Below are 54963 nucleotides of genomic sequence, written 5' to 3' on the forward strand. Positions count from 1 at the left end.
CAGGCGGACACAGGGCGGCAGCGTCCTCGCTTCGGGCGGGGCGGCGGCGTCTCTGTAGCTTCGGTTCGCCATCGTGCCCTTAGCCCTGTGCCGCTGAGCGGCCCTCTGTTCGGCCGCGTTCGGAACGTTCTACTGCGATGGACTTTCCTTCTACCTGAACCCAACGCTCGGTGCCATGACCCGGCTTCTCGAACAGGCGTTTGATCGCGCGTCTCAGCTACCAGACGAGGAGCAGGACGAGCTTGCCCGCCTGTTCCTGGCAGAGTTGGAATCGGAGGAGCGTTGGGCCGAGTTGTTCGGCCGCCCGGAGTCTGAAGACCTTCTCGAGCGGCTGGCGACCGAGGCACTGGAGGAACATCGAGCCGGGAAGACTCAACCCCTCGACCCCTCAGACCTGTAGAAGCGTGCGGTCCTTCACCCGGCCGAGCTTCTGGAAGCTCTACCACCGGCTTCCTGAGCACGTTCGCCGACAAGCACGGACGTCGTACCGCCTTTTCGAGGAAGACCCGTACCACCCGAGTCTGAGATTCAAGCGCGTCAGCCAGCGCCAGCCAGTTTACTCCGCACGAGTCAGCGGCGACTACCGTGCCGTCGGAGTTCGAGACGGTGACGCGATTGTTTGGTTCTGGATTGGTCCGCACCACGAGTACGACCGCTTGTTGAAGGGGCTGTAGTCGCAGGCGCGGTAGAACCCGCCGTTGAGGCCAACACAGGGCCATCAGCGTGTTCTTCCCTGAGCGGGGCGGCGGCGTCTCCGTCGCTTCGTCCGCCCAACCCGCCCCGCCATGCCTACCTCCATCGACGAGTTCGTTGCCGAGCTGCCCAGTGATAAGCGCTAGATCGTCCTCGCCCTGCGAGAAGCGGCGGAGGACGCAATCCCCGACGCGCCCCAAGCCGTCGAATACGGCGCGCTCTGCTTCCTGAAGGGGAAACGCGCCTCGGTCGGGATCGCGCCGTACACGAACCACGTGTCGCTCATCTTCGACCGGGGCGCGGAGATGGAGGACCCGGCCGGCGTGTTGGAGGGGACTGGGGCGCTCCGCCGGCACATCACCATCCGCGACAAGAGCGAGATCGCAGGCCTGCCGGTCGAGGAATACGTCGGAGAGGGCTACAGGCTCGAATGAGCCATCCGTTCGGGGCGCCAGGACACCCGCCGTGGACCACCCCGCCCCCGGCGGGCGGGGCGGGTCCTCCCGCACACCGCGGTTGCTCCCCAGCCGCCACCCCGCCCCAGGGAGGCCGAACGGCGCCGCAGAAACACCGCCACGGCGTTCGCACTGGGGCGGGGCGGCCACCCCGCCCACGTTCGGGCTGGGCGGGGCGGCTACCCTCGGAGGGCGGCCGCGAAGATGCCCGGCAGCCGGAGCGGGCTCGGGTCCGCCGCGAAGTGCGTGAGGCGGCGGCCGGTCGCCTCGGCCGTCTCGTTCGTCACGAACCACAGCGGCTTCGGGGCCGTGTGCGTCTCGCCGAGCAGGAGCGAGCGCGGGAACGGCGCGAACGGCCCCGACACGACCGTCTTCTGCGGCCGCTCGAACAGGTACGCGTTGTGGACGATGCCCGTCCCGCTCTGGATGTCCTGCCGCTCGTGGCCCGGGAACGCGCCCCACGTGCCCTGGGCGATGAAGAAGCCCACGCCGCTCCACGCGTTGACCCCGATCGTCCCGTAGCGGAGCCGCGCGATGGCGTCCCAGAAGCGGTCGCCCAGGCGCCGGAGCGTCCGCGGGTGGATGAGGACGGTCGCGCCGAGCGTGCCGGCGACGTGGTCGTTGCAGAAGTCGACGGCCCGGTCGAGCCACTCGCCCGCGTCCTCGTCGCCCGCCCCGCCCGGGAGCGACGTCACGGCGAGGGCGCCGCCGAAGACCTCCTCGGTCAGCGCGTAGGTGTCGTCCGGCGGCACGTCGGCGACGAGCGTGCGGGCTCCGGTCGGGCCGAGCCGCTCGGCCGAGTCGGGGTAGGCCGCGTGGAGGGCGTCGACGCGGTCGCCGGCGCCGGGGTAGTAGGCCGGGCGGTCGGGGAGCTCGCGGAGCGTGCGGCGGACGGCGTGGACGAACGCCTCGCGCTGCGGCCACGCGCGCGGGACCACGGCGGCCTGGCTCGCGATGCAGTTGAACCCGCCGTTGTGCATCTTCTGCGACGCCACGTTCGCCGCCTGGAAGTCCAGGTCCGGCTCCGACCAGTCGCCCGGGACGACGAGCACCGGGCTCACGCCGCCCAGTTCGCTCGTCACGCGCTTCGAGATCTGCGGCTCGTCGCGCGCCTTCCGCCCCGCCCCGCCCGTGCCCGTGCCGTAGACGATGGCGTCGTGGGTCTGGGCGCTGCCCGTCACGTGGATCTCGTCGACGAGGTCGTGGCGCGTCAGGTGCTCGCCCACGTCGACGCCGCCGTAGGCGAAGCGGAGGAAGCCGCGGTCGACGAACTCGGCGAAGACCTCTTCGAGGACCGGCCCGAGGTAGCTGTTGACCGGGTTCATCTTGAGGACGACGACTTGGCCCTCGGCGTACAGCTTGTAGAGCACGTCGAGCGGGGCGATGGCCGCGATGTTGCCGGCGCCGAGCACGACGGCGACGGCGCCCTCGGGCGCGGGCTCGTCGTAGAACGTGGCCATCGTCTGGGGGAGCGAGGCCGGCGTCACGCCCGGCTCCATCCACACGTCGACCTCCATGCCGCTGAACAGGAGGTGGTCGTAGGCGCCGTCCGGGAGCACGCGGACGAGCGTCTGGCCGTCCGGCCGCTGCCGCGTCTTGCCCTCGACCAGCTCGTGGAGCGTGCCGGCCTGGACGTGCTCGAGCGTCCGTGCGAGCGGGGCGACGTAGTTGGCGACGGCCCACGGCCCCGTCGTCCACTCCTCGCCCCGCAGCGGCGAGCCCTCGGGGAGCCCCTTGGCGCGCGAGGCGACCGTCACCCACCGCCCCGCCGCCCGGCCGACGCGCTCGGGGAGCCGGTTGAGCAGGTCCACCTTCTGCGGGATCGGGAGCCGCGCCCACTCGGTCGCGTGCGCCGCGAGCTCGCGGAGCGCGGCGTCGATCTGGTCGGTGGGCGTGTCGGCGGGGCGGGGCGGGAGGTCCATGGCGGGAGCGGCGGGTGACGAGCGATGAGCGACGGGTGACGGGCAAGAGCGCCACCCCGCCCGTTGGCGGTCTGCGGGGCGGGGTGCGGCCGCCCCGCCCTCGCGGCAGGGCGCGTCTGGACGGCCGTAGGGACACGGCTCGCCGTGTCCGCGGGGTGGCAGGTCGTCGGGGCGGGGCGGTGCGTGTGCGGGCGGGGCGGCGGTCCCAAACGCGCGCCACCCCGCCCCTGTGCGCGGGCGGGGTGGCTAGGCAGCGGCGGCCGCGGCGGCCGCCGGGGCGCGCTCCAGGATGAGGTCGGCCGCCTTCTCGGCGATCATGATCGTCGGCGCGTTCGTGTTGCCGCGCGTGAGGGTCGGCATCACGCTCGCGTCGACCACGCGGAGGCCGGCGACGCCGCGGACGCGGAGGGCGGGGTCGACTACGGCCCGGTCGTCGGTCCCCATCTTGCACGTCCCGACGGGGTGGTAGAGCGTCTCGGAGTGGGCGCGGAGGAACGGGCCTATCTCGGCGTCGTCGGTGAGCACGCGCTCGGGCTCGTAGGGGCCGGCGTTGACGTCGGCGAAGGCGTCGGCGTCGGCGATCTGCTGGCCGAGGCGGAGCGCCCAGATGCTCCGGCGGAGGTCCTCGCCGGCCTCGTCCGAGAAGTAGCGCGGGTCGATGAGCGGCTTGGCCCGCGGGTCGGCGCTCCCCAGGCGGACCGTCCCCCGGCTCGCGGGCGTCAGGACGAGGCCGGCGACCGAGTAGCCCGACTCGCCCGGCGGGTTCCGCGTGCCGTGGCCGAGGAAGAAGCCCGGCGCAAAGTGGTACTGGACGTCCGGCGCCTCCAGGTCGGGCGACGAGCGGACGAACGCCCCGCCCTCGGCCACGTTGCTCGTGAACGGGCCGGTCTTGCGCGCGAGGTAGGTGAGCAGGTTGCGCCCCGCGTGCCGCAGCGACTCGGCCGCGTCGAGCGTGCCGCGGTCCGTCGTGTGCCGCGTGACGCCGTGGACGAGGTGGTCCTGGAGGTTCTCGCCCACGCCCGGCGCGTCCAGCACGACCTCGACGCCGTGCGCCTTCAGGTGCGCCGCCGGGCCGATCCCGGACAGCATGAGCAGGTGCGGGCTCCCGAACGCGCCCGCCGCGAGGATCACCTCGCGCGCGGCCCGCGCCGTGACGGCCTCCCCGCCCCGCTCGACCACGACGCCCGTGGCGCGCGTCCCGCCCTGGCCGTCGCCGCCCGGCGTCTCGAACACGACGCGGTGCGCGAGCGCGTCGGTCCAGACGGTCAGGTTGGGGCGGCGGCGGGCGGGGTGGAGGTAGGCCCGCGCCGCGCTCCACCGCTGGCCGCCCTTCTGCGTCACCTGGTAGAGCCCGAAGCCCTCCTGGCCGCCGCTGTTGAAGTCGTCGTTGCGCGAATAGCCCAGCTCGACGCCGGCCTCGACGAACCGATCCGTGAGAGACGTCGGGCTCCGCTGGTCCGACACTACGAGCGGCCCATCGGTCCCGTGCGCGGGGTCGCCGGTGTGGACCTGCTGGTCCTCGCTCTTGAGGAAGTAGGGGAGCACGGCGTCGGCGTCCCAGCCCTCCGCCCCGCCCTCGGCCCAGCCGTCGTAGTCGGCGGCGTGGCCGCGGATGTAGATCATCGCGTTGATCGACGACGACCCGCCGAGCATCTTCCCGCGCGGCTGGTACAGGCGGCGGCCGCCCAGGTCCTCCTGCGGCTCGGTCCGGTAGTTCCAGTCGCTCGGCCCCTCGAACAGCTTGTGGAATGCGGCCGGGATGAGGACGTTTTTGTCCTCGTCCTCCCCGCCCGCCTCCAGGAGCAGGACCGTGTGCTCGCCCGAGGCCGTGAGCCGGTCGGCCAGCACGCACCCGGCCGAGCCGGCGCCGACGATGACGTAGTCGAAGGTGGAGTCGGGCATGGGGCGGGGCGGCCGGTGGAGAGGCGGTGAAGGTAGTCCAGGTGAACGCCGTTAACCTCGCCGTCCGTTCCCGGCGGCCCCGTCGCGCTCCCGCCCCGCCCCGCCCGTCTCGGCGCGCGCCGCGGGCGGGGCGGCCCGTCTCGTTCGCCACCCCGCCCTGGCGCCCCACGTCGGGCGGGGCGGTCAGCTTCTCCCCTCCTCTTCTCTTCACCCGCTGTCAGGCGGCTAGTCCGAGAGCATCGGCACGCTGGTCAGCCGCTCGCACTCGGCCCAGAGGCGGGCGCGCGTGCCCAGGCTGAGCGCGCCACCCGGCGGGTTCACCTCGACGGGGCGCCCCCACATCTTGTGCCTCGGCCCGAACAACGCGCCGCCGCGCGCGAACGGGTCCGTCCCGGCGCGGAGCTGGGGGAGCGCGCCCTCGGCCGCCGTCATCGCGACGCGGTCCATGCCCAGGCCGTAGAGCGCCTTTTCGAGAACCGAGTCGCTCTCCTCGGCGCTCGTCTGCTGGAGGTTCGTGTTCGAGAGCCCGGGGTGGGCGGACAGCGAGAGCGTCGTCGAGCCGGCGTTCTGGAGCCGGCGGTTCATCTCCAGGGCCAGCATGAGGTCGGCCAGCTTGGACTGGTTGTAGGCCGACCACCGGCCGTAGCTCTCGCGGCCTTGGAGGTCGTCGAACGAGATCGAGCCCGACCACGCGGCGAGGCTGGAGAGCCACACGACGCGGCTGTTGTCGGTCGCGAGGAGCGCGTCGAGGAGCCGCCCCGCCAGCGCGAAGTGCCCGAGCACGTTGACGCCGAACTGCGTCTCGAACCCGTCGTCGGTCTCGCTCCGCGGGATCGCCATGACGCCGGCGTTGCAGTACAGGAGGTCGAGGCGGCCGTACCCGCTCCCGAACCGCTCGGCAAAGTCGCGGACCGAGTCCAGGCTGGCGAGGTCCAGCACCTCGACGTCGACGGCCGCGTCCGGCACGTCGCGGCGGACCTCGGCGCGGGCGTGCTTGGCCTTGCCCTCGTTCCGGCACGCCATGACGACGTGGGCGCCCTTGCGGGCGAGCTCGCGCGTGGTTTCGAGGCCGAGGCCGCTGTTGGCGCCCGTCACGACGGCCGTGCGGCCGGTGAGGTCGGGGATGTCGGCGGCGGTCCAGGAACGGGAGGGCATGGGAGCGGGGTGGGGAGGGCTCGGCCTACGCCCCCGCCCCGCCCGGGTGTCCCGCACGGACCCGCACGGTAGCTTCGCCCCGCCCATGCCTCCGACCCCGCGCCCCGGGCGCCCGCTCTCCCGCCCCGCCCTCGCCGTGCTCGTGGCGCTCGTCATGGCGGCGTTCGCGGCCAACTCGGTCCTCGCCCGCCTCGCCCTGCGGACGACCGCGATCGACGCGGCGACGTTCTCGGCGGTCCGCCTCGCGGCGGGCGGGGCGGTCCTCGCGCTCGTCGCGCGGCGGGGCGGCTCCTGGGGGCGGGGCGGGAGCTGGCCGTCGGCGCTCGCCCTGTTCGTCTACGCCGCCGCGTTCTCGTTCGCCTACCTCGCGCTGTCGGCCGGCGCCGGCGCGCTCGTCCTGTTCGGGGCCGTCCAGCTCACGATGATCGGCTGGGGCCTGGCGCACGGCGAGCGGCTCTCGGCGGCGCAGAGCGCCGGCCTCGCCCTGGCCGTCGGGGGCCTCGTCCTCCTCCTCGCGCCGGGCGTGACCGCCCCGCCCGCCGTCCCCGCGCTGCTGATGGCGGCGGCGGGCGCGGCGTGGGGCGCCTACTCGCTGCGCGGGCGGGGCGCCGTGCGGCCGGCGGCGGAGTCGGCCGGCAACTTTCTGCGGGCGTCGCTCCTCGGCGCCACGCTCCTGACCGTGGCGGCCGCGGGCGGGGCGGTGCGCCTCGACGGCGCCGGGCTCGCCTACGCCGCGCTCTCGGGCGGCGTGACGTCGGGGCTGGGCTACGCCGCGTGGTACGCCGTCCTCCCCGCCCTCCGCACGACGACGGCGGCGACGGTCCAGCTCAGCGTGCCGGTGCTGGCCGCGCTGGGCGGCGCGGCGCTCGTGGGAGAGCCCGTCACGCTCCGGCTGGCCGCCGCGTCAGCGGTGACGCTGGGGGGCGTGGCCGTCGTCGTGCGGGGCGGTGGCGGCCGCCGCGCGCGGCCGCAGACCTGAGGCGGCGTGGGGGAATGCCCGGTGGCCTGGACTGTGCGCAGGAGCACTCCTAGGCCGTTTTCTCAGAGGGCGTTCAGCGTTGGCCTCTAGAACGGCGGGCGGTCTGGTCGGATGTTGTATTCGTCCCCCGCGGACCTCCTTCCCCCAGACCGATGAACGCCCTCCTCGCCCCGCTCCCGTCCCACTTCGCGCTTCGCTCCGCCCTCGCCGTCACGGTGTTCGTGACGAGCTTGATGGCAGTGTTCGGCTAGGACGCGGCCAGGGCCGACAGGCGGGGAGGCGGCCGGAGCCGGCACCGCCCCGCCCCGCCCGCGGAGCGCGAGCTACTCGGCGCCTTCCCAGGTCAGGATATCCTCCTCGTTTTTGGTCTCGGCCTCGGGCGGGGTGGACCACTCGGCGCACTCGGGCAGCTCCGGCTTTTTCTCGGTGATGTTGTACCCGAGCTGCTGCCACTGCGTCGCCAGGTAGGTGTTCCACTCGGCGTAGTGCGCCCATTCGGCGGGCAGCTCGTCGTCGGCGTAGATGGCCTCGACGGGGCACGCGGGGACGCACGCGTTGCAGTCGATGCACTCGTCGGGGTGGATCGCGAGGAAGTTCGGCCCCTCGTAGAAGCAGTCGACGGGGCAGACCTCGACGCAGTCGGTGTGCTTGCAGTTGATGCAGGGCTGGGCGACGACGTACGGCATGGGGCGAATCCGGGCGGGGGGCGTGCCCGTTACCGGGCGGGGCGGGGCGGCGGCTAGACGGTCGCCCTCGCTGACCCACCCCGCCCGCCCGTGTTCCGCGCCCTCGCCCGCCCCGCCCTCCTCCTCGCCGCGCTCGCCGCCGTCTCGGGGTGCAGTGCGTCGAACCGGCTCGGCGAGGTGGCCCTCCCCGGCCGCCGCGTGGCCGTCGCCGCGGCCATCCCGCCGGCGCCGCGCGTCCAGGCGGGGAGCCCGCTCGAGGCCGGCGTCAACCCGTGGGACCCCGTGGGCACGGCCGTCCGCCGCGAGACGTCCGAGGCCAAGCGGCGCCAGGCCGTGCGCGCGCAGGCGCGGCTCGACAGCGTCGTCGCGCGCGTCGACGTGGCCGACCGGATCGCGCGGCGGACGCTGGCGCGGACGGCCCAGGCCCTCGGGTTCGCGCCCGCCGACCGCCCCGCCGACGCCGACTTCGTGCTCGACCTCCGCGTCCGCGACTACGGCCTCGTCGCCGACTCCTTCGAGGGCGACACGTTCTTCGTGCTCGTCGGCGAGGCCCTGTTCCTCGACGCCCAGACCGGCGCCGAGCTGTGGCGGACGGACCTCGACGAGCGCGAGGTGGTCGACCGGACCGTGTTCCGGCTCCCGGCCATCCCGGGCAACGTCGTCACCGGCCGCGCGCTCGCGGCGCTCTCGTCGGGCGAGATGGCCGCCGGCCTCCAGCGCCTGGGCGACCTCGCGGCCGAGCGCATCGCGGCCCGCCTCGTCCGCGACTACGAGCGCTCGCGCTGACCGCCCCGCCCGAGGCGGGGTGGCCCGGAGCCCACTCAAGAAGGGTACAGGGTGCGAGGTACAGGGTACGTGGCCCCGAACGGCCTCCTCGATCCGTACCCCGTACCGAGTACCCTGTACCCACCCGGAGGGTGGCCTACCCGAGCAGCTCGTCGAAGATGTCCGACTGCTTGAGCGGCGGCACGATGTCGAAGTGCTCGTACGCCCGCCGCGTGGCGACGCGGCCGCGCGGGGTGCGCGCGATGAACCCCTCCTGGATGAGGTACGGCTCGTAGACCTCCTCAATCGTTCCCGAGTCCTCGCCGACGGTGACGGCGATGTTCGAGACGCCGACGGGGCCGCCGTCGTGCTTTTCCATGAGCGTGAGGAGGATGCGGGCGTCCATGTCGTCGAGGCCGGCCTCGTCCACGTCGAGCGCGTTGAGGGCGTGGTCGGCCACGGCGCGCGTGACGCGGCCGTCGCCCGGGCCGGCGGCCGTCTCGACCTCGGCGAAGTCGCGCGTCCGGCGGAGCAGCTTGTTCGCGATCCGCGGCGTGCCGCGGCTGCGGCGGGCGATCTCGTGGGCGCCGTCCTCCTCGATCTCGACGTCCATCAGCGACGCGCTCCGGAGCACGATCCGCCGGAGGAGGTCGGCGTCGTAGTAGTCGTACCGGAAGTCGACGCCGAAGCGGGCGCGGAGCGGGGCGGTCAAAAGGCCCTTCCGCGTGGTCGCGCCGATGAGCGTGAACGGCGGGAGCGCGATGCGGACCGACCGCGCGGAAGGGCCGGAGTCGATGAGGATGTCGATCGCGTAGTCCTCCATGGCCGAGTACAGGTACTCCTCGACGACGGGCGCGAGCCGGTGGATCTCGTCGATGAACAGGACGTCGCCCTCGTTGAGGTTCGTGAGCAGGCCCGCGATCGAGGCCGGCTTGTCGAGCGCCGGCCCCGACGTGGTCTTGACCTCGGCGCCCATCTCCTCGGCGATGATGAACGCGAGCGTCGTTTTCCCCAGCCCCGGCGGCCCGCTCAGGATCACGTGGTCGAGCGCCTCGCCGCGCTGGAGGGCGGCCGTGATGAACACGCGGAGGTTGTCCTTGATCTTCTGCTGCCCGATAAAGTCGTCGAGCGCGCGCGGGCGGAGCGCTTTCTCGAGGTCGGCCTCCTGGCCCGGGAGCGGGGCGGAGGCGTCGCGGGGGGCGGTCGTCATGGTGTGCGGGGGCGGTTAGCGGGCAAGGTAGCGTGGCAGGGTGACAGGGCGTGTCACCGCCCCGCCCGCAGGCTCCGCCCCGCGCCGAACGCCCAGGCGGGGCGGTAGGTTGAGGCTGCCCGTTGGGTCTGCCCTCTGGGTCCGCCCCGCCCGCCGCCACCCCGCCCCGCACCGCTCGCCATGCCAACTGCGACCGCCGTCCGGTTCCGCCCCGCCCTCGCCGCGCTCCTCCTCCTCCTCGCGTCGGCGCCCGCCGGCGCCCAGGTCGCCGAGCGGCTGGCCGACCTCCGCTTGGCGACGGCCGTCCGCCTCGCGCTCGTTGACGACGCGCGGACGCGCCCGTTCGACGTCTCGGTCACGGCCCGGGGCGGGGTGGTCGAGGTCGAGGGCGCCGTGCCAGACGCCGACCGGGCCGCGCTCCGAGCCATCGCCCTCGGCGTCCCCGGCGTGCGGCGCCTGGCTGGCGACGCGCCCGCCGGCGCGCGTCCACTCCGCCCCGCCCCGCCCGCTTCGAGCGGGGCGGCGCCTCCGGCCGAGCGGGACAGGGCGGCGGCGCCCCGTTCGGCGGAGCCGGCGGGCGGGGCGGCGTACCACGTCGTCCGGCCGGGCGACACGCTGTTCTCGCTCGCCCGGCGCTACGAGACGACGGTCGAGGAGGTCCTCCGGCTCAACGGCCTGCGCTCGCCGTCGATCAGCGTCGGCCAGCGCCTCCGCGTCCGGTAGCCCGCCCCGCCCATGCGTCGGACCGCGGGCGGGGCGGGGAGGACACGGCCTCTTCTCCTCCCCGCCTCTCCTCCTCATCTGGTCAGGCGCGGACGAGGTTGCGCAGGATGAACGTCACGTTCTCGCGCCGCTCGCGGAGCCGCCGCGAGTAGTACGGGAGCCACTCGGTCCCGTACGGCACGTAGACGCGCATCCGGTACCCGTCGCGCACGATCTGGCGCTGCGTCTCGGGGCGGAGCCCGTAGAGCATCTGGAACTCGAACGCGTCGCGGTCGATGTCGTGCTGCTCGACGTGCTGGCGGACGGCCTCGATCAGCTGGTCGTCGTGCGTGGCGATGCCGGGGTAGCGGCCGTCGTCGAGGAGCGTCCGCGCGAGGCGGCGGAAGTGCCACCGGATCGTCGGCATGTCCTGGTACGCGATCGAGGCCGGCTCGCCGTAGGCCCCCTTGCACAGCCGCACGCGGGCCTGGAGCTCGACCATGCGTGCGACGTCGGCGTCAGTCCGGTGGAGGTACGCCTGGAGGACCGGCCCGACGTGGTCGGGGAAGTCGGGGTAGACGGCCTCGAACAGGTCCAGCGTCGACTGCGTGAGGTCCGAGCCCTCCATGTCGAGCCGGACGAAGAGGTCGGCGTCGCGGGCGCTCGTGAGCACCTCGCGGAGGTTCTGCTCGCACAGGTCGCGGTCGATGACCTGGCCCAGCATCGAGAGCTTGATCGAGATGCCGACGGCGTCGGCCGGGACGCCGCGCTCGTCGCGGAGGCCGGCCAGCCGGCCGACGAGGTCGGCGTAGGCGTCGGCCGCCGCGCCGGCCCGGTCGCGGTCGGCGACGTGCTCGCCCAGGAGGTCGAGCGTGACGAAGAGGCCGTCGTCGAGGAGGGCGCCGAGGGCGGGGAGGGCGGCGTCGAGCGTTTCGCCGGCGACGAACCGGCGGGCGAGCGCAAACGGGAGCTTCATGGCGGCGCCCTCGGGGCGCGAGGTAGAGAAGGTGGAACGGTGTGTGTACAGGCCGGACGTGTACCTCCGCCACCCCGCCCCGGGTCCGCCGGGCGGGGCGGCGTTACGAAACACCCCTATGGAGCCCGCTTCTCCCCCCCGCCCCGCCCCGCCCTGGCTCGACCGCTGGGTTGCCGACGTCGGCCTCGCCGGCCGGCCGGCGGCGGTCCGGCGCGCCCGCGTGGTCGTCGCGAGCGGGGCGCTGCTCCTGGTGGGCTACGCGCTGCTCGCGGCCGGGCTCGTGGCCGGGGGCGCCCCGCTCGCGCCCCGCGTCCAGATCGCCGCGGCCGCGCTCGCCACGGCGCTCGCGGTCGGCCTCGTCCGGTGGGGCGGCCGGGTCCGCGCCGCGGCCGCGCTGCTCACGCTCTCGCTCACGGCGTCGGCCCTGCTCCAGTCGGCCTTTGACGCCGGCATCCGGGACCCCGCCCTGGGCCTCCTCGCGCTCGCCCCGCTCGTCGCGGCCATGACCTCGGGCGCCCGGCTCGCCCTCGCGAACGCCGTCGTGGGCATCGCCGGCGTGCTCGCGCTCTACGCCGCCGGCACGCTCGGCGCCGCCGCCCCGCCCGCCTCGACGGCCGACCAGCTCGACGTCTACGCCGCCCTTATCGTCTCGTGCGTGGCGCTCGCCTCGGCGCTCGCCGGGGTGCTCTACGACCGCCACGTGGGCCGGGCGCTGTCCGAGGCCGAGGGCGAGGCGGCCCGGCTCCGCGACGCGCTCCGCGCCTCCGACGCTCGGCACCGCTCCCTCTTCGACCATATCCCCGTCGGGATGTACCGGACGTCGCTGGGCGGGGAGGTCCTGCTCGCGAACGCGTCGCTGGCCCGGATGATCGGGGCGGCCTCCGCCGACGCCGCCTGCGGCCTCAACGTGGCCGCGGTCTACGCCGACCCGCAGGACCTCGAGCGGTTCGGCGCGCTCGTCCGCCGCGACGGCGAGGTCCGCCGGTTCGAGGCCCGGTGGCGCGCGCCCGACGGCGGCACGCGCCACGTCCGCATCAGCGGGCGGGCCGCGGTCGACGCCGACGGCGCCCCGCTCTACCACGAGGGCACGGTCGAGGACATTACGGCCGAGCGCGAGGCGCGCGAGGCCCTGTTCCAAAGCGAGGCCCGGTTCCGGGCGCTCGTCCAGCGCTCGACCGACGTCGTCGTCGTCGTCGACCGGGCGGGGCGGCTGACCTACGTGAGCCCGTCCGTCACCGGCCTCCTCGGGCGCTCGCCCGAGTCGCTCGTCGGGACCAACATGATCGGGGTCGTCCACCCCGACGACCGCGACGAGGCGGCGGCCGCCGTCGAGGCCGCGGCCGTCGTCCACGGCGCCCGCGCCGAGATCCGCGTGTGCCACGCCGAGGGCCACTTCGTGTTCGTCGAGGCCGCCGGGACTCCGCTCTACGACGACCCCAGCGTGCGCGGCCTCGTCCTCAACCTCCGCGACGTGACCGAGCGGAAGCGGGCGCAGGCCGTGCTCGTGCAGGCCAAGCGCCAGGCCGAGGAGGTGGCCCTGCTCAAGAGCACCTTCCTGGCCAACATGAGCCACGAGATCCGCACGCCGCTCACGGCCATCCTCGGGTTCTCCGACGTGCTCGCCGAGGAGATCGGCGACCCCCACCTGAGAGAGTTCGCCGACCTGATCGCGCGGAGCGGCCGGCGCCTCATGGACACGCTGAACTCGGTGCTCGACCTGGCCCGGCTCGAAGCCGGCCGCGGCGACCTCGAGGCCTGCCCCGTCGACGTGACGGCCCTGGCCGAGGAGACGGCCGAGATGCTCCGCCCGACGGCGGTCGACAAGGGGCTGGCGCTGGAGGCCGTCGTCGAGCGGCGCCCGCTCGTGTCCGTGCTCGACGAGGCCGCCCTCGCTCGCGTGCTCCACAACCTCGTCGCCAACGCCATCAAGTTCACGCCCGAGGGCTCGGTCACGGTCGCCGCCCGGTCCGAGGGCCGCTCGGTCGTCGTCGAGGTCCGCGACACGGGCATCGGGATCGAGGAGGCGTTCCTGCCCAGCGTGTTCGGCGAGTTCGAGCAGGAGTCGAGCGGGACCGAGCGGACGCATGACGGGGCCGGCCTGGGGCTGGCCATCTCGCGCCAGCTCGTCGAGCGGATGGACGGGACGATCTCGGTGGCGAGCGAGAAGGGCGTGGGCACGACGTTCACGATCACGTTCCCGGCCGTGGGCGCCGAGCCCGACGGCCCCGACCGGCGCCCCCTCGTCCTGGTCGTTGACGACCAGCCGCAGGCCCGCGAGGTCGCCCGCCGCGCGCTCGGCGACCGGTTCCGCGTGGCGCTCGCCGAGAGCGGCCCGGCGGCCATGGAGGCCGTCGCCGAGGAGCGGCCCGTGGCCGTGGTCCTCGACATCCACCTGGGCCGGTCGATCTCGGGCGAGGACGTCATGCGGACGCTCCGCGAGACGCCGGCGTTCGCGGGCCTCCCTCTCGTGGCCGTGACGGCGTACGCGCTCTCGGGCGACCGCGCGCGCTTCCTGGCGAAGGGGTTCGACGCCTACGTCCGGAAGCCGTACGACCGGGGCGTGCTCGTCGAGGCCGTGATGCAGGCCATCTTCGACCGGGACGAGGCCGCGGCCGACCGCCCCGCCCCGCCCGCCGCGCTGGCTGGCGCCGACCACCGGTTCGTCGCGCGGACGGCCGCCCCGCTCGTGGAGGCCGGGCCGAGGAGAGAAGAGGTGTAGAGGAGACGAGGCAGAGAGGCGAACCTGCTCGACCTCTCTTCCTCGTCTCCTCCTCCCGCGGGCGGGGTGGGGAACCGCTCGCGGGCGGGGCGGCGTCCCCCCGCGCCCACCGCCCCGCCCTCCAGGGCCGCCCCGCCCGTGTCTAGATCCCTCGCCGTCGTCGGCGCCGGCCCCGCCGGGCTCGCGGCCGCCCACGCCCTCGCCGGCTCCGGCGTCGCCGTCACCGTCTTCGAGAAGAGCCGCGGCGTCTCGGGCCGCGCCGCCACGCGCTGGCGCGACGCGCCGGGGCCGGACGGCGAGCCGTTCCGGTGGCGGTTCGACCACGGCGCCCAGTACCTCAGCCCCGACGCCGACTCGCGCGCGGCCGGCCTCGTCCGCAGCCTGGGCGGGGTGGTCGACGTTGAGGGCGCCGTGTGGCCGTTCGACGACGACGGCCGGCTCCGCCCCGACCGCGCGCGGGCGGAGCCCGGCCTGCGCTGGACGTGGCCCGACGGGATGGCCGACCTCGGCCGGCGGCTCCGCGACGCGACGCCCGGCCTCGACCTCCGCAACGGAGCCCGCGTGACGCGCCTGGTCCGCGAGGGCGGGGCGTGGACGGTCGAGACCGACGACGGCCACGCGGGGACCTTCGACGCCGTCCTCCTCACCCCGCCCGCGCCGCAGACGGCCGGCCTCCTCCGCGAGAGCGACGTGGGCGGGGCGGACGGCGAGGCGCTCGCGCGCGCGCTGGGCGGGGCGGGTTACCGCTCGCAGTTCACGGTCGCCTGGGGGATCACCGCCCCGCTCGACCGGCCGGGCGCGTTCTACGCGCTCGTTAATGCGGACGAGCACGGCGGGCGGGGCGGCGGCCACGACGTGGCCTGGCTCGCGTTCGAGAGCGACAAGCCGAACCGGGCGCCCGACGGCGCCCACATCGTCCTGGCGCAGATGTCCGACGCCTGGACGCAGGCCCACTACGACGACGCGCAGGCCGACGTGGTGGCGGCCGCCGCCGAGGCCGTCGCCGACCTCGTCGGCCCGCTCCCCGGCCCGGCGTGGACCGACACGCAGCGGTGGCGCTACTCGCTCCCCGACGGCGCCGCCGACGCGGACGCGCTGGAGGCGGCCGCCGCCCACGGCCTGTTTTTCGCCGGCGACTACACGGCGGGCAAGGGACGCGTGCACCTCGCGCTGGAGGAGGGGCTGGCGGCGGCGGACCGCGTCCGCGCCTGGGCCGGCTAGCCCACCGCCCCGCCCGCACAGTTCGGCGGGGCGGGGTGGGGGGGCACCCGCCCCTACTCGGTCGCCCTCGCCGGCGTCATCTCGCGGATCACCACGAGGCCGTCGAGCACGAGCGGCCACCCCGCCCGCATCTCGGTGTAGCCCAGCGGCCGGGCCAGGAGCGGGGCGTTGAGCCAGGCGCCCGCCTCCGTCTGCGCGAGCGCGCGGAGGTCGAGGAAGGCGGCCGTCTCGAACGGGGCGGCGCAGGCGAGCGCTTCGAGGCTGCCCGGCGACGGGGGCGGAATGGCCTCGACGGGCAGGTCGAGCGGGGCGGCGCCCCAGGCTCCGCCGCAGGCCGTGAAGGCGACCGCGCGGTAGCCGTCGCCCAGCGCGGCCGAGGCGGCGTCGCCCATCGTGACCGCCTCGTCGTAGCTCCACGCCGGGTCCAGGTTGTCGACGGCCGCGAGCCGGCGGACGGCGTGCGACGACGCGGCCCACACCACGAGCGGGGTGGCGGAGCCGCGTGCGAGGTACGCGACATTCTCGCCCATCTGGCGGTCGCGGGGCGTCGAGCGCTGCACCCAGAACTGCGCCGCAGCCGCCAGGAAGCCGCCGAGAACGAGGCCCTCCTCCTCGGCGCCCGCCCCGCTCAGCGCGGCGCGGTAGTCGGCGACGGCGCCCTCGATCTCGTCCCGGAGCGAGTCGGAGACGGCGGGGCGCTGGAACCGCGAGTAGGCGCCGAGCACGCGCCGGACCTCGGGCCACCGGCCGTCGAGGGCGCCCGCGTTGGCGAGCGCCCGCTCGACTTGGTCCCAAGCCGCCGCCCCGCCCGTTTGCGGCGTCACGTCGAGGCCGACGACACGCAGCGGGCGGGGCGAGCCAGCGGTCGAGGCGGCGTAGGCCAGCCCCGCCCGCGCCTCCCGCGCCGTCGTCCACACGTAAGGCGCGACCGAGTCGATCCGCGCGAGCGCGTCGGCGGGAGACGTGAGCGGGAGCGCCTCCGTGAGGCCGGACGCTTCGAGTGCGAGCGTCTCCGCCCCGCCCCGCTCGTGGAGCAGCCGCGTGAGCGCGCTGCGGACGAGGAAGGCCGCGCCGTCGCCGTGCGTGGGCTCGCTCAGGGCGACGACGCGGGCGCCGGCGACGGCGTCGAGGAACGGGCCGCCGGCCGCGCTCGCCGGGTCGGCCAGGAGCCCGTCGAGCGGCGCGACGTGAGGTGCGAGCCAGACGGCCCGGGCGCTGTCGGCGGGCGCGGGCTGCGCCGCGAGCGGGAGCGCGACGAGGAGGGCGGCGAGCGGGGCGAGGCGCATGGGCGGGGCGGGCTCAGGGGCTACCGGGCGGACGGTCCGGCGCCGGTCGAGACACCCGACGGCCGGCCGCGTTGCCGCCCCGCCCCCGCTCCCTCACGGGGCGGACCAGTCAGAGACTGTTTGGTAGAGGTTCTCCCTCCCCCACCGGGGGAGGGCCGGGGTGGGGGACAGACATCGGAGCGGCCGTCGAGGGCGGGGCGGCCGCCTCGGGTCCCCCCTCCCAGCCTCCCCCCGCTGGGGGGAGGAGCCTCGAAACCGGCTACCAAACAGTCTCTCAGGGGGCGGGGCGAAGGATGTCCGCGACGGCCCGGTGCTTGACGGCCTCCCCGAACAGGCACAGCCCGGCGTTGACGACGCACAGCGCGGCCGTCCCGTAGAGCACGAACGGCTCGCCCCGCCCCTTCCGAAGCGTGGCCTCGCCGACCAGCGAGAGCCCGAACCCGACCGACGCGAGCCCGAGCGGGGCGAACCGCCGCCACGTCTTGAGGTGCGGCTCGGCCGAGCGCGCGGGCAGCGCGGGCGCCGCGGGGCGGGGGACGGCGGAGAGCGGCGGGTCGGGCATCGGATCGGGAGGCAGGAGGCGTGGGCGGGGCGGACCCAAACGGGCGGGCCGGCGTGTCCTACGCGAACCCCCACCCCGCCCTTTGGGTCCGCCCGTTCCATGTCCGCCTCCACCCCGCCCGATCACGTCGCCGGCCTCCGCGAGAGCTACGAGCGCGGCGCGCTCGACGCCGCCGACCTCCCCGCCACCCCGCTCGCGCTCTTCGAGCGGTGGTTCGCCGACGCCCAGGCCGCCGACGTCCCCGAGCCCAACGCGATGACGCTGGCGACCGTCGGCGCGGACGGCGCGCCCTCGGCCCGAGTCGTGCTCCTGAAGGGCGTCGACGAGCGCGGGTTCGCGTTCTACACCAACTATGAGAGCCGGAAGGGCCGCGAGCTGGACGCCTCGGGCCGCGCCGCGCTCGTGTTCTGGTGGCCGGCGCTCGAGCGGCAGGTCCGCGTCGAGGGCCGCGTCGAGCGCGTGGCCGACGACGAGGTCGAGGCCTACTACGCGAGCCGCCCGCGCGGGAGCCGCCTCGGCGCCTGGGCGAGCCCGCAGAGCCGGGTCATCCCCGACCGCTCCGTCCTCGACCAGCGCCTCGCCGACGCCCAGGCCGCGCACCCCGACGACCCTCCCCGCCCGCCGTTCTGGGGCGGCTACCGCGTGGTCCCCGAGGCCGTCGAGTTCTGGCAGGGCCGCCCGAGCCGGCTCCACGACCGCCACGTCTACCGCCGCGAGCCCGGCTCCACGGGCGGGGCGGGGTGGCGCACCGAGCGGCTGGCGCCGTGAGGCCGGTGGGTCCGTAGGATCAGTCGATCAGTGAGGCAGGAGCGCCCTCCCCGCCCCCGCCTCGGCAGGAAGGCCCCGCCCCGCCCCTCAGACGCCGCGGACCTACGGATCCGCCGTGGACTCACCGCCCTCGCGGTTGGCTGCGCCGTCCGCTTCACGGTTGTCCGCCACGCCGCGGACGTTCGTGACCAGCAGGAACACCTGGAGCGCGACGAGCGCCCAGGCCGCGGCGCTCCAGCCCCACGCGACCCAGAGCGCGTTCGAGACCAGGAACAGGCCGAACCCCCACAGCCGCTTGTGCCGGTCGTCGGCGGCCACCAGCCACCCCGCCACGACGGTGACGGCGAACGCGGGCCACTGCAACAGGTCGAGCCAGTCCATCGGGCGGGGTGGGGGGAGGCCGGCCTAAACCGGCCGCCCCGCCCGCTGATCCTCCCCGAGCGGCCGGGCAGGGCGAGTCCGGGCGTTCCCGATGCCCGGGCGAGGCAGAGCCGCCCGCCCCGCCCGCAGAGCGAGGGCGGGGCGGCCGAGCCCTACGCGGGCTCCGGCGCGGGGCGGACGCGGCGGGCCGCCCCGCCCGGGCCGGCGCTGGCTACGCCGTCTCCTGCGGAGGTCTCGGGCTTCGCGAGGACGGCCTCCCAGTCCAGCCGGCCCGTCGCCTGCATCGTCACGAAGAGGGTGGCGACCGACAGCAGCGTGATGGCGAGCCCGGTGAAGCCCTCCAGGAAAAACGTGGCCGCGAACGCGACGAGGTACACGGCCTGCGCCCCGCCCACCTCGACGAGCGCGAACCGGAGGCCCGCCACCAGCCGCACGTACGACACCACGAGCGCGAGGCTCACGGCCGACGCCACGACCATGGCCGCGCCGACCGAGACCACGTCCACGAGGTAGGCCAGCAGGAGGTGGAACGCGAAGCACGCCGCGCCCAGAAAAAAGTAGTGCATCGGGTGGAGCCGGACGCCGCGGAGCAGCGAGAGCACGAACACGGCGAAAAAGAACAGGAACAGGCTCACCGGCGCGAAGAACGTCACGCGGCTCACCCACGGCCCCGGGTTGAGCCGCTGCGGGAGCGCCACGCCCAGGTCGGCCGAGGCCACGAGCGTCCCGTAGTCCCACACGAGCCGCCACCCGCCGCCGTCGCGGGCCTTCGCGGTCGGCGCGAGCGTGCCGGCGGGGAAGTCGATGCCGTCGGCGTCGGTCGTCACCACGAGGCGGACGTCGCGGGCCGTCGCCACCCCGCCCGCGGCGGCCGGGCGGGGCGGGGCGGGCTCGCCGTAGCGGTCGGTCTCGTTCGACACGACCGCCCCGCCCGAGCTCAACGCGTAGCGCCACGTCTCGACGCCCTGCGACCCGTACCGGACGCGAAACACGGCGCTCTCGCCGGGCTCCAGCTCGACCTCGTGCCCGAGCGCCCCGCCCGCCGCGTCCACCTCGACCGCCCCGCCGTCCACGTCGAGGGCGAGGTCAGTGACGACGGGCGAGCGGTCGGGGAGCGGGAACGCGAACGCGAACCGCCCCGCCTCGTCGCCGTCGTTCTGGACCCGGTACGAGCCGTCAAAGCGGACGGCGTAGGTCGGCACCCACAGCAGGCCGCGCTGGCGCTGCTCCAGGTCGAGGTCCGCCGTCACGTCGCTGGACTGGAGCGGGGCGGCCGTCCGCACGGTCCGCGTGACGCGTTCGGTCACGGTCCGCGTCGAGCCGTCGGGCTCGCCGGTCGGCTCGGTCCGCGTCTCCACCCCGGTCACGTCGTCGAGGCGCGCGAACGAGGGCGCGCGCTGGACCTGCGGGCCGCCCCACATCTCGCCCACGTCGCTCCGCACCGCGGAGTCGGACGCCTGCGTGCGGTGGACGACGGTGCTGCCCAAAAACACCCAGGCGAGGGAGCAGCAGAGGAAGATGAAGGCGATGGCGAGGAGTCGTTTGATCATGGTCGGGGAGGGATGGAGGGGTGCGGGATGGGGGGATGAGCAGAGGGTCCGTGACACCGCGGGGGCGCTGGCCGCCCCGCCCGTACAGGGCCAGAGGGCGGGGCGGGGTGGCGTCAGGCGGCGAGGCCGCCGAAGCGGCGGTCGCGGCCCGCGAAGTCGGCGAGCGCGGCGCGGAGCGTGGCGGCCGTCACGTCGGGCCAGAGCGCGTCGAGGAACAGGAGCTCGGCGTAGGCGCTCTCCCACAAGAGGAAGTCGCTCAGCCGCCGCTCGCCGCCCGTCCGCACGAGGAGGTCGACGGGCGGGGCGGGCGCGCCGTCCGGGTGGAGCGCCGCCGCGAGCGCGGCCTCGAACCGCCGGCCGGCGTCGGGAACCGCCCCGCCCTCGGCTTTGGCGACCGCCCCGCCCTCGGCGCCGGGCGGGGCGGCGAGCGCGTGCGCCGCGCGGCAGATGGCCTCGCGCGCCGAGTAGTCGACGGCGACGCGCAGCAGGAGGCGCCGCCCCGCCCGCGTCTCCCACTCCGCCCGGCACGCCGCCGCGCGGAGCGCGCCCGGCAGCCGGTCCCGCCGCCCGACGAGCTGCAGGCGGACGCCCGCGCGCTTCAGCCGCGGCGCCTCGGCACGGAGGTGGGCCGAGAGCAGCGCCATCAGCGACGAGACCTCGGGGGCGGGGCGGCGCCAGTTGTCCGACGAAAAAGCGTAGACCGTCAGCACGCCGACGCCCAGGCCGGGCGCGGCCTCGACCACGCGGCGGAGCGCCTCGGCGCCCGCGCGGTGGCCGGCGGCCCGCGGGCGCCCGCGGCGCTCGGCCCAGCGGCCGTTCCCGTCCATCACGCACGCGACGTGGAGGCCGGGCGGGGTGGCGGTACTTTGTGTTTCAAAGTGAGCAGGCATAGCAAGCAAGGGGATGTGGGCACTGTAGCGGCGTTGCACGCAACGCCGGGGCGGGAGCAGCGGGGTGAGAGCGGGAGGCGGGGCCGTCTGCCGAGGCGGGTCCGCCCGTCTCTCTCGTCCAGAGGAACGCATGGATGCTCGGGCCACAGCGCCTCGGCCCACGTCCACCCTGCTCTCGCCGCAGCGGCGGGGCGGGGCGGGGCGCTCGCGGTAGGCGCGGGTGGGTTGGTGCGGAGGTCGGCAGGTGTCACGCTTTGGATTGCAAAGTAGAGGGGCAAGAAAAAAAGCGTCACGACGGCCGCGCGGCCTGGATGACCGCCTCCATCTGGTCGAGGTAGTCCGTCAGCGCCCGCCGCCCCGCGGTCGTCAGCGAGAACTCGGTGAGCGGGGCGCCGGCCGTCGTCTTGGAGACGGCGACGTAGCCGGCCTCCTCCAGCTTCCGCGCGTGGACCGAGAGGTTGCCGTCCGTAAGGTCGAGCCCCGTTTTCAGGTCAGTGAACGAGGTCGCGCCGCCGGCCGCGAGCGCGCTCAGGATCCCCAGCCGCACGCGCTGGTGCACGAGCGGGTCGAGGTCGGGGACCGCCGGGGCGGGGCGGGCCGCGCGGCGGGAGAGGGACCGTTTAGCCACCGTGGTTCCGGGCGATGAGGACGCCGAAGACGACGTGGAGCCCGCCGAACCCGGCCGCCATGAACGCGTCGCCCCAGGCGGGCGGGGCCAGGAGCGCGAGCGCGCCGAGCAGCATGAACAGCGACCCCATGAGCGGGACGGGCCGGATCGAGAACGCGCCGGCCGCGAGCACGCCGGCCCCGTAGGTCAGGAGCCACACTCCGGGGAGCAGGTGGCGGCTGACCGTCGCGAGCGGGGCCTCCCGCGCGTACGTCCCCGGGGCGAGGTCGTACCCGTAGACCGCCAGCGTGAGCGCGACGCCGACGAGGAGGGCGGGGAGGAGGCCGAGCAGGAACTTCCGGCCCTGCCCGCTGAGGAGCGCCGCCCCGCCCCGCCGCGCCTTCAGCACGGTGGCCCAGGCGCCGATGAGGAGGCCGACGAGCGCCTCGGCCGTCCACACCGTCAGCCAGTCGGCGACGGTCGGCTGCCGCGCGGCGACGGCGGCGGCCACGAAGGCGGTTGCGCCCATCGCCACGCCGCCCCAGCCGGGGACGGCCGTGAAGGTCCCGGTCCGCTCCATCGTCTCGCGGATAAACCGGAGGTGCGAGGCCGCCGACGCCTCGGGGGCGACGGCCGGCTCGCGGCGGCGGAGGGCGGGGCGGTCGGTCATGGCGGCGGGCTTTGAAACCCAAAGTAGAGCGTCCGCTTTGCGTTGTCAAGCGGGCGGGGCGGCGGGATAGGCGCCCGCCCCGCCCGTGCCGGACCGCCCCGCCCGCGCCCGAGGCGCCGCTGCCGTGTCCGTCGAGGGCGGGGCGGCCAGCGTCCCCGAGGGCATTTCTGTGGCCGGCGGTCTCGCCCTGCCCGTGGTGCCCGAGCCGGTCGCCCCGCCCACCGTGCGAGGGCGGGGCGTCTGCCTTCCGCCCCGCCCCAGGCGCGGTTCGGGGGAGCGGCCGGAACGGGCGGGCGGGGCGGCCGGTTGGCCTGGCCCCTCCGCGCCCGCCATGCCTGACCGCCTCCTCCCCGTCGCCGACAGCCTCGTCTCGCTCCGCACCGGGATCGTCAACGTCCTGTTCGTCGGCCCGCCCGGCGCGGGCGACCGCGGGTGGGTGCTCGTCGACACCGGCCTTCCGGGCTCGGCCGACGCGATCCGCGAGGCGGCGGCGCGGCGGTTCGGGGCCAGCGCACGGCCGTCGGGGATCGTCCTCACGCACGGCCACTTCGACCACGTGGGCGCCGTGGAGGCGCTGGCCGAGGCGTGGGACGCGCCGGTCTACGCGCACCCGCTCGAGCTCCCGTACCTCACTGGCCGCTCGGCCTACCCGCCCCCCGACCCGACCGTCGGCGGCGGCGCGCTCGCGGCGCTCTCGTTCCTCTACCCCAAGCGGCCGATCGACCTGGGCGACCGCGCGCGGGCACTGCCCGAGGGCGGGGCGGTGCCGGACATGCCCGGGTGGCGGTGGATCTGGACCCCGGGCCACGCGCCGGGCCACGTCTCGCTCTGGCGCGAGGCCGACCGGACGCTCGTGGCCGGCGACGCGTTCGTGACCACGAAGCAGGAGTCGCTGATCTCCGTCGCGTTGCAGCGGCCGACGGTCCAGGGGCCGCCGGCGTACTTCACGCCGGACTGGACGGCCGCGCGGCACTCGGTGAGGGAGCTGGCGGCGCTGGAGCCCGAAGCGGCCGGGACCGGCCACGGCCCGCCGCTCCGTGGCGCCGAACTCCGGCGCGGTCTGGCCCGCCTCGCGGCCGAGTTCGAGCGCCGGGCCGTCCCCGCGCACGGCCGCTACGTCGGCTCGCCGGCGGTGACGGACGCGGGCGGCGTCGTGTCGGTGCCGCCGCCGGACCCCCGCGAGCGGATCGCGGTCGGCGTCGTGGCCGCGAGCGCGGGGTCCGTCGCGCTCCGCGCCCTCGCGCGGCGGGCGCTCCGGCGGTAGGCCGCCCCGCCCGGCGGCGTGGAGTCAGCCGCCCCGCCCACGGTCCGCCGCCCCGCCCACGGTCCGCCGCCCCGCCCGGGGCGGGAGACGAGGAAGAGAGGAGGGCGCGTCTGCTCCGCTCTCAGCCAGCGGCGCGGGCTCTCCCGCCCCGCCCTCGTCGGGCGGGGCGGGAGCGGGGCGGTCTACTCGTCCTCCTCGACGATCCGGCGCAAGAGCGGGTCCTGCACGTCGAGGCCGCCGTCGCCGGCCGTCTCGTCGAGCTCCTCCTCGATCTGCTCAATGAGCGCCTCGGCCTCGGTCTCCGTGGCCCGCTCCAGCACCACGAGCGAGGCGAACCCGTCGGTCGCCCCGCCCCCGCCCATCGGCGTGGCCTGCGCCACGCGCCACCCCGCCCGGAGGTGCTCGTCGAGGCGGTCGAGCGAGGCGGTCGGGGCGCCGGTCGGGCCGGCGATGACGACGAGGGCTTTCTGAGGCATGGGCGGGGCGGTGGGGCGTCCCGTGAGAGTCGCCGCCCCGCCCGCCGGTTCCACCCGCGACCGAGCGGGGCGGCGGGCGGGGCGGTTCAGCGTCGGCCGCGGCGCGTGCCCCGGCGGCCCTTCGCCCCGCCCCGCCCGGACCCCGGCCGCTGGCCGGCCTGGGCGTCGGCACGGAGCCGGCCCGTGATGCGGTCGTAGTCGACGAGCGGGGCGGGATAGTCCTCGCCGATGCGGACGCCGTACCGCTCCTGCTCGGGCTCCGTCATCCGGTACGGCTCGCGGGCCTTGGCGGGCGGGAGGCCGGCCAGCTCCGGCAGCCAGTGCGTGATGAACGCGCTCTCGGGGTCGTACTTCTTCGCCTGGAGCTCGACGTCGAAGTAGCGGTCGCGCGGGTCGCTCCCGACGCCGGCCACGTAGGCCCAGTTGCCCCAGTTGCTCGTCGGGTCGTAGTCCACGAGCAGGCTCTCGAAGTAGGCCGCGCCGGCGCGCCAGTCGAGGCCGAGGTGCTTGGCGAAAAAGCTCGCCGCGTTCTGGCGGCCCCGGTTCGACATGAACCCCGTCGCGTTCAGCTCGCGCATCGACGCGTCGACGAGCGGGAGCCCGGTCCGGCCGTCGCACCACACCTGGTAGTGGGCGCGGTCGAGCCGCGTCGAGACGCCGCGCTCGCCCTTCGGGCCGGACGGCCAGAACAGGCGGTCGCCGTGCTTGGCGCCGTAGACGCGGAAAAAGTCCCGCCACAGCAGCTCGAACGTGAGCCAGTAGGTGCTCTTGTTCTTCTCGCGCGTCGCCTCGTAGCGCGCGACCTCGGCCTGCACGCGGCGCGGGCTGAGGCACCCGTTCGAGAGCCACGGCGAGAGCTTCGACGAGTCGTTCGGGTCGAGCATCCCGTTCCGCGTCTCCTCGTACGTGCGCAGCCGGTCGAGCCCCCACACGTAGTCGTCCAGCCGGGCCAGCCCTTCGGTCTCGCCGCCGCGGACGGCGAACCCACGCCGCGTGTCGGGCTCGCGCGGCTCCAGGCCGAGCGCGGCGACGGAGTCTGGGATCTCGCCCGGCTCGACGCCGTCGGGCGGGGCGGGGAGGGCGTCCGGCGCGGGCACGGGCGCCGGGTACCGCTCGCGCGCCGGGGCCTTCTCGACCGCCTTGCGGAACGGCGAGAACACGTCGGGCGCCTCGGCGACCGGGAACGGCAGCGTGTCCAGGTCGACCAGCGTGTGCCCCCACCGCCCCTCGCGGACGTCCACCCCGCCCGGCATCGCGTCGCGGACGGCCGCCTCGACGTCGGCCTCCTCCTGCATCGGCTCGTCGTGGAGGTGGAGCGTGGCCGCCCCACTCTGGGCCGCGAGGGCGGGGAGGACGTCTTCGGGCCGCCCGAGGCGGACGACGAGGTCGCCGCCCCGCCCGCGCATCGACCGGCGGAGGTCGCGGAGCGCGTCGAGCACGAACTGCGCCCGGTACGCCCCGGTCTTGGGGACGCCCAGCGCCGTCGGCTCGTAGTGCCGCGGGTCGAGGCAGTAGACGGCGAGCAGCCGGCCGCCCGGCCCGGCGGCCGCGGCGGCGTCTCGTAAGGCGGCGTGGTCGTCGAGGCGGAGGTCGGACCTCAGCCAGAGGAGGGCGGTGGGCATGGGGCGGGCTCGGGGCGGGGCGTCTGTGAACCGCCCCGCCCCGCCCTCGCGGTCCGCGCCCGGCCGATCTCAGGACTCGCCCCGGGTGGAACGGCCGGGCGGGGCGGGTGGAATGCTTCGGGCGGGGCGGCTAGCGGACGACCGTGAGCGTCCGCGACTCCCCGAACGCCTCGCCCTCGACGCGGAGCACGTAGACGCCCGACGCCAACCCGCCCACGTCGACCGCGAACGACCGGCGCGTGTCGGCGTCGAGCTGCGCCGCGAACGCCCGGAGGCGCCGGCCCAGCCGGTCGTACAGGGCCACCTCGACCCGCTGCGTCGCGGGCACCGCCAGCGTGAACCGGGCCTCCGTCCGGGCCGGGTTCGGGCCGACCGCCGAGAGGTCGTGCGTCCCCTCGACGCCGCCGTCGGTCGCCACGCGGACGGACAGGCGGAGCCGCGTGGCCGCGTCGACCTCGACGGGGACCGTCGCCGTGAGGCGGCCCGTGTCGAGCGGGGAGGGCCGGAGCGTGACGCGGAGCACGACCTCGCCGCCGGCCGGGAGCACGCCGGCCACGGGCTCGACCGTGAGCCACGGCGGGAGCTCCTCGATGACGACGGCGAACTGGTCGTCGGTCTCGCGCGCGCTCCGCAGCACCACCTCGACCGTCTCCGACGCGCCCGGGCGGACCGTCGCCACGGCGGCCGTCTGCGACAGCGCGACGGCGCCCGCCCCGCTCGGCGTCACGAACCCGGCCCGGCCGTCGTTCGGGTTCTCCGGCGAGCCCTGGCGGGCGTCGAGGCCCAGGCCGCGCCGGGCGAAGGCGTTCCAGAGGAGGTCGGCGTGGGCGCCGCCGTAGAGCGCCTCGTCGGCGGCCAGGATGGCGTCGCGGCCGTCGACGAAACCGGGCGTGCAGGGCGTGAGCTTGAGCCCGGTCGTGACCAGGTTGAGGGCCACCTGGTTGCCCGCCCCGCCCGAGGCGTCGGCGATGTCCTCGCTGAACCCGAGCGTGTCGATGAGGTCCCACGTCATCTCCCACAGCGCCGAGGCCCACACGAACCCGACGCCGTGGGGGACCGAGAGGCCGCGGGCGCCGGCCGGCTCGAACGCGGCGCCCGAGACCACGTCGGCGTACGTGTAGTCGTTGACGGCAAAGTCGGTCGAGTACGGGGCGGGGCGGAGGCCCGGGCCGTCGGGGACCTCGAACCGGAGGTAGGTCCCGACTCCGCGCGGCTGGCGGCCCGTGTCGCCGGACCGCTGCGTGAGCATGAGCGCGTAGAAGTCGCTCCACCCCTCGCCCATCTGCTCGCCCGGGCGCGAGGCGGCCGGGTCGTCCGGGTCCGTGGCCCCGTTCGAGAGGCACCCCACGTCAGACGGCCCGCCGACGAGCCGGTTCGAGATGCCGTGGGCGTACTCGTGGACCACAACGCCGGCGTCGAAGCTGCTCAGCCGGTCGGCGAGCTGGGCCACGTCGACCGCGACCGGCGCGGGGCTGCCGGCCAGCGCCAGCCCGGTGCTCCGCCCCACGAACACGCTCGGAACGGCGATGCCGTCGCCGGTGCCGCTCATCACGATGAGGACGTCGCCCCCGCCGTCGGCGCCCGTCCGGTTGTAGACGACAACGCCGATGGCGCCGGCGGCCTGCGCCTCCAGCACCTTCTCGACGAACGTGCATCCGCCCCGCTCGACGAGCGCCACGCGGCCGGTCAGGTCGCCCGTGACCTGGCCGGGGCAGCCGGTCGTCTCCCCGCCCGGCCCGCGCGTCGGGACGAGCGGGCCGGAAAATCCGACCGGCGGCCCGAACCCGGCGGCGAGCGACGGGAACGGTCCGGCGAGCGCGGCCGGCGCGGTTACCCGGAGCTGGGCGCCGCCCCGCCACTCGAACATCTGCATCCGCGGCGGCCGCCCCTCGGGCGGGGTGCCGAAGTTGGCGTTGTTCGACCCCGACCCGTCGCGGGCCTCGGCCCGGACGGCATCGTCGCCCTGCCCGGCCCCGGTCACGTTCGTGACCTGGAAGTTGCCCGCGGCCTCGTCGAACCCGTAGCGGTAGGCCACGTCGTGGGCCACGTTGTTCCAGTAGAACAGGTTCGTCACGGCGGCCGGTCCGTTCTGTCGGACCGGGGCGTCGGGGTCGAACGGGAAGTCGAACGTGAGCGACGGCCCGCCGTCCGGCGCTGACCCGGGATCGGGCGCGTCGTCGTCATCGGCGTCGAGGTAGGCGTAAACGTTGTTGCCGCGCGTGACGGTGTAGGTCTGGTCCCCGTCGTCGTGCCACCCGAGCGGGGAGGCCGCCGGGTCGGCGGGGTCGGCGACGAGCGCGAACCCGTCCGTGTCCGGGCTCTCGAACGGGAACGGGACCACGCGGTAGGCGCCGGCCCGGGCCGCCCCGCCCCGCCCGGCGTCGAGGAACACGGGCGGGGCGGAGGCCGCGGGCGGGGCGGGTGTGGGCGCCGCCGGCCACGCGTCGTGGACGACGAGGTCGTCGTCGGCGAGCACGGCGCCCGTGAGCGCGTCGACGCGGACGCGCCGGAGCACGGCCGCCCCGCCCACCCCGCGCACGACGACCTCCCACGCGAGGCGGAGCGCGCCGCCGTCGGTCTCGTGGTAGCCCAGCCGCGGCGCGCCGGCCTCGACGGCGCGGGTCCGGGCCGCCGCCTCGGCCGCCGCTCGGGCGTCGACGGCCGGGTCGTCGGTGAGGACGGGCGGCCCGGGCGGGGCGGGGCGGGCCAGCGCCCGCCGCGCGACGCCCTCGGCGACGGCGACGGCGGCCGCCCCGCTCAGCGCTGGCGTCGACGGCCCCGCCCGCTCGGCGAGGTCGCGCTCGAACGGGGGCGGGGCGGAGTGCGTGCGCCCGCCGTGCGACACGGCCGCCGTCGCCGCCGTCCCGAACACCTCGACGCCGGCGTGGCGCTGGACGAGCGTCACGAACGTGAGCCCGGTCCGCGCGTCCTCGTGCACGTGCGTCGGGTGGAGGTCGGCCAGGTCGTCGGTCGCGGCCCGCGCGCCGGCCTCCCGGAAGTGGTCGCGCGCGGCGGCGACGGCCGGCGACTCCTGCGCGAGCGCGAGGGCCGGCCCGAGGACGAGGGCGGCGAGGAGGACGAGGCGCACGGCGGCAGGGGCAGGCGGGCCTGACGATACGTTCGTAGGCGGCGTATGCGTGTGGAAGCGCTCTCCTTCCGGGTCCCCTCCTACAGCCCCGCGGGCCGGCGGCAGTACGCCCGCACGCCGCGCTCGACGTGGAGGGCGTAGAGGTAGAGCACGTCGTCGCGGAGCGGCGACGGGAGCGCGTCGGGCCGCCCGAGCACGTCGCGGACGTAGGGCTCGCCCACGCGGAGCGCCCGCGAGGTCGCCGCGACCGCCCCGCCCGTGACGCGGGCGTGCCCCGCCGGGTCGCGGTGCTCGATGACGGCGAGCGTGTCGAGCGCGGCGCGGACGGTGCGACGGGGGGCGGGGAGCGTCATGGCCTGGAGGGCGGGGTGTGCCGCCGGCCGTGCCAACCGCCCCGCCCGCCTCGCGCCGCGTCGCTTTCGGCGGGCGGGGCGGGACGGGAGCGTGACGCGGGGGCAGACCAAAGGGGGCGAGTGCTTCCCGTCTCGCCTTCCACGTCGCGACGAGGATTGCAATTCAGCGCCTCGTTTACAAGGTGGCGGCTCCCGCTTGTAGTGGGTGCAACGCAGCAGAGCCCCCCACCCCGCCCTCACCAGACGAGCGGACCCGGCGGGCGGGGCGGCGTACGGGCTGCCAGACGGGTACGGCCACCCCGCCCCCACGGCGCGGGCGGGGCGGTCTACCCCACGCGCGCGAACCCCAGGCTCTTCGGCGCCGTCCGCCCAAAGTGCTCGCGCGTCGCCTCCAGGCCCGGCGCGTCGAGGGCGGGCGTCGCCTCGGCGATCGCGAAGGCCGCCGCGCGCGCTTCGGTCAGGATCTCAGCGTCCTTCACCACGTCGGCGATCTTGAGGTCGGGGAGGCCCGACTGGCGCGTCCCGAAAAAGTCGCCGGCGCCGCGCAGGCGGAGGTCCGTTTCCGAGATCTCGAACCCGTCCGTCGTCGCCTCCATCGCCTCCAGCCGCTCGGTCGACTCCGCCGAGCGCTTGTACGACGCCATGAGGAAGCAGTACGACTGGTCGCCGCCCCGCCCGACGCGGCCGCGGAGCTGGTGGAGCTGGGCGAGCCCGAACCGCTCGGCGTGCTCGATGACCATGACGGTCGCGTTGGGCACGTCGACGCCCACCTCGATGACGGTCGTCGCCACGAGCACGTCGGCCTCCCCGCCCTTGAAGCGGTCCATCGCCTCCTCCTTCTCGTAGGACAGCATCCGGCCGTGGACGAGCTCGACGCGGTACGGGCGGAGCGCCTCCGACAGCTCGGCCGCTCCGTTCTCGGCGTCCTTCACGTCGGCCAGCGTCTCGGACTCGGACTCCTCGACGAGCGGGTAGACCACGTACGCTTGGCGGCCCTCGCGGAGCTGGCGCTTGACGAAGTCGAGCATCTCCTCGCGCCGCTTTTCGCTGTACACCTTGGTCTCGATGGGCTTCCGCCCCGCCGGCATCTCGTCGATCGCGGACACGTCGAGGTCGCCGTAGACGGTCATGGCGAGCGAGCGCGGGATGGGCGTCGCCGTCATCATGAGGACGTGCGGGCGCTGGCCCTTTTTGAACATCTTCGCCCGCTGGACCACGCCGAACCGGTGCTGCTCGTCGACGACGGCGAGGCCGAGGTTCTGGAACTCCACCTTGTCCTCGATGATCGCGTGCGTGCCGACGACGGCGTGGGCCTCGCCGGACGCGATCTCGGCCAGGATCTCGTCGCGGAGCGCCTTGCGCTGGCCGCCGATGAGGAGCCGCGTCTCCAGCCCGAGCGGCTCCAGAAAGCCGCGGACGTTGGCGTAGTGCTGCTCGGTCAGGATCTCGGTCGGCGCCATGAACGCCGCCTGGTGGCCGGCGTCGACGGCCATGAGCATGGCGGCCACGCCGACGACCGTCTTGCCGCTCCCCACGTCGCCCTGGACGAGCCGGTTCATCTGGTGCCCGCTCGCCGTGTCGGCCGCGATGGTCTCCAGCACGCGCCGCTGGGCGCCCGTGAGCTCGAACGGGAGCACCTCGTCGAGGAATCGCTGCGTGTAGCCGCCCACCCCGCCCAGGCGCACGCCGGCCTGCTTCTCCTGGCGGCCCTTCGTGAGCGCGAGCAGGAGCTGGAGGAAAAAGAACTCCTCGAACTTGAGCCGCCGCACGGCCCGCCCGCGCTCGGCCACGTCGCGCGGGAAGTGGACGGCGCGGAGCGCCACGTTGCCGTCGATGAGGTCGTGCTGCGCGCGGACCGACTCGGGCAGCACCTCGGGGATCGCGAGCCCGTGCTCCTTGATCATCCGGTAGATCAGGCGCCGGAAGCCGCGGCTGTTCAGGCCCACTTTTTCGAGCGCCGCCCCGCCCGGGTAGAGCGGGACGATGCGGCCGGTCTGGAGCGCGGCCGTCGCGTCGTCGAGCCGGTCGGTGTCCGGGTGGGCCATCGAGAAGGAGGACCCGTACTTGTCGGCCTTCCCGTGGAAGGCGTAGGTCTCGCCCTTCTGGTAGAGCCGCTGGAGGTAATTGGCCCCGCGGAACCAGACGCACTTGAGCGTGCCGCCCGAGTCGTCCGTCACGCGGAGCTCCAGCCGGCTCCGGCCGCCCCGCCCGGGGATCATGCCCTTGGCCGCCACCTCGCCGACGACCGTGTACTCGCCGGGCTCGGCGATCTGGCGGATCGGCGTGACCGTCGTGCGGTCGAGGTAGCGGCGCGGGTAGTACCGCAGGAGGTCGCGGTAGGTCTTGACGCCGGCCTTGCGGAGCGGCTCGGCCCGGCGCTCGCCGACGCCGGGGAACTGCTCGATGTGGGTGTCGAGGACGGAGGCGGGCGGGGCGGAGATCGGGGCGGGCGCGGCGCTCACAGGACCGGAGGGGGCGGGGCGGAGCCCGCAAGCTAGGGGCGCGCGCTGACGCCGGGCCTGTCACGGGGGCCGCCCCGCCCCCGCCGCCCCGCCCGGCCGCCCACACCCTAAACGGACGGCGGGCCGGGAGCCCGCGCCCCCGGCCCGCCGTGGACCGTCTGCTCGGCGGGCCGCTACATGCCCATCAGCATGGTGCCGGCCTGCGAGAGGGCCTGACCGAGCTGCTCAAGGCTCACGTCGCCGTCGGCCGCGGCCGACGTCTGCTCGCCGAGCGTGGACAGGGTCTGACCGATGGCCAAGCCGTCCAGCACCGGGTCCTGGAGCTGGGAGCGGAGCGTTTGGAGGTTGGCGACGATCGGGGCCGCCGACGGCACGCCGTCGAGCCGAGCGATCCACCCGTCGATGTTCGAGACGGCGGTGGCCGGCGCGAGGTTGGTGAGGCCGCCCGCGCTCTGGGCAGCGTCGAGCGTGCCCTCGGCCGTCACGGCGCCGGCCGGGTCGGCCGGCATCGGGGCGGTATCGGCTGGCATGGCGCCGGCGTCGGGCTCCGTCATGACGTCGGTCTCGGCCGGCGCGCAGGCGGCGACGGCGAGAGCGAGGGCGAAAAGGGGGAGGCGAGACATGGGGGAGGGGGAAGGAGGCGCTCCCGCTGGCCGCCCGGTAAGGGCAGGTGAGAGCGCACGAGTCGGGCGTGAGCCACGGGCGCATGACCGTTCAGTTCCCCGCTTGTTCCTACGGACTTTGTCGCCCGGCCTCTCAGGAACGGCCCCGCCCCGCCTCGGCCACACCCGTGGGCGGGGTGGGAGCCTGAGGGGCCGGCGCACGTTCCTGTCCCTCGCCCCGCCCCCACCGTGCGCTCGAACCGCCCGCCCCGCCCCACGCCCGACGACGTCCGCGTCGCCGTCGACCGAGCGCTCGCGCGGGCGTCGCTGAGTGGCGTCGACGCGTGGGAGTCGCCGCGCGACATGGCGGTGCAGCTCGCGCTCCGCGAGGGGCTCTCGGCCGAGGAGGCACTCGGCCGGTGCGGCGTCGACGTGCCGCCGCCGACGCGGTCGCCGGTCGCGTTCGGACGCGTCCCCTACGGGTCGCCGTTCCGCCTGGGCGGCGTCCGCTACCGGAAGGTGACGGCCAAGGCCGCGCGGCGCCTGGCCACGGGCGCGCCCAACGCCGAGCCCCTCGACGGCGGCGAGGCCGTGTGGCTGGCGCCCGACCGCCCCGTCGAGCACGTCCCCGTTACGACCGTGCCGGCGGGCGGGGCGGACGAGCGGGGCGACTGAGCGCGGGCGGGGCGGCCGAGCGGGGCGGGGCGGCCCCGGCGCCGACGACGAACGCCGTGTGTGGGGGGCGCGGTCATCTGCCGTTCACGCCGCAGCAGGGCGGCCCGTGTCGACACGGACCTCGACGCCGGCTCGGTGACACAGCTTGATGAGGAGGTCGGCCGTGAACTTCGAGAGCCGGCCGTTCGTGATCTCGGAGACGCGCGGCTGGCTCACGCCGAGGGCGGCGGCGGCCTCGCTCTGCGTGTCGAACTCGGCGGTGTAAGACGCGAGCGCCGAGAGGAGCCGGGACTTGACCGCGAGGAGAGAGGCCTCCTCGTCGTCGAAGCCGAGGTCAGCGAATACGTTGCCGGAGGACGGGGTGGGGCCGGTCATGTCAGGTTCGGGCTGGTGGCCTGGGGTCAAGCGGGGCTCAGTCGAGGCCCTCAGCCCGCCGCCACTCGACGATCTCGCGGTACCGGGCGGCGGCGTGGTCCTTCTGGTGCTGGGGGAGGTCGACTCCCCTCGTCGCCTTCTTGTGGACTACGTAGAAGCAGTACACGGCCTCGCGAAAGCGGGCGACGTAGAACGTCCGGTAGGTTTCGCCGTCGTGGTTCGTGCGAATGGCGTAGACGCCCCGCCCCACGCTCGGCATCGGCTTCGCGCTCCCGGACTTCCCACCCCGCTCGGCCTCGTCGAGCGCAAAGCCGACATCCTGCTTGACCTCAGAGGGGCAAGCTCGGAGGACGTCTCGGGCGTCGGCCCAGAACTCGAGCTTTTTCCGAGGGGAGGCCATCAGACGGGGGCGGAACGGCTCGGATACGTAATTACGCATAAGCCGTTCCACCTCCTTCTCGTTAATGTGTCTCACGCGCGTCGGCCTTGATCCGTCTCACGTCTCAGCCGGGCATTTCTGCTGAGACGCCTCCGGCGGCGGGGCGAGGCAGGGCGGCTAAGCTTGGGCGGGGTGCGGGCTCCACGCTCGACCTCCCCGCCCCCATCGTGGGCCCGGCAGGACTTGAACCTGCAACCGTCCGGTTATGAGCCGGCTGCACTAACCGATTGTGCTACGAGCCCGCGCCGCAAGCTAGCGCCGGCCGCCCCGCCCGGACTCCACCCCGCCCGCGGCGGCCGAGCGGGGCGGGGCGGGCGAGCCCCACGCGCCGGGCGGAGCGGGCGCAGGCACCGCCCCGCCCCGATTCAAAACACAGAGGTTCGCGGTGACTCCTGCGTTACTTCTTGAGGCAGTGCGCCCCGAAAGCCTGCGGCACGAGTAGGTTCGCCGTCGCATTGGCTTTCCCACCCCGCCCGCATGGAGAAGATCGACGACATCGACGCCCAGATCCTCCACCTCCTCCAGGTCGACGGCCGCGCCAAGCGGACCGACATCGCCGAGGCCGTCGGCCTCTCCATCCCGTCCGTCTCGGACAGGATGCGGAAGCTGACCGAGCGCGGCGTCCTCGTCGGGACGCACGCCGCGCTCGACGCGAAGCGGCTGGGCTACGACGTGGCCGCCTTCGTCTTTATCCAGTCGACCGGCAGCGAGCACTACGCCGCGTTCGTCGAGGGCGTCACGGCGATGGGCGAGGTCCAGGAGCTCCACTCCGTCACCGGCGACGGCTCCCACGTGCTCAAGGTCCGCGTCCGCAACACGACCGCGCTCGAGCGGCTGCTCGCCCGCATCCAGGCGCTCCCCGGCGTCCGCGGCACGCGGACGAGCCTGGTCCTCTCGACCCACAAGGAGAGCACCTACCTCCCCGCCGAGCCGATGGCGCTCGTGCCCACGCGCGACGAGTAGCGGGCGGGGTGGCCAGACCGCCCCGCCCCGCCCGTCGCCCCCCACGCCCCGCCCGCTTTCCACGCCCACCCCGCCCATGACCCCGACCCTCCCCCCCCCGAACGGCGCCCTGCGCGTGCCCGCCCGCAACGTGCTCCGCGACGTCGAGAAGGCGTTCGGGCAGAACACGTTCGGGCTGGCCGAGATGAAGTCGCGCCTGCCCAAGTCCGTCTACAAGCGGCTGACCGCCACCGTCGAGCGGGGCGAGCCGTTCGACGAGACCGTCGCCGACGCCGTGGCCCTCGCCATGAAGGAGTGGGCCGTCGAGCGCGGGGCCACGCACTACACGCACTGGTTCCAGCCACTCACCGGGCGGACCGCCGAAAAGCACGACAGCTTTATCACGCCGAACGCCGGGGGCGGGGCGGTCATCGAGTTCTCGGGCAAGAGCCTCGTCCAGGGCGAGCCCGACGCGTCCAGCTTCCCCGGCGGCGGCCTCCGCGCCACATTCGAGGCCCGCGGCTACACGGCCTACGACCCGACCAGCCCGGCCTTCCTCGTCGAGCACAACGGGAGCGCCACGCTCTGCATCCCGACGGCGTTCGCGTCGTGGACCGGCGAGGCCCTCGACCACAAGATCCCGCTCCTGCGAAGCCTGGAGGCCCTCAACCGGCAGGCCACGCGCGCGCTCGCGCTCCTCGGCGAGGACGTCGGCCGCGTGACGGCGACGTGCGGGTCGGAGCAGGAGTACTTCCTCGTCGACGGCGCCCTGTTCGAGGACCGCCCCGACCTCCTCGTCGCCGGGCGCACGCTCGTCGGCGCCGCCCCGCCCCGCGGGCAGGAGTTCGACGACCACTACTTCGGGTCGATCCCCGAGCGCGTCATGGCCTACATGAACGCGGTCGAGGCCGAGCTCTACGCGCTCGGCGTGCCCGTCGCCACGCGACACAACGAGGTGGCCCCGGGCCAGTACGAGTTCGCGCCCGTCTTCGAGGACGCCAACGTGGCCGCCGACCACCAGCAGGTCATGATGATGACGCTGCAGCGCGTGGCCAAGCGCTACGGGCTCGCGTGCCTGCTCCACGAGAAGCCGTTCGCCGGCGTCAACGGGTCGGGCAAGCACGTGAACTGGTCAATGTCGACGGACACCGGGCTCAACCTGCTCGACCCCGGCGACACCCCGCACTCGAACCTCCTGTTCCTGTTCTTCTGCACGGCCGTCGTCCAGGCCGTGCACCTGCACCAGGACCTCCTGCGGGCCTCGATCGCGACGGCGGCCAACGACCACCGGCTCGGCGCCAACGAGGCGCCGCCGGCCATCCTCTCGGTCTTCCTCGGCGACCAGCTCTCGGACGTCTACGAGCAGATCACGGCCGAGGGCAAGGCGACCGCGTCGAAGGCGTCGGGCTTCCTCGGGCTGGGCTCGCCGGTCCTCCCGACGCTCCCGCGCCACGCCGGCGACCGCAACCGGACCTCGCCGTTCGCCTTTACCGGCAACAAGTTCGAGTTCCGGGCCGTCGGCTCGTCGCAGAGCGTGAGCTTCCCGCTCACGGTCCTCAACACGATCGCGGCCGAGGCCATCGACGACCTGACGACGAAGCTGGAGGCGAAGCTGGGCCGGAAGCGGTCGAAAAAGGCGGTCGAGGAGGCCGTCCAGGAGGTCATCACCGAGTCCATCCGCGAGCACACGGCGATCGTGTTCAACGGCGACGGCTACTCCGACGCCTGGCACCGCGAGGCCGTCGAGGAGCGCGGGCTCCTCAACCTGGCGACGACGCCCGAAGCGCTCGCCACGCTCACGGCCGACAAGAACGTGGCGGCCTTCGAGCGCTACGACGTGCTCACGCGGGCCGAGCTCGAGAGCCGCCAGGACATCCTCCGCGAGCAGTACGCCCTCACGCTCAACGTCGAGGCGGCCACGACCGAGTCGATGGCGAAGACGCTCGTGCTCCCGGCCGCGCTCCGCTACCTCATGGAGATCGGCGAGGCCGCCGAGGCCGTCGAGGACCTCGGCCTGGACACGTGGGGCGCGCGTGAAACGGCGGGCGGGGTGGTCGAGCACGTCAACGCGCTCCGCACGGCGCTCGGAGCGCTCGCTGCGGCCCGCGCCGCCGCCCACGAGGCCGACGACGAGGCGGCGGCGATGACGTCCGAGGTGGTCCCGGCGATGGCCACGGTCCGCGCGGCGTGCGACGCGCTGGAAAAGGAGGTGCCGGCCGACCTCTGGCCGCTCCCGACCTACCGCGACCTGCTGTTCACGGGGAAGTAGGGGCGGGGGGACTAGCGACTGGGGAATGAGGGGCATCCCGCCCCGCCCCGCCCTGGCCCCCCGTTTCCGCAAGCGGCACCGCCCCGCCCGAGACGCTTGGGCGGGGCGGTGGTGCGAACGGCCTGCGCCCCGCCCCGCCCGCAGCGAAGGAGCGGGCGGGGCGGTCGCGTTCTGCCAGTCCCCGATCCCAAGTCCCCAGTCCCTCCGCTTCAGTCCTCGCCGTCGGCCGCGGCCTGGGCGTAGTTGAGGACCGCCACGAGCCCCACCCCGCCCACGATGTTGCCCGCGAGGGCGGGGACGAGGAACGCCGGAATGGCTCCCCACCCGGCCTCGCCGGCGAGCACGGCGTAGACGGCTTCGGAGGTCCCGGTGATCGAGTGGGCAAAGCCGCCCAGACCGATCGCGTAGGCCACGACGACGATGAGGACGACCCGCGAGCGCTCGGCCGACGGGAGCATCCACACCAGGAGCGCCAGGAGCCACCCGGCGTAGATGCCGCCGCCGAACGTGGTCCCCGGGCCAGTCTCGACGACGTGGCGGCCGACGCGGGCGAACTCGGCCATCTGGGCGTCGGTGAACACGCCGCTGTCGATCCACAGGAGGTACGCGAACACGGCCGCCCCGACGAGGTTGGCCCCGAGCACGATGCCCCACAGGCGGAGCATGCCGCCAAAGGCCGCCCACGTCTTCTGCCGCAGGACGGAGACGACCGGCGTCAGCGTGTTCTCGGTAAACAGCTGCTGCCGCCCGATGATGACGACGAGGAACCCGAGGGCGTAGCCGAGCGACGTGACGAGCGGGGTCCAGGAGGCCTCGGGGAGCGCGGCGCCCAGGAGCGACCGCCCGACGAACGAGAACCCGATCGAGAGGCCGGCGGCGAGGCCGGACCAGAACAGGGCGCCCGACGACCGCGACAGCTCGTCGCGCGCCTCGCGCAGGACGGCCTCGTAGAGGATCGTGGCGGGCGGGGAGGCCCGCCGGTCGGCCTCGGAGACATCGTGGTCGTCGAGGTCGAGGCCGGAGAGCGGAGCGCGGTCGCGGGCGGGGAGGTCGGGCATGGACCGGCCAACGGACGCCGGCGCGGGGCGATCCCCCGAGATGGAGGCCGGCCGCCCCGCCCGGATTCTCCTGAGCAGGGCGGCTCGGGCGGGGCGGCCGGTTCGGGGTGCTCGGGCGGGGCAGGAAGCCGGCGCCACCCCGCCCCCGCGTTCTGCCCTTGCCTCGTCCCTCGTCCCGCGAGCGCAGCGAGCCCCCTCAGAAACTGTTTGGTGGAGGTTCCCCCTCCCCACCGGGGGAGGGCCGGACCCAAAGGGCGTGGAGGGGGATGAGTGTCAAGGCGGCCGTCGAGGGCGGGGCGGCCACTCCACATCCCCCCTCCCGACCTCCCCCCGCTGGGGGGAGGAGAGTCAAAGTTGGCTACCAAACAGTCTCTCAGCACTCCGTAAAGCGGACCGACACGTTCGTCGCCAGGCCGCCCTGGCTCGTCTCCTTGTAGCGGTCCGACATGTCCTCGGCCGTCTGCCGGAGCGTGCGGATGACGGCGTCGAGCGAGACGCGGGCGTCCTCGGGCGTCCCGGCGAGCGCGAGGTGCGCCGCGTTGATGGCCTTGACGGCGCCCATCGTGTTCCGCTCGATGCACGGGATCTGGACGAGCCCGCCAATCGGGTCGCACGTCATGCCCAGGTGGTGCTCCATGGCGATCTCGGCGGCCTGGAACGCCTGTTCGGGCGTCCCGCCCTCGGCCTCGCACAGCGCGGCGGCGGCCATCGAGCTGGAGACGCCGACCTCGGCCTGGCACCCGCCCATCGCCGCCGAGATCGTAGCCCCCTTCTTGAAGAACGTCCCCACCTCGCCGGCCACGAGCAGGAAGTCGACGATCTGGTCGTCGGTCACCTCCTCGTCCGAAAAGCAGACGTGGTACATCAGCACGGCCGGGATGACGCCGGCGGCCCCGTTCGTCGGCGCCGTGACGACGCGGCCCAGGTTCGCGTTCTCCTCGTTGACGGCGAGTGCGAACGCGCTCACGAGCTGGAGCACCTGGGGGAACCGGAACGTCTGTGCGCGGATGGCCGCGATCCACTCGCGCGAGGTCTCGGCCTCGTGGGCGTCGCCGAGCAGGCGCCGCGCGAGCGGGGCGGCCCGCCGCGCCACGCCCAGCCCGCCCGGGAGCACGCCGTCGGTGTGGCACCCGCGGAAGACGCCCTCGCGCATCACGTCCCACAGCGCGAGCACGCGCGCGCGGACCTCGGCCGGCGTCCGCCACGCCTCCTCGTTCCGCTGGACCACGTCGGCGATCCGGCACGCCCCGCTCCGGCAGTGCGCGAGCAGCTCGGCCGGCACCTGGGCGGGGTGGGGCAGCCGCACGAGGCCGGCCGCCTGGCGCTCGGCCTCGCCCTCGGCGACCACGAACCCGCCGCCGACCGAGTAGTACGTCGACGCCCGCTCGCCCGCCCCGCTCCCCGCGGGGTCCGCCCCGCCCCCGACGGCCACGCACGTCATGCCGTTGGCGTGGCCCGGCAGCCGCTCCGACGGGTGGTAGAGGATGTCCGCGGCCGGGTCGAACGCGACGGCCGCCCCGCCCAGCACGACGCGCTTGTCGCGGGCGAGCGCGGCGACGTACGCCGGGATCCGGTCGACGGCGATCGTCACCGGGTCGTGCCCGAGGAGCGCGAGGGCGATCGCCTGGTCGGTGCAGTGGCCGCGCCCGGTGAGCGCGAGCGACCCGTAGAGGTGGACCTGCACGCGCTCCACTCCGCCCAGGAGGCCGGCGTCGTCGAGCTCGCCCAGCCACCGCTGGACGGCCCGCCACGGGCCGAGCGTGTGCGAGCTGGACGGCCCGACGCCGATCTTGAGCATGTCGAACACGCTGAGGGCTTCCACGAGGAGGGGGCGGGGTGGTGGGACGGGAAAGGTCGCTACGGGCGGGGCGGCGGTGTCCCTGGTCGGGACCTGGGGCGGGGCGGCGACCGATGCCTGGCCGTGCGACACGGAGCAGCCAGAGAGTTCGTTCTACAGCACCGTACTTTGCGTTGACGCAGACCCGCTGAGCTATGAGCCTCCAAGAGATCGAGTCGCAGGCCCTCCTCCTCCCGCCGGGCGAGCGCGCGCTTCTCGCGCAGCATCTCATCTCGAGCTTAGACGAAGAAGACGAGATCGAGCGTGTGTGGGCCGACGAGGCGGCACGGCGCTGGGATGCCCTCGTGTCGGGAGAGGTTAAAGGCATCCCCGTCGCTGACGCGCTCGCCGACGCCCGTCACGCCGTCTCGTGACAGACGTCCAGCTTCATCCCGACGCCCGAGCGGAGTTGCTCGCAGCAGCAACTTATTACGAAGAGCGGTCGGACGGCCTTTGAGGGCTGTTCATCGACGAAGCTCAGCGGGTCTTCAGCCTCATCGCGGAGTCGCCCGATCTCGGCTCTCCGGTGCCGAGGAGCAACCCGTACCGCCGGTGGTCGCTCCGCCGGTTCCCGCACCACGTGATTTACCGGACAGACGGGGGCACGCTGTTCGTACTCGCCGTTGCGCACGACCGTCGCCGTCCTGGCTATTGGTCAAAGCGGTCGTAGGCGGGGCGGCGGCGCCCCGTCCGCGGTCGATGTGCGGGGCGGGGTGGTTCCGCGCTGAGGGCAGCCACCCTCTGTACACGAGCTGGTGGCCGCTGGCGCTCTGGTTTTTCCAGAGCGGGGCGGCGGCTAACTTTCTGTTTATGCAACACGTAAGCCTCGGTGTCCTCGCCACCCTTTGGAGAACCTAGTCGAGTCCGCGCTCCCCGCCCTCTTCGTGCTCCCGGTCCTCGCTGTCGCTCTGGCGGCGTCAGGGTCGAGGCGCACCGGATCGGCCGCATTGCTGTTCCTCCTCCTCCTCACGCTCGACGGCTTCCTCGTTAGCGCGCCCGTCGTCTACGATGTCGCCCAGGTCCCGGGGGCCAACTGGAACTGGACGGGGAAAGCGCTCAGCCTCGCCTGGGCGCTCGCGTTCATCGGGTTTGGTCCGCTCTCCCGGCGTGATGTTGGCCTCACTGTTCGCCAGCGTCCCAACTCCCTCCGCCCTGCTGTCCTCGTCACAGTCGGGCTCGTCCTGCTCGGGGTCACCATCGGCGCCGTGTTCGGTGGGGGAGGTCCGCTCCGTGTCGAGACGTTGGCGTATCAGCTCACGATGCCGGGATTAGCCGAAGAGCTTGCGTTCCGCGGCGTGTTTCTTGCCCTCCTGCACCGGGCTATACCAGCAGAAGCGGGGGCTGCTGTTTCCTGGTGGCCGGCGGTGGTCACGACGCTTGCGTTCGCCTTCACGCACAGCCCGAGTCTTGAGGGCGGCCGAATCGCATTCGCGTTCCTCCCGTTCCTCCTACCCCTGGTGGCTGGGGCTGCGTTCGCGTGGCTCCGGGAAAAGACAGGAAGCCTCCTCTGGCCAACAATCGCTCATAACGGGCTCAACGCGGCTATTTTCGTCAGCGGGTCGGTAGCGGGAGCGGCGTGATCCGCTAGGAGCTGGCCGCGATCCCGTCCGGACGGGGCGGGCGCTTGAGCGGGGCGGGCTCGCCCCCCGAAGACAACCCACCGCCCCGCCCTCACAGAGCCGCCACCCCGCCCCCGGCCGCCGTCACGTAGCGACGCGGCGCGCCCCCTCCGGCCGCTCCAGCATCACCAGCCCCTGCGCCACCAGCAGCGTCGTGACGACGAAGAACAGGGCCTCCTCGACCGGGAGGCCCGCGATCTCCCACCCGGTCCGCGTGGCGTCGGTGATGTCCCAGATGCCCTGGCCGATGGCGAAGCGGTCGGCGACCCAGAGGTAGAGCGAGAGCGGGACGACGGTCACGGCCACGAGCCGGCGCCGTGCCCAGACGAGCTCGCCCCCGACCGCCCACATCAGCGCGAGCACCGGGCACGCCCAGGCCAGGATGAGCCCGAGGTAGAGCCAGTGCCCGCCGGCCACGAGCGCCGCGGCGCCGGCCGCCGAGAGCGCCCCGAACACGGCCACGCCCAGCCACCGCGCGCCCCGCTCAGCCGGCGGCGGCACGGGCCACCGCGCCTGGAACAGCCGGAGCCACAGCCCCGCCAGGACCGTCTGGATCACGAAGAACGCGTACTCCTCGACCGGCACCCAGCCGATCGTCGCGAGCACGCGCCCCGGCGGGTACGTCCACACCTCGTGGGCGACGAGGTAGTTGTCCCACGGCGTCGTGTAGACGAACGCGATGCCGACGAGGAGGGCCAGCGGCCCCCACCGCGCCCGCGTCCGCCCCTGGAGGAGCGCGAGGACCACGAGCGGGGGAACGGTAAAGGCGAGGTGGAACTCGAGGTACGTCAGCGGAGCGCGGGGCGGGGCGGGGCAGGACGGCGAGCCCGGAGGGCGGGGCGGTCACGACCGGCGCCCGCCCGCGTTCCCGCCCTCTGGGTCCGCCCCGCCTGGCGCCACCCCGCCCGCGGTGCCCACGCCACCCCGCCCCGCCCGCGGTGCCCACGCCACCCCGCCCCGCCCGGGCGGGGCGGGCTACCAGAACATCCCGACGATCACCGCCGTCAGCGCAACGAGCACGGCCGACTGCACGCGGTAGTTCTTCCAGAACGGGACGCCCTTCAGGTCCTCGGTCTCGGCCCGGAAAAAGGCCGGCGTCCACATGAGCCCCTCCGTCTTTTCGAGCGGGGGCGGGGCGGTCTGGAGGCTCACGACCGCCATGACCGTCATCGAGATCAGGAGCAGGATGGGCGCGAGGTAGAGGAAGTTGAAGACGAGGACCTCCTGGACGCTCAGGACCAGGAAGACCACCGACGCTAGGTGCCCGGCGACGAGCCCCGCGAGCGCGCCGTCGGCGTTGGCGCGCTTCCAGAACACGCCGAGCACGAAGAGGGCGATCGCCGGCGGCGCCACGTACGCCAGCGTCGACTGGATGTAATCCCAGAGCGTGCCGGCGTTGACGATGATCGGGCTCCAGACGATGGCGACCACCATGCACACGCCGGTCACGATCCGCCCGGTCCGGGCCAGCGCCTGCGGCGACGTGTTCGGCCGGTACTTCTTGATAAAGTCCATCGTGATAAGGGTCGAGGCCGCGTTCAGCGTCGAGTCGACAGACGACATGATGGCGGCCACCATCGCCGTCAGCACGAGGGCGCGGAACCCGCCGGGGAGCAGGTCGAACAGGAGCGTCGGGAAGATCTGGTCCGGGTTGGCGACGGCGCCCTCGGGGTAGAGCACGCGCCCGAACGTGCCCGGCATCACCATGAGGAACAGGATGGGCAGCTTGAGGAGCCCGCCGAACAGCGCGCCCCAGCGCCCGTGGTCGAGGTTCTTGGCGCCCAGCACGCGCTGGACCATAAACTGGTTGGTCGTCCAGAAGTAGAACCCGAGCAGGAACACGCCGGTGATGAGCCCGAGCCACGGCATGTCGGGGCTGGAGAGCGGCTGGATGAGCGACAGCTTCTCGTCCGGCGTCACGGCCTTGACGGCTTCCCAGCCGCCCGACTTCTGCCACGCCATGAACGAGACGGCCGCCGCCCCGACCAGGAGCAGCGTGCCCTGGATGGCGTCGGTGTAGACGACAGCCTTGAGCCCGCCGGCGATCGTGTAGGCCCCGGCGATGAGGGCCAGGATCGTCATCGAGATCCACAGCGGGACGTCCGGGTAGAGCAGCTGGACCACGAGCGCCCCGGCGTAGAGCGCCGCCGCCGTGTCGACGATGACCGAGAGGAAGATGGAGATGACCGAGAAGTAGGTCCGGCTGCGGCCGTCGAACCGCTTCTCGAGGAACTCGGGCATCGTGTAGATCCCGCTCGAGAGGTAGAACGGGAGGAAGAACAGCACGAACACCACGAGCACGAGGGCCGCCATCCACTCGTAGTTGTACACCGAGAGCCCGATCCCGCCGTACGCCGCCGACGCCATCCCGATCATCGACGACGACGACAGGTTCGACGCCACGAGGCTGATCCCGATGAGCCCCCACGTGAGCGACCGCCCCGCCAGGAAGTAGTCCTCCCCGTCGTCGGTCCGGCGCGAGAAGTACAGGCCGATCCCGAAGATGACGGCGCCGTAGAGGAGGACGACCGTGATGTCGAGGGTCGTCAGCGTAAAGTCGGGCATGGAGCGGGGCGGGGCGGAAGACGCGTGAAGGTAGCGCATCCTGTGGAAACGCTTCCATGCCTCCGGCTCCACCCCGCCCTGCCGCTCCTCCGCGTGTCCCGGACCGCCAAGCCCGCCGCCTGGCCATGTAGGACGGAGCCGCCTTCACCCAGCCGCATGACTCCGCCGTCGCCCGTGGCGCCGACCCGGCGGTTGCCCGCGGAAAGGACTCCCGGTCGAGCCCCACCCCGCCCCGCCGCAGGGCTCAGTCCATTCTCGGCGCCCCGCCCCTACCGGCGGAGGCGGGCGTTCTCCTTCGTCAGCCGGTCGACCTCGCGGATCGAGCCCGTGAGGTGGGCGCGCAGGTTCTCGTGCTCCTCGCGGAGCGCGTCGAGTTCGCGCTGGAGCCGGTCGATCTCGTCCTTCACCTCGCGGAGGCGGGACGTCGAGACGCGGATCGTGTCCTCTCCTGAGGGGTCGGTCATGCGGGGCGGGGCGGTCGCGGCCGGAAGCTACGGCGCGTTGTCGATGGGCTGCGGCCGGTAGCGGCCGCCGTCGGCCGGCGGCGGGGGCGGGGCGGGGGCCTGCCCGGGAAGCCGCGGGATGTCGGCGCCGGTCACAGGCCGCTCGGTCTCGAGCGTGAGCCGGTAGAGGCCGCCGCCGCCCTGGCCGCCCACGACCACGCGGTAGGCGCCGCCGGACGGGAGCGTAAACCGGATGCGCGCGCGGTCGCCGTCGGGCGCCGCCGGCACGCGCGTCCCGTCGGGGCCGACGAGCACGAGCGTGGGCACGAACCCCTCGGCCCGGACCTCCAGGCGGACCCGGTCGCCGGGCTGCCCGCGGAAGCGGTACGGCCGTGTGGCGCCGACGGCGAGCGTGTCGGAGACCGGCGCCCCAGTCGTGGGCAGCGGCTCGGCCGGCGGCCCGGCCTCCTCGTCCGGCTCCTCGACCTCGGGGGACACGGCGAGCTGGGCCGAGTACGCCCCGCGCTGGCCGGCCGTCCGCGAGCTCACGACGGCCGTGTAGGTCCCGGTTGCTTCGGGCGTGAACGTGTACGTCACGCTCCCGCCGGCGCGGCCGGTCTCGCCGCGGACCGCCCCGCCCGGGCCGGTAATCTCGACGGTCGGCGCGAAGGCCGACGAGCGGACGGTGACGGTGTGCTCGCGGCCCTCGGCGCCTGAGAAGCGGTAGCGGTCGCGGAAGAAGCCGTCGGCGCGCTCGCTGAACTCGCCGAGCGTGGCCGAGACCGACGCGCTGGCCTCGATCGGCCGGACCGGCGCCTCCTGGCGGATGCGGAGGACGTAGTCGCCCGTGTCCTCGGGCCGCCGCGACGTCACGAACAGGCGGTAGAGGCCCGGCCCGCGGAGGTCGCGCACGGCGACGGTCCGCTCGCCCGTGTCCTCGTTGTCGGCGACGGTCTCGGCCGCCACGCGCTCACCCTCGGGCGTCTCGACGGTGAGGTCCGGGAGGAAGTCGCCCGACTGGAGCGTGAACGCGAGGACGAGCCCCGACGAGTCGGCGGCGAACGAGTAGAGGTCCTGGTAGCGCCCGTTCTCGGTGCGGAAGTCCTCGTCGGTCAGCGCGCCCTCGGCCTCGCCGGCCTCGACGATGACGGCCTCCGGCCCCGTCGGCTCGGCCGGCGCGTCGGGGACGGCCTCGACGGGGGCGGGGTCGTCGGTGGAGCGCCCGGTCAGGACCAACCCGCCCACGACGAGCACGACGGCCCCGAGCGCGAGGAGCGCGGGCAGCAGCCACCGCCGCCCGCCCCGCTCGGCGTCCGGGCGGTGCGCCAGGGTAGGGCGCCCGCCGGCGGCCCCGTCGCCGGCGGCGAGCGCGCGCTCGGGGTCCCACGGCGCGGCCGTGTCGTGGCCGTTGGGGCACCCGCCGACGGCCTCCCAGGTCTCGCGCAGCGAGACGGTCCCACACGTCGCGCAGAGCACGACGGCGTTCGTCGGGCGGAACGGGACGCGCGTGAGCGGGTCGGCCTGGCCGGCCCGGAGGAAGCGGGCGTCGGCGGCGGAGTCGAGGCGGTGGAACGCGGGCACGGCGGACCGGGAGGGCGGGGCGGGCGCGGAAGGTAGCGCGGGCGGGGCGGGGGGCTGTTCACGCGCGGCCTGGCCGCCCCGCCCCCGGTGCGGGCGAAGACGGGCGGGGTGGAGTGGGGTGCCGCCCCGCCCGATGCCGCCCCGCCCGGGCGGCGTTGCCCGACGGCGTTGCATGCAACGCCGCTACGACGGCCGCCCCGCCCACGGCGCGGGCGGGGTGGTGCATTCTGCCCGCTGCCCGCTCAGCCCGTGGCGAGGCGCATGAACTCGGCGCGCGTGTCCGTGTTGGTCAGGAAGACGCCGCTCATGGCGCTCGTGGTCGTCATCGAGTTCTGCTTTTCGGCCCCGCGCATCATCATGCACAGGTGCTGGGCCTCGATGACGACGGCCACGCCCTCGGGCTCGAGCACGCGCTGGACGGCGTCGCGGACCTGGAGCGTGAGCCGCTCCTGGACCTGGAGCCGCCGCGCGAACACGTCGACCACCCGGGGGATCTTGCTCAGCCCCACGATCCGCCCGTTCGGGATGTAGCCCACGTGGGCCTTGCCGAAGAACGGGAGCGCGTGGTGCTCGCAGAGGCTGTAGACCTCGATGTCCTTGACGAGCACCATCTCGGAGTAGTCCTCGTCGAAGAGCGCGCTGCGGAGGATTTCGTCGGGGTCGAGGCCGTAGCCGTGCGTCAGGAACTGCCACGACTTCGCCATGCGCTCGGGCGTCTTGAGCAGGCCCTGGCGCTCGGCGTCCTCGCCGGCGAGTTCGATCTGGCGCCGCGCGAGGCCCGCGAGCTCAGCCGCCGTGTCGGCGTGGTAGACGTCCTTGCGCTCGTAGAGGAGCGGGCTCGCGTCGCGGACGGCGAGGTCGCTCGCCCCGCCCGGCCGCCCCGCCCCGTTCGGGCTCTGCGGGTCGGGGGTCTGCTCGTTGGTTTCGTTACTCGCCACGGTACACGACGGAGTTGTTGGGGGTCTCGCGGAGGGCGACCTCGTAGAGGCCGGGCACGTGGGGCGCCAGCTGCTCCCACACGGCCACGGCCAGCGTCTCGGTCGAGGTCTTCTTGCCCTCCAGGAAGGGGACGTCGAGGTTGAGGTTCTTGTGGTCGAGCGGCTCGACGACGCGGTCCTGGATGGTCCGCTTGAGGTCGGCGAGGTCGACCACGAACCCCGTGTCGGCGTCGGGCTCGCCGGCGACCGTCACGTCGAGCTCGTAGTTGTGGCCGTGCCAGTTCGGGCTGTTGCACTTCCCGAACGTCTCCCGATTCCAGTCGTCGGACTTGTTCGGGTTGTGGAGGCGGTGGGCCGCGTTGAAGTGGGCCTTGCGGGTGACATAGACCGTCGGCATGGGGGGCGGGGTGGCGCTGCGGGCGGGGCGGGGTACCCCGGGCGGGCCGGCGTGTTTCGGGGATGGGGTGGGCGGGTGCGACAGAGCGCCGGGGCGCAAGCATGCCGGGGCAGGCTCGGTCTATCGGGCGCCGCCCCACCCCGCTCGCAGCCCGATGGGCGGGGCGGGCACCCTACGCTCCTACGCTCCGCCCGCTTAGCTTGCCCGCCACCCCGCCCGATACGCCTTCCGTGGCCGACTCCACCGAGAAAACCCTCTTCCAGAAGATCGCCGACGGCGAGGTCCCGGCCGACGTCGTCTACCAGGACGACCGGGCCGTCGCCTTCCGCGACATCCACCCGGTCGCGCCCACGCACGTCCTGATCGTGCCCCGGACGCCGATCCCGCGCGCCGACGCCGTCGGCGAGGCCGACGAGGCGCTCGTGGGCCACCTGTTCACCGTCGCCCGCCGCGTGGCCGAGGCCGAGGGGCTCTCCGACTACCGCCTCGTGGTCAACAACGGGGCCGGGGCGGGGCAGACCGTGTTCCACCTCCACGTGCACCTCCTCGGCGGCCGCGACCTCCAGTGGCCGCCGGGGTAGCGGAGGGATAGAGGGATACGGCATGGAGGAATGGGCAGACCCGCCACCCCGCCCCTTCATCCCTCTCCCATCCCTCGATCCCTTCATCCCTCATGATCTCTGTCCAGGACGTCCGCGTCGCGCTCGACGGCACGCCCATCCTGCACGGCGTCTCGTTCGACGTCGCGTCGGGGTCCGTCGCGGGCTACGTCGGGCCGAACGGGGCGGGCAAGACGACGACCATCCGGCTCCTGACTGGCGCGCTCACGCCCGACGCCGGCCGCGTCGTCGTGGGCGGGGTGGACGTCGTGGCCGATCCGGTCGAGGCCAAGCGCCGGTTCGGGTACGTCCCCGAGCACGGCCACCTCTACGAGAGCTTCACGCCGACCGAGTACCTCGCCTTCGTTGGCCGAATGCACCGGCTCGACGAGGCGGCCATCCGCGTGCGGACGGCGGCGCACCTCCGGTTCTGGGGCTTGAGCGAGGCGGCCGACCAGTCGATGACGGGGTTCTCGAAGGGGATGAAGCAGAAGGTTCTGGTCTCGGCCGCGCTCGTCCACGACCCGCCGGTCCTGCTCCTCGACGAGCCGCTGGGCGGCCTCGACGCCCACGCCGTGCTCCAGACGCGCGCGCTGCTCCGCACGCTCGCCGCCCGCGGGCGGACCGTGTTCTACTCGTCGCACCTGCTCGACGCCGTCGAGAAAGTCGCCGACCTCGTGGTCGTGCTCCGCGACGGCCGCGTGATCCAGACGGGCTCGCCCGAGGAGATCACGACGCTCGGCGGCGGCGGCTCGCTCGAAGACGCCTTCGGCAAACTGACCGCCTCGGCCGACGCCTACGACGAGGCCGAGGTCCTGGTCGCGGAGGCGTTTGGGGAGGGCGGGGCGGAGCTGCGAGGTCAGGGCCTCGGAAGGGAAAAGTGAGAAGGGAAAAGGCAGAAGGGGAGGTCCGGTCTGAGCCGCGCGACATCGTCGAGCGGACGGAAGACTTTGCGGTCCGGGCGGTCGGCGTGTTCCGCTACTTGCAAGACCGACCAGACCGGGCGGGGTGGGTCGTTGGGAAGCAGTTTCTCCGCGCGGCCACGTCCGTGGGCGCGAACGTGGAAGAGGCCCAGGACGCGTCGAGCCGGAAGGACTTTGCGCACCGCTACAGCATCGCGTTGCGGGAGGCGAGGGAGTCCCGCTACTGGCTCCGCATCATGCGCAAGACGGAGATGGCCCCGCCCGACCGCCTCGACCCGTTGATCCAGGAGGCCAGCGAGCTCTACGCCATTCTGAGCACCATCGTCAAGAAAGCGAGGGCGGCCTGACCACCCCGCCCCTTCTCACTTTTCCCTTTCTCCTTTTCCCTTCAGACGATGCATTCCCTCGGCGTCACCGGCGGCATCGGTAGCGGCAAGTCGGCGTTCGTCGCCCGGCTGGCGGGGCACGACGGGGTCCGCGTGGTCTACGCCGACGACCTCGCCAAGCGGCTCATGGGCGAGGACGCCGCCGTGCGCGCGGCGCTCGTCGCGCGGTTCGGGGCCGAGACGTACGACGGGGCGGGGCGGCTCGACCGGGCGCACCTCGCCGCCCGCGTGTTCGGCGACGCCGGCGAGCTGGCCGCGCTCAACGCCATCGTCCACCCCGCCGTGCGGCGGGCGCTCGGGGAGGCGCTGGAGGCCGCCCGCGCCGAGGGCGTGCGCCTGCTCGTGTACGAGGCGGCCCTGATCTTCGAGACCGGCGGCGACGAGATCCTGGACGCCGTCGTCGTCGTGGACGCCCCGGTCGAGACGCGCGTCGCCCGCGTGCAGGCCCGGGACGGAGCGACGCGCGACGCCGTCCTCGCCCGGATGCGCCACCAGATCGACCCCGCCGAGGCGCGCCGGCGGGCCGACCTCGTGGTCGTCAACGACGGCGACCTCGACGCGCTCTACGCCGAGGCCGACGCGCTCGCCCGGCAGTACGCGTAGCCGCCCCGCCCCGCCCTTCTGCGAGCGGGGCGGGTACGGACGCCCGCAGCCGTTCAGGAGGACGACGAGCAGAAGGGGCGGGGTGGAGCCACCCCGCCCGGCGGCGACGGCCGGCGCTACTCCTCGACGACGAACGGGATCGAGATCTCGCCGAACGTCTCGCCCGTCCGCGCGTCCACGAGGTCGGCGCGGAACCGGACGCGCGGGGCGCTCGGCGGCACGCGCTCGAAGTAGAGGAACCCGGACACCCGGCCGCCCGGGTCGATCACGCCCTCCGGCAGCGCCTCGCGGACCATCTCCTCGGTCGGGAGCGCGATCTCGCGGTAGGCCGTGTAGTAGCGGTTGTAGTAGAGCGGGTCGTACCCGAACGAGCCCGCGTACGGCGTGAGCGTCGGGTACACCGAGGCGTAGTACGGGGCGACCGTGAACCCGCTGTAGGCGAACCCCGGGGCCGTCACCGGAGCGTAGGCGTCGACGAGGACCGGATCGGCCACGTCGCCCTCGATGCCGTACGGCGGGAGCGCCGCGTAGCGCCCGCCCTGCGGGCTGACGAGCGTGAAGTCGTCGTAGCGGAGCCGGACGGGGAGCCGGCTCCCGTTCTCGATCGTGACGCGGAGGGGCGTGACCTCGGTTTTGACGCGGGCGAGGCCGTCCCACGCCCCGGTCTCCGCCGTCATGCGGACGCCGTCGACGACCTCGACGGCCGTCTCGGGGGCGACGGTCTCGGCGGCCGGGGCCGGCTCGAGTTGGGTGCCGGTCGCCGCGCAGCCGGTGGCGAGAAGGGCAGAGAGGAGGAGCAGCGGTCGCATGGGCGGGGTGGGAAAGAGTCCCCGTCCCACCGGCCGCCCCGCCCCCCGTTCCAGCGCCAAAGACGGTCCTGGAAGTCCGCAGGCGCCGCTCGCGGACTCCCCCAGGACGCGGCCCGGGCCACCGCCCAGACGAGCGTCGGGCGGGGTGGAGATCGCGTCCATCCCGCCCCGCCCCCGAACGCGGGCGCGGGCTCCCCGTTGGCCTCCTTCTGCTCACTTCCGCCCCGCCCTTTGGGTCCGCCTATGCGCGCCGTCGTCCTCGACCAGTTCGGCTCTGCCGACCACCTCCACCTCCGCGACGACGTGGACAAGCCGTCGCCCCGCCGCGGCGAGGTCCTCGTGCACGTCCACGCGACGTCGGTCAACCCGCTCGACACCAAGGTCCGCAAGCAGGGCGGGAGGTACGGGGTCGAGCCGCCGGCCATCCTCGGGTACGACGTGTCGGGCGTGGTCGAGGCCGTCGGCGAGGACGTGGACAGCCTGGTCGAGGGCGACGCCGTGTTCTACACGGCGGCGATCAACGCGCACGGGGCCTACGCCGAGTACCACGTGGCCGAGGCCGGCGACGTCGTCGTGAAGCCGGACAACGTCGAGCACGAGGAGGCCGCGGCGATCCCGCTCGCGGCGTGCACGGCGTACCAGGCGCTCGTCGACCGCGCCCGCGTCCAGGTCGGCGAGACGGTCCTGATCCACGGCGGCGGCGGCGTGGGGCACTTTGCCGTCCAGATCGCCGAGGCCGCCGGCGCGCGCGTCGTGGTCGTCGGCAACGGGGCCATGGAGGACACGCTCCTCGATCTCGGCGCCGACGTGTTCGTCGACTACAAGCGGGGCGGGGCGGTCTCGGCCGTCCTCGACCTCACCGACGGGCTCGGCGCCGACGTCGTCTTCGACACCGTCGGCGGCACGACGCTCGTCGACAGCATCGACGCGCTCGCCCCGCTCGGGCGCATGGTCTCGATCGTGGGCGACGCGACGGGCGACTTTGGGAAGGCCTACCAGAAGAACGCGGCCTTCTTCCCCATGATGATGAAGCGCGACGGGGGCATGATGGACCTCGTCGCCGGCCTCGTCGAGCGCGGCCTCGTCGCCCCGCTCGTGGCCGACGTGCTCCCGCTCGCCGACGCCGCCGAGGCGCACCGCCGGGTCGAGGCCGGCGGCGTCCACGGCAAGCTCGTGCTCACGCCGTAAGGGCGGGGCGGCAATCAGGGGCGTCCACCAGCACCGCCCCGCCCGCGCCGTGAAGGCGGGCGCTCTACGGGCGGGGCGGCGCTCTCACCGGCCCGTCTCCACCCCGCCCGCGCTGGGCGGGGCGGACGGCCTCAGCCGCCGAGGACCGACGACAGCGCGCCGTGGTCGTCGAGCCCGTTGAGGACGTGGCCCATGCGGTCCCGCTTCGTCCGCAGGTAGGCCTCGTTGTGGACGCCGGGCATCACCTCGACCGGGACGCGCTCGACGATCTCGAGCCCGTAGCCCTCCAGCCCGACCCGCTTGGTCGGGTTGTTCGTCATCAGGCGGAGCCGGCGGACGCCGAGGTCGCGGAGAACCTGGCACCCGATCCCGTAGTCGCGGTGGTCGGGCTGGAAGCCCAGCGCCTCGTTGGCCTCGACCGTGTCGAGCCCCTCCTCCTGGAGCTTGTAGGCCCGGAGCTTGTTGAGCAGCCCGATGCCGCGGCCCTCCTGCTTCATGTAGAGGACGACGCCCCGCCCCTCGCGCTCGACCTGGGCCATCGCGTGCGCGAGCTGGTCGCCGCAGTCGCACCGCGCCGAGCCGAAGATGTCGCCCGTCACGCACTGGCTGTGCACGCGCACGAGGACCGGGTCGTCCTCGGTCCACTCGCCCTTGATCAGCGCCAGGTGGACGTCGCCCGTCAGGACCTCCTCGTAGGCCGCGAGCCGGAAGTCGCCGTAGGCCGTCGGCATGGAGACCTCTACGGCCTTGCTCACGAGCGTGTCGCGGCGCATCCGGTACGCGATGAGGTCGCGGATGGTGATGAGCTTGAGCCCGTGCTCGTCGGCGAACGCGCGGAGGTCGGGCGTCCGCGACATGGTGCCGTCGGCGTGCATGATCTCGATGAGCACGCCGGCGGGGCGGAGCCCGGCCAGCCGCGCGAGGTCGACGGCCGCCTCGGTGTGGCCGGCCCGGCGGAGCACGCCGCCGGCCTGCGCCCGGAGCGGGAACACGTGGCCGGGCCGCGCGAAGTCGGTCGGGGCCGCCTCGGAGTCCGCGAGCGCGCGGATGGTCTTGGCCCGGTCGGCCGTCGAGATGCCGGTCGTCGTGCCGTGGCGGTAATCGACGGACACCGTGAACGGCGTCTCGTGGAGCGACGTGTTGACCGGCTCCATCATGGGCAGGTCGAGGGCCGCGGCGCGCTCGCCGGTGATGGCCACGCACATCAGCCCGCGCGCCTCACGGGCCATAAAGTTGACCGAGTCCGGCGTGACGAGTTCGGCGGCGCCGATGAGGTCGCCCTCGTTTTCGCGGTCCTCGTCGTCGACCACGACGACGAGCTTCCCGTTCTGGACGTCTTCGAGGGCCTCCTCGACGGCGTCGAAGCGGACGGAGTCGGGGGCGGGGCGCGTGTCGTCGGCCATGCGGAGCGGACCCGGGCAGCGGGCGGTGGTGCCCCCGGACAACGGGGCGGGGCGGCGCCGTGTGCCCATCCCCGACGAAAGTTCGCCGCCCCGCCCGCGGCGCGCGTCCTGTGGGGCCGCTTGGGAGGCCACCCCGCCCGCCGTTTGAGGAGGCACGAGGTCCGGCAGACCTCCTGAGCTGCGTCCTCGAGTACCTCGTACCCGGTACCCCGTACCTCCCGAAGCCCGATCTAGGCCGCGTCCGGCACCACCTTGTAGGCGATCTTCGCCTTGTCGAACCGGAGCTTCGTCCCGCCGTCGACCTCGGCCAGCACGGTCGCGTCGTCGACCTGGCGGATCGTGCCGTGGATGCCGCCGACGGTCACGACCCGGTCGCCCTTGGTGAGGCTCTCGATAAGCGCCCGGTGCGCCTTGGCCTGCTTCGTCTGCGGCCGGATCATCGTGAAGTACATCACGACGAAGAGGAGGCCGAGGAGCAGGAGCGGGTTGCCGAAGAGGCCGCCGGTGGCCTGGGCGAGGGGGAGCATGGCCGGACGGGTCGCGCGGGCGGGGCGGGGGAAACAGAGTGAGGGCACGCGATCCGTATCGCGCCGCTGCGACTTCCTACCGTTGCTGCCGTCAGGCCCTGGCGGGGTTCGGAAGGAGCTGGCCGTACGGGACGTGCCCTCACTCTGCCGGCGGCGCCCGCGCGTCTAGACGACGGGAGCGGGGCGGCCGGCAGCGCTAAGGTACCGCCCCGCCCGCGGCGGGTTGCGAAACGGCGGGGAAGTCGGAGCGGGCGGGCGGTAGACTTGCGCCGGCACCCGCCCCGCCCCATGCGCCGCCTGACCCTGTTCCTCCTCGTCCTCCTTGCCCACCCCGCCCTCGCTCAACCCGCGGGCGGGGCGGCGGGCGGGGCGGTGCCGCTGGACTCGCTCGACGCCCTGGTCGAAGCGTTCGCCGCCGAGGCCGACCTGCCCTCGGTCGTCGTGGCCGTCGTGCGCGACGGGCGGCGGCAGGTGGCCACGGCCGGCGCCGTCGGCGGCGCGGCGCCGACCGCGCGCACGCCGTACGAGGTCGGCTCGGTCACGAAGGTCGTCACGGCGCTCGTGCTGGCCGAGATGGCGCAGCGCGGCGAGGTCGCGCTCGCGACGCCCGTCGGCGACCTCCTCCCGGACTCGGTGCGCGTCCCCGCGGGCGGGGCGGCGCCGGTCACGCTCGCCGACCTCGCCACGCACACGTCGGGGCTGCCGCGCCTGCCGCCGACGCTCCTCCTCACGGCCGACCCCGGCGACCCGTACGCGGCGTACGGCACGGGCGACCTCTACGCGTTCCTCGACCTGTACGAGCTGCCGCGCGCGCCGGGCGCCGCCTACGAGTACTCGAACCTGGGCGGCGGCCTCCTCGGGCTGGCCCTCACGCGGCGCGCGGGCGGGGCGGACCTGGAGGCCGAGTCGGGCGGGGCGGCGTATGGGGCGCTCGCGCGGGAGCGCGTGCTGGGGCCGCTGGGTATGGACGAGACGGTCGTCGCGGTCCCCGAGGCGCGCGGTCTGGCGCCGGCCGTCGGCCCGTCGGGCGAGCCGGTCCCGCACTGGACCTGGACCGACGCCACGGTCGGCGCGGGCGGCCTGCGCTCGACGGCGGCCGACCTCCTCACGCTCGCCGAGGCCACGATCGCCCCGCCCCCGGACCTCCCCGCCCCGCTCGCGGCGGCGCTCGTGGAGGCGGCCCGTCCGCTCCGCCCGGTGCAGGGCGCGATGCGGATCGGGCTGGGATGGCACGTTCTCCCCGTCGGCCGGCCGGGCGACGGCGTCGTGTGGCACGACGGCGGCGTCGGCGGCGGGTCCAGCTTCGTGGGCTTGGACCGCGAGGCCGGCGTCGGCGTGGTGGTGCTCGCCAACAAGGGCGGGGCGGGCCAGACGGTGACGGCGTTCGGGTTCGGGCTCCTCCGGCGCCTCCTCGGCGCGGC

Annotated in this window: 54 protein-coding genes, 1 tRNA gene and 1 other RNA gene (1 of these 56 only partly in view); 22 read left to right on the forward strand and 34 right to left on the reverse strand. The window is 74.4% G+C overall.

The features are described 5' to 3' along the window. Positions 1–175 precede the first annotated feature (175 nt). The 3 genes from RM540_RS07705 to RM540_RS07710 all read left to right on the forward strand — a co-directional run bounded on the left by RM540_RS07705 (position 176) and on the right by RM540_RS07710 (position 1127). Entirely contained in the window at positions 176–400 is a 225-nt protein-coding gene (locus tag RM540_RS07705) for a hypothetical protein (protein WP_311662976.1), read from the forward strand. 4 nt (positions 401–404) lie between these two features. Next, complete coding sequence (locus RM540_RS16500; protein WP_432280806.1) at positions 405–674, forward strand: ParE family toxin-like protein; 270 nt, start codon at positions 405–407, stop codon at positions 672–674. Between the two features lie 177 nt (positions 675–851). After that, entirely contained in the window at positions 852–1127 is a 276-nt protein-coding gene (locus RM540_RS07710; protein ID WP_311663053.1) for a DUF1801 domain-containing protein, read from the forward strand. A gap of 200 nt (positions 1128–1327) precedes the next feature. Here the strand turns inward: RM540_RS07710 and RM540_RS07715 are convergent, their stop codons facing one another. The 3 genes from RM540_RS07715 to RM540_RS07725 all read right to left on the reverse strand — a co-directional run bounded on the left by RM540_RS07715 (position 1328) and on the right by RM540_RS07725 (position 6127). Then, complete coding sequence (locus RM540_RS07715; protein WP_311662977.1) at positions 1328–3070, reverse strand: aldehyde dehydrogenase family protein; 1743 nt, start codon at positions 3068–3070, stop codon at positions 1328–1330. 246 nt (positions 3071–3316) lie between these two features. Next, complete coding sequence (locus tag RM540_RS07720) at positions 3317–4972, reverse strand: GMC family oxidoreductase (RefSeq protein ID WP_311662978.1); 1656 nt, start codon at positions 4970–4972, stop codon at positions 3317–3319. Positions 4973–5197: 225 nt separating this feature from the next. Further along, positions 5198–6127: an oxidoreductase gene (locus tag RM540_RS07725; protein ID WP_311662979.1), complete on the reverse strand. Its 930-nt coding sequence runs from the start codon at positions 6125–6127 to the stop codon at positions 5198–5200. An 85-nt stretch (positions 6128–6212) separates the two neighbouring features. On the opposite strand from RM540_RS07725, the gene RM540_RS07730 reads away from it, so the two are divergent. Then, on the forward strand, positions 6213–7106 hold the full coding sequence (locus RM540_RS07730; RefSeq protein WP_311662980.1) for an EamA family transporter: 894 nt from the start codon (positions 6213–6215) through the stop codon (positions 7104–7106). 323 nt (positions 7107–7429) lie between these two features. Here the strand turns inward: RM540_RS07730 and RM540_RS07735 are convergent, their stop codons facing one another. Next, positions 7430–7792 carry a ferredoxin family protein gene (locus RM540_RS07735; protein ID WP_311662981.1) on the reverse strand — a complete coding sequence of 121 codons (363 nt, stop codon included), beginning with the start codon at positions 7790–7792 and terminating at the stop codon, positions 7430–7432. Between the two features lie 90 nt (positions 7793–7882). Between RM540_RS07735 and RM540_RS07740 the strand changes: the two genes are divergently transcribed. After that, positions 7883–8578 carry a hypothetical protein gene (locus RM540_RS07740; protein ID WP_311662982.1) on the forward strand — a complete coding sequence of 232 codons (696 nt, stop codon included), beginning with the start codon at positions 7883–7885 and terminating at the stop codon, positions 8576–8578. A gap of 136 nt (positions 8579–8714) precedes the next feature. On the opposite strand, the gene ruvB is transcribed toward RM540_RS07740, so the two are convergent. Continuing rightward, positions 8715–9767 carry a Holliday junction branch migration DNA helicase RuvB gene (gene ruvB / locus RM540_RS07745; protein WP_311662983.1) on the reverse strand — a complete coding sequence of 351 codons (1053 nt, stop codon included), beginning with the start codon at positions 9765–9767 and terminating at the stop codon, positions 8715–8717. Positions 9768–9947: 180 nt separating this feature from the next. Between ruvB and RM540_RS07750 the strand changes: the two genes are divergently transcribed. After that, a complete protein-coding gene (locus RM540_RS07750; protein WP_311662984.1) occupies positions 9948–10490 on the forward strand; it encodes a LysM peptidoglycan-binding domain-containing protein in 543 nt (180 codons plus the stop codon). 82 nt (positions 10491–10572) lie between these two features. Here the strand turns inward: RM540_RS07750 and RM540_RS07755 are convergent, their stop codons facing one another. Continuing rightward, entirely contained in the window at positions 10573–11445 is an 873-nt protein-coding gene (locus RM540_RS07755) for a proline dehydrogenase family protein (protein WP_311662985.1), read from the reverse strand. 118 nt (positions 11446–11563) lie between these two features. Here RM540_RS07755 and RM540_RS07760 point away from each other — a divergent pair, with 118 nt between their 5' ends. Together RM540_RS07760 and RM540_RS07765 are read left to right on the forward strand one after the other, a co-directional pair. Next, entirely contained in the window at positions 11564–14164 is a 2601-nt protein-coding gene (locus RM540_RS07760; protein ID WP_311662986.1) for a PAS domain S-box protein, read from the forward strand. 138 nt (positions 14165–14302) lie between these two features. Continuing rightward, complete coding sequence (locus tag RM540_RS07765; RefSeq protein ID WP_311662987.1) at positions 14303–15385, forward strand: NAD(P)/FAD-dependent oxidoreductase; 1083 nt, start codon at positions 14303–14305, stop codon at positions 15383–15385. A 53-nt stretch (positions 15386–15438) separates the two neighbouring features. Here the strand turns inward: RM540_RS07765 and RM540_RS07770 are convergent, their stop codons facing one another. Together RM540_RS07770 and RM540_RS07775 are read right to left on the reverse strand one after the other, a co-directional pair. After that, a complete protein-coding gene (locus RM540_RS07770; protein WP_311662988.1) occupies positions 15439–16671 on the reverse strand; it encodes an erythromycin esterase family protein in 1233 nt (410 codons plus the stop codon). 274 nt (positions 16672–16945) lie between these two features. Then, the gene (locus RM540_RS07775) at positions 16946–17233 is read right to left on the reverse strand and encodes a hypothetical protein (RefSeq protein ID WP_311662989.1); all 288 of its coding nucleotides are present in this window, start codon (positions 17231–17233) and stop codon (positions 16946–16948) included. A 99-nt stretch (positions 17234–17332) separates the two neighbouring features. Here RM540_RS07775 and pdxH point away from each other — a divergent pair, with 99 nt between their 5' ends. Next, entirely contained in the window at positions 17333–18001 is a 669-nt protein-coding gene (pdxH, locus tag RM540_RS07780) for a pyridoxamine 5'-phosphate oxidase (RefSeq protein WP_311662990.1), read from the forward strand. A 102-nt stretch (positions 18002–18103) separates the two neighbouring features. On the opposite strand, the gene RM540_RS07785 is transcribed toward pdxH, so the two are convergent. The 5 genes from RM540_RS07785 to RM540_RS07805 form a co-directional block, all read right to left on the reverse strand. Further along, the gene (locus RM540_RS07785) at positions 18104–18382 is read right to left on the reverse strand and encodes a hypothetical protein (RefSeq protein WP_311662991.1); all 279 of its coding nucleotides are present in this window, start codon (positions 18380–18382) and stop codon (positions 18104–18106) included. A gap of 152 nt (positions 18383–18534) precedes the next feature. Beyond that, entirely contained in the window at positions 18535–19932 is a 1398-nt protein-coding gene (locus RM540_RS07790) for an inner membrane CreD family protein (RefSeq protein WP_311662992.1), read from the reverse strand. Between the two features lie 113 nt (positions 19933–20045). Continuing rightward, positions 20046–20822 (reverse strand): polyprenyl diphosphate synthase, encoded by a 777-nt coding sequence (gene uppS, locus RM540_RS07795; RefSeq protein WP_311662993.1) that lies wholly within the window; start codon positions 20820–20822, stop codon positions 20046–20048. A 289-nt stretch (positions 20823–21111) separates the two neighbouring features. Further along, the gene (locus RM540_RS07800) at positions 21112–21450 is read right to left on the reverse strand and encodes a transcriptional regulator (RefSeq protein ID WP_311662994.1); all 339 of its coding nucleotides are present in this window, start codon (positions 21448–21450) and stop codon (positions 21112–21114) included. After that, positions 21443–22099 (reverse strand): hypothetical protein, encoded by a 657-nt coding sequence (locus RM540_RS07805; RefSeq protein WP_311662995.1) that lies wholly within the window; start codon positions 22097–22099, stop codon positions 21443–21445. The genes RM540_RS07800 and RM540_RS07805 overlap by 8 nt, the downstream gene beginning before the upstream one ends. 331 nt (positions 22100–22430) lie before the next feature. On the opposite strand from RM540_RS07805, the gene RM540_RS07810 reads away from it, so the two are divergent. Next, a complete protein-coding gene (locus tag RM540_RS07810) occupies positions 22431–23363 on the forward strand; it encodes an MBL fold metallo-hydrolase (protein ID WP_311662996.1) in 933 nt (310 codons plus the stop codon). A 182-nt stretch (positions 23364–23545) separates the two neighbouring features. Here RM540_RS07810 and RM540_RS07815 read toward each other — a convergent pair whose 3' ends face one another. The 6 genes from RM540_RS07815 to RM540_RS07840 all read right to left on the reverse strand — a co-directional run bounded on the left by RM540_RS07815 (position 23546) and on the right by RM540_RS07840 (position 31987). Beyond that, positions 23546–23839, reverse strand: a complete 294-nt coding sequence (locus RM540_RS07815; protein ID WP_311662997.1) for a hypothetical protein — start codon at positions 23837–23839, stop codon at positions 23546–23548. Between the two features lie 86 nt (positions 23840–23925). Further along, positions 23926–25461 (reverse strand): DASH family cryptochrome, encoded by a 1536-nt coding sequence (locus RM540_RS07820; RefSeq protein WP_311662998.1) that lies wholly within the window; start codon positions 25459–25461, stop codon positions 23926–23928. A gap of 130 nt (positions 25462–25591) precedes the next feature. After that, the gene (locus RM540_RS07825; RefSeq protein WP_311662999.1) at positions 25592–28549 is read right to left on the reverse strand and encodes a M36 family metallopeptidase; all 2958 of its coding nucleotides are present in this window, start codon (positions 28547–28549) and stop codon (positions 25592–25594) included. 80 nt (positions 28550–28629) lie between these two features. After that, a complete protein-coding gene (locus RM540_RS07830) occupies positions 28630–28902 on the reverse strand; it encodes a hypothetical protein (RefSeq protein WP_311663000.1) in 273 nt (90 codons plus the stop codon). A gap of 326 nt (positions 28903–29228) precedes the next feature. After that, the gene (recG, locus tag RM540_RS07835) at positions 29229–31364 is read right to left on the reverse strand and encodes an ATP-dependent DNA helicase RecG (RefSeq protein ID WP_311663001.1); all 2136 of its coding nucleotides are present in this window, start codon (positions 31362–31364) and stop codon (positions 29229–29231) included. A gap of 173 nt (positions 31365–31537) precedes the next feature. Next, positions 31538–31987: a hypothetical protein gene (locus tag RM540_RS07840; protein ID WP_311663002.1), complete on the reverse strand. Its 450-nt coding sequence runs from the start codon at positions 31985–31987 to the stop codon at positions 31538–31540. 228 nt (positions 31988–32215) lie between these two features. On the opposite strand from RM540_RS07840, the gene RM540_RS07845 reads away from it, so the two are divergent. Continuing rightward, the gene (locus RM540_RS07845) at positions 32216–32641 is read left to right on the forward strand and encodes a hypothetical protein (RefSeq protein WP_311663003.1); all 426 of its coding nucleotides are present in this window, start codon (positions 32216–32218) and stop codon (positions 32639–32641) included. Positions 32642–32725: 84 nt separating this feature from the next. On the opposite strand, the gene RM540_RS07850 is transcribed toward RM540_RS07845, so the two are convergent. The 3 genes from RM540_RS07850 to RM540_RS07860 all read right to left on the reverse strand — a co-directional run bounded on the left by RM540_RS07850 (position 32726) and on the right by RM540_RS07860 (position 33697). Further along, positions 32726–33016, reverse strand: a complete 291-nt coding sequence (locus tag RM540_RS07850) for a helix-turn-helix domain-containing protein (protein WP_311663004.1) — start codon at positions 33014–33016, stop codon at positions 32726–32728. Between the two features lie 37 nt (positions 33017–33053). Beyond that, complete coding sequence (locus RM540_RS07855; protein WP_311663005.1) at positions 33054–33416, reverse strand: type II toxin-antitoxin system RelE/ParE family toxin; 363 nt, start codon at positions 33414–33416, stop codon at positions 33054–33056. A gap of 207 nt (positions 33417–33623) precedes the next feature. Continuing rightward, a tRNA-Ile gene (locus RM540_RS07860) sits at positions 33624–33697 on the reverse strand. A gap of 235 nt (positions 33698–33932) precedes the next feature. On the opposite strand from RM540_RS07860, the gene RM540_RS07865 reads away from it, so the two are divergent. Both RM540_RS07865 and RM540_RS07870 read left to right on the forward strand, forming a co-directional pair. After that, positions 33933–34418, forward strand: coding sequence for an Lrp/AsnC family transcriptional regulator (locus tag RM540_RS07865; RefSeq protein ID WP_311663006.1), 486 nt, complete (start codon positions 33933–33935; stop codon positions 34416–34418). Between the two features lie 76 nt (positions 34419–34494). Next, entirely contained in the window at positions 34495–36666 is a 2172-nt protein-coding gene (locus RM540_RS07870) for a glutamine synthetase III family protein (protein WP_311663007.1), read from the forward strand. A 209-nt stretch (positions 36667–36875) separates the two neighbouring features. Here the strand turns inward: RM540_RS07870 and RM540_RS07875 are convergent, their stop codons facing one another. Both RM540_RS07875 and RM540_RS07880 read right to left on the reverse strand, forming a co-directional pair. After that, on the reverse strand, positions 36876–37724 hold the full coding sequence (locus tag RM540_RS07875; protein WP_311663008.1) for a formate/nitrite transporter family protein: 849 nt from the start codon (positions 37722–37724) through the stop codon (positions 36876–36878). A gap of 373 nt (positions 37725–38097) precedes the next feature. Beyond that, the gene (locus RM540_RS07880) at positions 38098–39546 is read right to left on the reverse strand and encodes an L-serine ammonia-lyase (protein ID WP_311663009.1); all 1449 of its coding nucleotides are present in this window, start codon (positions 39544–39546) and stop codon (positions 38098–38100) included. A 170-nt stretch (positions 39547–39716) separates the two neighbouring features. On the opposite strand from RM540_RS07880, the gene RM540_RS07885 reads away from it, so the two are divergent. The 3 genes from RM540_RS07885 (at position 39717) to RM540_RS07890 (ending at position 41141) form a co-directional block, all read left to right on the forward strand. Further along, positions 39717–39935, forward strand: coding sequence for an addiction module protein (locus tag RM540_RS07885; RefSeq protein ID WP_311663010.1), 219 nt, complete (start codon positions 39717–39719; stop codon positions 39933–39935). Positions 39936–40027: 92 nt separating this feature from the next. Beyond that, the gene (locus tag RM540_RS16505) at positions 40028–40231 is read left to right on the forward strand and encodes a type II toxin-antitoxin system RelE/ParE family toxin (RefSeq protein WP_432280807.1); all 204 of its coding nucleotides are present in this window, start codon (positions 40028–40030) and stop codon (positions 40229–40231) included. Between the two features lie 175 nt (positions 40232–40406). Beyond that, complete coding sequence (locus RM540_RS07890; RefSeq protein WP_311663011.1) at positions 40407–41141, forward strand: CPBP family intramembrane glutamic endopeptidase; 735 nt, start codon at positions 40407–40409, stop codon at positions 41139–41141. A 123-nt stretch (positions 41142–41264) separates the two neighbouring features. Here RM540_RS07890 and RM540_RS07895 read toward each other — a convergent pair whose 3' ends face one another. The 6 genes from RM540_RS07895 to RM540_RS07920 form a co-directional block, all read right to left on the reverse strand. Further along, positions 41265–41972, reverse strand: a complete 708-nt coding sequence (locus RM540_RS07895; protein WP_311663054.1) for a lycopene cyclase domain-containing protein — start codon at positions 41970–41972, stop codon at positions 41265–41267. 183 nt (positions 41973–42155) lie between these two features. Beyond that, entirely contained in the window at positions 42156–43745 is a 1590-nt protein-coding gene (locus tag RM540_RS07900) for a sodium:solute symporter (protein ID WP_311663012.1), read from the reverse strand. 269 nt (positions 43746–44014) lie between these two features. After that, on the reverse strand, positions 44015–44209 hold the full coding sequence (locus tag RM540_RS07905; RefSeq protein ID WP_311663013.1) for a hypothetical protein: 195 nt from the start codon (positions 44207–44209) through the stop codon (positions 44015–44017). Positions 44210–44236: 27 nt separating this feature from the next. Further along, complete coding sequence (locus tag RM540_RS07910) at positions 44237–45769, reverse strand: hypothetical protein (protein ID WP_311663014.1); 1533 nt, start codon at positions 45767–45769, stop codon at positions 44237–44239. A gap of 242 nt (positions 45770–46011) precedes the next feature. Next, positions 46012–46707 (reverse strand): GTP cyclohydrolase I FolE, encoded by a 696-nt coding sequence (folE, locus tag RM540_RS07915; RefSeq protein ID WP_311663015.1) that lies wholly within the window; start codon positions 46705–46707, stop codon positions 46012–46014. Further along, complete coding sequence (locus RM540_RS07920; protein WP_311663016.1) at positions 46697–47104, reverse strand: 6-carboxytetrahydropterin synthase; 408 nt, start codon at positions 47102–47104, stop codon at positions 46697–46699. The genes folE and RM540_RS07920 overlap by 11 nt, the downstream gene beginning before the upstream one ends. A 230-nt stretch (positions 47105–47334) precedes the next feature. On the opposite strand from RM540_RS07920, the gene RM540_RS07925 reads away from it, so the two are divergent. From RM540_RS07925 to coaE, 4 genes are all read left to right on the forward strand, one after another. Further along, positions 47335–47685, forward strand: coding sequence for a histidine triad nucleotide-binding protein (locus tag RM540_RS07925; protein ID WP_311663017.1), 351 nt, complete (start codon positions 47335–47337; stop codon positions 47683–47685). Between the two features lie 92 nt (positions 47686–47777). Next, positions 47778–48587, forward strand: coding sequence for an ABC transporter ATP-binding protein (locus RM540_RS07930; protein ID WP_311663018.1), 810 nt, complete (start codon positions 47778–47780; stop codon positions 48585–48587). Beyond that, positions 48584–48973 carry a four helix bundle protein gene (locus RM540_RS07935; protein WP_311663019.1) on the forward strand — a complete coding sequence of 130 codons (390 nt, stop codon included), beginning with the start codon at positions 48584–48586 and terminating at the stop codon, positions 48971–48973. The genes RM540_RS07930 and RM540_RS07935 overlap by 4 nt, the downstream gene beginning before the upstream one ends. A gap of 48 nt (positions 48974–49021) precedes the next feature. After that, positions 49022–49615, forward strand: coding sequence for a dephospho-CoA kinase (gene coaE / locus RM540_RS07940; protein ID WP_311663020.1), 594 nt, complete (start codon positions 49022–49024; stop codon positions 49613–49615). A gap of 116 nt (positions 49616–49731) precedes the next feature. Here the strand turns inward: coaE and RM540_RS07945 are convergent, their stop codons facing one another. Continuing rightward, positions 49732–50424, reverse strand: coding sequence for a hypothetical protein (locus RM540_RS07945; RefSeq protein ID WP_311663021.1), 693 nt, complete (start codon positions 50422–50424; stop codon positions 49732–49734). Positions 50425–50667: 243 nt separating this feature from the next. Between RM540_RS07945 and RM540_RS07950 the strand changes: the two genes are divergently transcribed. Then, positions 50668–51612: a zinc-binding dehydrogenase gene (locus tag RM540_RS07950; RefSeq protein ID WP_311663022.1), complete on the forward strand. Its 945-nt coding sequence runs from the start codon at positions 50668–50670 to the stop codon at positions 51610–51612. Positions 51613–51743: 131 nt separating this feature from the next. Here RM540_RS07950 and RM540_RS07955 read toward each other — a convergent pair whose 3' ends face one another. From RM540_RS07955 to ffs, 3 genes are all read right to left on the reverse strand, one after another. Continuing rightward, entirely contained in the window at positions 51744–53015 is a 1272-nt protein-coding gene (locus RM540_RS07955; RefSeq protein ID WP_311663023.1) for a bifunctional 3,4-dihydroxy-2-butanone-4-phosphate synthase/GTP cyclohydrolase II, read from the reverse strand. A 230-nt stretch (positions 53016–53245) separates the two neighbouring features. Then, on the reverse strand, positions 53246–53542 hold the full coding sequence (gene yajC, locus RM540_RS07960) for a preprotein translocase subunit YajC (RefSeq protein ID WP_311663024.1): 297 nt from the start codon (positions 53540–53542) through the stop codon (positions 53246–53248). Positions 53543–53582: 40 nt separating this feature from the next. Then, an RNA gene (ffs, locus tag RM540_RS07965) (signal recognition particle sRNA small type) lies at positions 53583–53681 on the reverse strand. A 149-nt stretch (positions 53682–53830) separates the two neighbouring features. Here ffs and RM540_RS07970 point away from each other — a divergent pair. Beyond that, positions 53831–54963, forward strand: partial view of a serine hydrolase domain-containing protein gene (locus tag RM540_RS07970; RefSeq protein ID WP_311663025.1) — the 5' portion only. Its footprint extends 13 nt past the window's final position; only the first 1133 of its 1146 coding nucleotides appear in the window; the start codon lies at positions 53831–53833; its stop codon lies beyond the right edge, outside the window.

The sequence above is a fragment of the Rubrivirga litoralis genome (assembly GCF_031846415.1).
In the GTDB taxonomy this organism is placed as follows: Bacteria; Bacteroidota; Rhodothermia; order Rhodothermales; family Rubricoccaceae; genus Rubrivirga; species Rubrivirga litoralis.

Coding starts and splice junctions, on each gene's coding strand:
- RM540_RS07705 (WP_311662976.1), top strand. CDS start 176: ATGACCCGGCTTCTCGAACAGGCGTTTGATCGCGCGTCTCAGCTACCA.
- RM540_RS07715 (WP_311662977.1), bottom strand. CDS start 3,070: ATGGACCTCCCGCCCCGCCCCGCCGACACGCCCACCGACCAGATCGAC.
- RM540_RS07720 (WP_311662978.1), bottom strand. CDS start 4,972: ATGCCCGACTCCACCTTCGACTACGTCATCGTCGGCGCCGGCTCGGCC.
- RM540_RS07725 (WP_311662979.1), bottom strand. CDS start 6,127: ATGCCCTCCCGTTCCTGGACCGCCGCCGACATCCCCGACCTCACCGGC.
- RM540_RS07730 (WP_311662980.1), top strand. CDS start 6,213: ATGCCTCCGACCCCGCGCCCCGGGCGCCCGCTCTCCCGCCCCGCCCTC.
- RM540_RS07735 (WP_311662981.1), bottom strand. CDS start 7,792: ATGCCGTACGTCGTCGCCCAGCCCTGCATCAACTGCAAGCACACCGAC.
- ruvB (WP_311662983.1), bottom strand. CDS start 9,767: ATGACGACCGCCCCCCGCGACGCCTCCGCCCCGCTCCCGGGCCAGGAG.
- RM540_RS07750 (WP_311662984.1), top strand. CDS start 9,948: ATGCCAACTGCGACCGCCGTCCGGTTCCGCCCCGCCCTCGCCGCGCTC.
- RM540_RS07755 (WP_311662985.1), bottom strand. CDS start 11,445: ATGAAGCTCCCGTTTGCGCTCGCCCGCCGGTTCGTCGCCGGCGAAACG.
- RM540_RS07760 (WP_311662986.1), top strand. CDS start 11,564: ATGGAGCCCGCTTCTCCCCCCCGCCCCGCCCCGCCCTGGCTCGACCGC.
- RM540_RS07770 (WP_311662988.1), bottom strand. CDS start 16,671: ATGCGCCTCGCCCCGCTCGCCGCCCTCCTCGTCGCGCTCCCGCTCGCG.
- RM540_RS07775 (WP_311662989.1), bottom strand. CDS start 17,233: ATGCCCGACCCGCCGCTCTCCGCCGTCCCCCGCCCCGCGGCGCCCGCG.
- pdxH (WP_311662990.1), top strand. CDS start 17,333: ATGTCCGCCTCCACCCCGCCCGATCACGTCGCCGGCCTCCGCGAGAGC.
- RM540_RS07785 (WP_311662991.1), bottom strand. CDS start 18,382: ATGGACTGGCTCGACCTGTTGCAGTGGCCCGCGTTCGCCGTCACCGTC.
- RM540_RS07790 (WP_311662992.1), bottom strand. CDS start 19,932: ATGATCAAACGACTCCTCGCCATCGCCTTCATCTTCCTCTGCTGCTCC.
- uppS (WP_311662993.1), bottom strand. CDS start 20,822: ATGCCTGCTCACTTTGAAACACAAAGTACCGCCACCCCGCCCGGCCTC.
- RM540_RS07805 (WP_311662995.1), bottom strand. CDS start 22,099: ATGACCGACCGCCCCGCCCTCCGCCGCCGCGAGCCGGCCGTCGCCCCC.
- RM540_RS07810 (WP_311662996.1), top strand. CDS start 22,431: ATGCCTGACCGCCTCCTCCCCGTCGCCGACAGCCTCGTCTCGCTCCGC.
- RM540_RS07815 (WP_311662997.1), bottom strand. CDS start 23,839: ATGCCTCAGAAAGCCCTCGTCGTCATCGCCGGCCCGACCGGCGCCCCG.
- RM540_RS07820 (WP_311662998.1), bottom strand. CDS start 25,461: ATGCCCACCGCCCTCCTCTGGCTGAGGTCCGACCTCCGCCTCGACGAC.
- RM540_RS07830 (WP_311663000.1), bottom strand. CDS start 28,902: ATGACGCTCCCCGCCCCCCGTCGCACCGTCCGCGCCGCGCTCGACACG.
- RM540_RS07840 (WP_311663002.1), bottom strand. CDS start 31,987: ATGTCTCGCCTCCCCCTTTTCGCCCTCGCTCTCGCCGTCGCCGCCTGC.
- RM540_RS07850 (WP_311663004.1), bottom strand. CDS start 33,016: ATGACCGGCCCCACCCCGTCCTCCGGCAACGTATTCGCTGACCTCGGC.
- RM540_RS07855 (WP_311663005.1), bottom strand. CDS start 33,416: ATGGCCTCCCCTCGGAAAAAGCTCGAGTTCTGGGCCGACGCCCGAGAC.
- RM540_RS07865 (WP_311663006.1), top strand. CDS start 33,933: ATGGAGAAGATCGACGACATCGACGCCCAGATCCTCCACCTCCTCCAG.
- RM540_RS07870 (WP_311663007.1), top strand. CDS start 34,495: ATGACCCCGACCCTCCCCCCCCCGAACGGCGCCCTGCGCGTGCCCGCC.
- RM540_RS07875 (WP_311663008.1), bottom strand. CDS start 37,724: ATGCCCGACCTCCCCGCCCGCGACCGCGCTCCGCTCTCCGGCCTCGAC.
- RM540_RS07885 (WP_311663010.1), top strand. CDS start 39,717: ATGAGCCTCCAAGAGATCGAGTCGCAGGCCCTCCTCCTCCCGCCGGGC.
- RM540_RS07900 (WP_311663012.1), bottom strand. CDS start 43,745: ATGCCCGACTTTACGCTGACGACCCTCGACATCACGGTCGTCCTCCTC.
- RM540_RS07905 (WP_311663013.1), bottom strand. CDS start 44,209: ATGACCGACCCCTCAGGAGAGGACACGATCCGCGTCTCGACGTCCCGC.
- RM540_RS07920 (WP_311663016.1), bottom strand. CDS start 47,104: ATGCCGACGGTCTATGTCACCCGCAAGGCCCACTTCAACGCGGCCCAC.
- RM540_RS07930 (WP_311663018.1), top strand. CDS start 47,778: ATGATCTCTGTCCAGGACGTCCGCGTCGCGCTCGACGGCACGCCCATC.
- coaE (WP_311663020.1), top strand. CDS start 49,022: ATGCATTCCCTCGGCGTCACCGGCGGCATCGGTAGCGGCAAGTCGGCG.
- RM540_RS07945 (WP_311663021.1), bottom strand. CDS start 50,424: ATGCGACCGCTGCTCCTCCTCTCTGCCCTTCTCGCCACCGGCTGCGCG.
- RM540_RS07950 (WP_311663022.1), top strand. CDS start 50,668: ATGCGCGCCGTCGTCCTCGACCAGTTCGGCTCTGCCGACCACCTCCAC.
- RM540_RS07955 (WP_311663023.1), bottom strand. CDS start 53,015: ATGGCCGACGACACGCGCCCCGCCCCCGACTCCGTCCGCTTCGACGCC.
- yajC (WP_311663024.1), bottom strand. CDS start 53,542: ATGCTCCCCCTCGCCCAGGCCACCGGCGGCCTCTTCGGCAACCCGCTC.